The following is a 57671-nucleotide window of genomic DNA, read 5'->3' on the forward strand; positions in this document are numbered from 1 at the left end:
CGGCTCAGCGTGGCTTCACTGACCTCGAGCGTTTGCAGGACTTCGCCAACGCTCTTGCCGGCCGCCAGCATGGCATCCGCATCACGTAGCTTCTTGATGATCTGTTCGGGTGAATGTCGTCGTCGTTTCTTGCTCATGGAAAATCCTTCGCCGGAATTGGCTCTAGACTTTCATAACCCCTGGATCAGGTTTTGGGGAGCATTCCAAATTGTCATGCCTGACCAGATGTTGACTGAACCGTGGCGGAATGGCGACAAGCGGTAGTCGTTTCTGGAGACTTTCGCGCTCTCGGATTTTCAGTGCAAAGCATGTCTGAATGCGGGCATCTACATCAGTTTTCGCTTCGATTGATGTTATTTGGCGATGATTTTGTAGTGGATCTTGTTAAAGATCCTTGCGGCATCGGATCTTTAACAAGATCCACTACGAATTGCGGCGAAGCCGCCTTAAGAGAGACAGAAGATAAACTTGCGGGATTGAAAGAGCGCGAGGGGGCGATCACGCGATAGTCATGCAAGGGCCAGCATGTCGATGTAAATGGAACGATCAAGGAACTCTGTTCGATGTTCGATGCAAGGCGTCAGCCCCACCAACATACTCAGTTCTTCTTGGTTGGTCTGATTGGCGTAAGGAGGATCATCGTTCGACCAGTAGTGCTCAACCGGTAGAATAGGATGAACTGCCTCCTGATTTGAACGCACTTGATCCACCTTTGTGTTTTGGCAGCTGTATCCTGCAACGAAGCGCAATGCCAAAATTTTGCACGATTCAGGCGCAAATTCTGAATGAAGAATGCCTCTTTCTATCCACCGTGGTCAACGTCGGCAACGTATTTCTACGAGTGTAGAAGTTCTAGTTGACGACCGCTCTACGGCCTGTTAAATTTTACTGTTGTAGAAATTCTGTTTAAGAGCAACCGATGGCGAATGCGAACCCTTCCGAATTGGAACTGTTGATCCTAAAAGTGATCTGGGAGCAGTCGCCACTGACTGCGCGTCAGATTCGTGAATCGTTGGAAAGCCGAGGGCGGGTTCTGGCACACACCTCGGTCATCACCATGTTGCAGCGGATGGCCGAGAAGAAGCTGGTCGAGCAAGTATCGCCAGAGTCCGGCAAAGGCTTTCTCTTCGCACCTCTTGTCGCAGCGGACGAGGTTTCCAACCACATGCTTCGAGATTTGGTTCACCGCGTGTTTGATGGTTCGGCCGAGGCCGTGGTGGAAAGCCTATTTGATGTTTCCGATCTCAACGAGGAATCACTCAAGCGGCTGCGAAAAACATTCAACCAAAGAATGAGGGAACACAAGAATGAGTGATGAAGCATCAAACATTTGGACGCTCTTCGGCGAAGAGTTGGCCGGCAGATTGCTGGTCACCATGTTGCATTTTCTTTGGCAAGCCGCCGTCGTCGCCGGATTGGCTTGGTTGATGGCCACCGCACTCCGAACAGCGTCGCCCAAAGGACGCTATGCGATGTTCTGCACTGCAATGGCGATCCTTCCGCTGTTGATGGTAATCACGTTCGCCGTTCAAGATCGCCCGGTTCACAGCCCGTCAATCACATTGACCAGTGACGTGAACCCGGACCACGTTCGAGCGACTGCAATCGGCATTACCCCCGACAATTCGGTCCGCGATCAACGAACCAACATTGCCATCGAGGATTTAGCAAACACCGTGAACACGACTGTACTTGGTGGTTTTCCGCTGTGGGTCCACGATTCGGCAGCGTGGGTTGTCAGCGCGTACCTGTTCGGTGTGTCGTTCTTTCTGGTGCGACTGCTGATTGCCGTATGCGGTGGGAGTCGGTTGCGTGCCCGTGCCGAAGTGATTCATGATACGGGTCTGTGCCAACAGATCGCCGATCAGGCTCGGCAGTTGCAACTGCGGCGCGTTCCGAAGGTAGCCTACTGCCAGAACGTCATGGTTCCAACCGTCGTGGGGCTGCTGCGTCCAATGATTCTGTTGCCGACCGCACTTACAACCGGTCTGACGCCCGACGATCTCAACGCGATTCTCCGTCATGAGTTTGCTCATATTCGTCGGTTCGACTTGTGGGTGAATTTAGGCCAACGGATTCTTGAGTCGCTGCTGTTTTTTCATCCGGCGGTGTGGTGGCTTAGTCGCCGGATCAGCGCCGAGCGGGAGCTTTGCTGCGATGACATGGTCGTTTCATCGGGCTTTCTGTCGATCGACTACGGGGGAGCGCTACTGCGGATGGCCGAACGGTGCGCCGAAGCTAACCGAGCCAGGGCGATTCAACTTGCTGCGGACGGTCAAGACCGATCACTGCTTGAATACCGTATTCAGCGTTTGTTCAACAGTAATGCCAGTTCTCCTTTCCATCTTCATCGTGGCGGATTCGCGGCACTGCTGTTGGTGTTGATGACATTGATCTCGATCCCATGCGCAACGATTCGTTTCGCCCAGGCGCAGACGCCCAATGCTTCATCGCCCTTTGCCCCGGCGTCGACAGCGCCAGGACAAGACGAGAATATCGCGTTCGATTACGCGGACACTGATCCGTTTGGCCAGCCCACACAAACGAAGAACGAAACGGCGGTCCGCGATGCCTTTCCGCCGGGTGTCTTTGGCGATCAAGATCACGAGTCCACTAAGAAAAAGGTGTTCCAATGGATAGGCCAGGCTCGATCGGGGAATGCCGCCGAACGCGAGGCGATCATTGAGCCCTTGTCACAGTACCTCGGCGTATCGAATGAAATTCCAAAGGCGCTGATGCCGCTCACATACGATTCCGACAAACGTGTGCGAACAGCAGCATCGCGAGTCATTTTCATGAAGGCAGGCGAAATTCGCGGTGAACCGGACGCGATCAAAATCTTGCGATATCGAATGGTCCTGACAATGGTTCGAGAAGACGTCCATGCAAATTTGACGATGCCGTTCCTGGTCGAATTGATGAAGACGGAGAACGCAAACGTACGGCGTGCGGTTACGAGTCTGGTGGTCCAGATGCTACGTCAGGGCCACAACGAAGTGTTGGATCAGATCATTGGAGAAAAAGACGACCCCAATATTGTCGACCGGGATGAGTACTACCGAGCCATCGAAGTATTCAACAACGAACGCTCTAAGATCGAGAGGTTCAAGTTGGAGGCTGCGAAACGTCAGTCATCCACGGTGCCTGGCATGACTGACGGAGATCCGTTCGGAGGCAACACAGGGAAAACGGATCCGTTTGGTCGCCCCATTTATGCCGACAAGGCTGGAATCGAAGATCCGTTTGGTGTTCCGAAGCCGGATACTCCCAAGGAGGCCGCGAAGAGGGAAGCCAATGATGCCGCGATCGCGTTTGCAGTCGCTGAAAAGCGAGCCATTGTCGCGGAACTCAGTTCGCCTGAGACGCGAATCAATTTTGCCTTTGATGACGAGACCAGTGTTCACTTTGTGGGCACTCCGTTGCAGGAAGCTTTGCAAACGATAGGCAAGCAGCATGCGATTCCAATCGTGCTCAATCGGCAAGCCCTGGAAGAGTCGGGCCTGACACCAGATGTTCCTGTCACAATTTCTCTAGCGAATGTTTCGTTGCGATCCGCGATCAGGCTGATGCTAAGGAGCCTCCAATTGGAGATGATGATTGAAGACGACGTCTTGCAGGTCACGACGCGGGAGCAGATGCGGTCGACCTCCTTGTCCCGCAAGTACTACATTGGCCAGTTGCCGTACAAAGGTGTCGACATTGCTCGCAGCTTGCAGCGAGTGCTCGACGCGACAATGGTTGCCGGAGACGCGAAGCCGGTTGTGGAATATCTCAGCGGCGGCGAAGGCAAGGAAGGAATCATTTGGGTTCAGGCCAATGAGGTTGCTCATCGTGAAGCACTTGGAAAGCTGAATTGGCTTTTAAACAAGTGAGCGAGGAGTCGCGTGAATCCCTCGCTCACGCGTCGGGTTACCTTTAGAACTGAATTCGCGAATTCAAAAATTGATTCGCCCCACATCATCTTCCAAGCTTCGTGGTACCTTTGGGGACAAGCCTGATATTTAGCTCGTTTACTTTGCCGCTCGGAGCTTTGCCGCTGGGAACTTTGCCACCCTGAAACTTGACGTCGACATCGCGGACATGCGGTGTATGCGGATTGGGTCGCATTTCCAATGTCGGATGTTTTACGGTCACCATATAGGATCCGGGGATGATGCTTTCCAGCGTCGCGATGCCGTTTTCGTCGGTAATCCCGCTGGGTGATTCTCGGTACGTCGGTCCGGGTTCGCGGCCCAGCAGCATGTCGCGTGATCGCAGACTGTGGAACAATGGTTGCCCCAGATGGGAATGCCACCGGTGATGAGGGCGGGCCATCACATTTGCTCCGGCGACGGGTTTTGATTGGGGATCCAGCAAGCGGACTTTTGCACTGGTCATGGGACGCATTGCAACCGTGACGCTCTTGTTCTCGTTCCCAAGCTGAATCTTCATCGGCTGTAGGTAGCCTAGGAACATACCTGGCGTGATACCCATTCCCATTCCTTGAACCGCGGTCGCCGACGAGATGAATTCATCATCGCAAATCGCAAGCAACTCGACCTCACCGCCTCGAGGCAGAGCGTCAAACTGAAACGTTCCATCAGAACCGACTGGCATCCAATCGACCCACTCCGGTCCCCACGTATTCACCTTTCCGCTTTTTCTTCTCAGCGCGCGTTTTACCACGACCATCACGCGGCTATTCCTGACAGGCCGCGGAACACTGGAATCCAATTCCCCTGAGAGCATCACGGGGGGATGAATCGGGATCTTGGTGGCCATCACTTGCCGCTGTTTTCGTAGCGGCCGAACGCGGACCAGATCGCTGAATCCGATGACTTGCTGGTCGCGAATCTGCGTTAGCCCGATGGCACGATTCCCAAATTGATCGTAGCGAAGCATCGGCGAAAGTAGTCGTCCATCGTCTTGGCGACGCCAGATTCCATTGTGTAAGTCGCCAGCATAAATGTCGCTTGTGATGGCTGTTTTCGTGTCATCATCGATCGCATCGACTAAGACGCGATAGCCTTTGGTCAGCGAGAGTGTGATGACGCCGTTCTCGATGGGAGCGTTGTGTTCGTACCGATAGCAGAAATCAGTATGCCTTACCCGAACGTGAAAACTCTTTGTTTCAAAGTTCTCGCCATATCGCTTCTTCAGTCGAAACGTTGCCATCCCTGTCGCATCCGTCAATTTCGGTTCGACATCGGTTGGTTCATTTCCGCCAAGTCCTCCGTAATATTCTGGATGAACCATCGCTCCAGCAACGGGCTGATTTTTGTAGTTGACGCGAATCGCAACCTCCATCATTTCCGATTCTTCTGGAACTTTCGCAGGCGTAACGACGGGTTGCTTTGGTGGCTCGTCTGTTGCCGATGCGGCCGAGAGTTGGGACGGTTGATCTGCAGGCGTGGTACCAGCAACTAGTTCGCGGTATTTGGCTAAGATGCCAGACTCCTCGTCACTCAGTAAACCATGGGCGACAGCCACGCCCTGCCCATCGACCAGCAGATAGTATGGAAACATTGGTGACGGATAGTTCGCAATCTTTTGCGCGTACCACCCAGAATCTTCGTCAGAAACAAAAGTGGGGTGCAACAGTTTGGTTTGTTTCATGACGCGGAGCACGTCGTTGGTGTCCGCTTTGGGATGCATTCCAATGACGGTCCCGCCCGAGTTCACAAACTGGCTCAGAGCAGGAACGTCATCCTGGCAGGAACTGCACCAAGTCGCCCAGAATCGAATCAGATATGGTTTCCCAGTCAGTGCAGGTGGCGTTCCTCCAACCCAATTCGAGTTGGAGGCGCCGGGAAGCCCTGGTATTTGCTTGCCAATCATTGCTTCGTATGGCTTTGCATTGCCCTCGACGAATAGTTGATCTTGCAAGCGTATCGCCGGATTGGTCCTTCTCGATCTGGGCATCGAGTCGACCGATTTCGTCATAGTCGTACCGATAATGAGGGCGAGTCAGTGCTTTTCCTCCTTGTTCGACGTGATGGGGCGGCGGAAAGTGTCATGCGAATGGGGACAAACGACACGATGACAGCGTCAGTATCCATCCATGAAACCCGCCAGAACGCACACCTACCGGACCGGCCCTGAAGGGTGCGGGCCGATGCGTCCGCTCAATCTTTGACTGGTTCGTCTTCGGTGTCATCGGGTGCGCCCAGTTGCTCTTCGAGAAGGCGATCGAGCTCTTTGCCTCGCGCTCGCATCGAGATCACTTTGCCCGCTTTATCCACCAGAATCGCGGTGGGAATACCTGAGATGCCATAGTGGGTTGCGATGGGGTTGTCCCATCCCATTTCGTCGTCCTGGTCACTGATCAGATTGGTCCAGGTTAGTTCCTCTTTGGCAACGTAGTCTTCACACGCTTCGAGTGTTCGGTCTAGGTTGATACCGACGACAGCAAAGCCTTTGTCGCCATAGATTTCGAGATTCCGTTTCATGTTGGGTACTTCGCCGCGACAGGGTCCGCACCACGATGCCCAGAAATCCACTAAGACGACTTTCCCGCGATAGTTTTCCCATTCAAAGTCGTCGCCGTCGGTGGTCTTCCCGACCAATTCGATCGGGTTTCCGGGCAAACGGATGCGACGCGCTGCACCAATCATTTTGTCGGCACGATTGCGGATCATTTCATCGTCCGAGTCCTTCATCCACTTCGCCAATTGTTCATAAAACGAAGCAGCCACATCGATGTTTCCCGAGGCGGCGATCGATTCGGCCAACCGGTACGCCAGCGCGAACTGGTTCCGATCCATCGACGACTTCGCAACCATCGTTTCGATTTCGCCGATCAACGCGCGTTGGTCCTGCTCGCTGGCGTTGCGGGCGCCTTCGATCCGGATCTTTAGCATTTCCGTTTCGGCGAGTTCTTTGATCTCGGGGCGTTCGTCGGCGGCCAATTCGTCGATCAAGGTTTCAAGACGCTTGCGAGCCTTGGGGTCAAAGCGAACCAGGAAATTCAACGCCGTGATTTCTTCTTGAATCGAATCCGAAAGCAATTCGACATCGACGTCGTCCAATTTGCGGATCGCTTCGACGGTGTCGACAACGGTGTTCGCTGATTTGGTCACGGTTTCGATCGTTCGTCCTCGCATGCGGGTGACCGCTCGGATGTGGGCGACCAGTTCTTCCGCCGTCGCGTTCTCGGGAATGGCATACGGATCGGGTTCTTCCGCCTCGTCGTCCGTTTCCGCCGCCGCATCGGATGGTTTGTCAGCCGTTGATGCGTCTTGGGCATGAGACGCGTGAACGGCGAAGCCGACGGAAACAATCAGGCAAACCGCAAGAACCGCGGGTGCGCGATAGAGACGCAACATAGAAGACCGCCTTAGCGAATGGGCAACGGGACGTGACGGCCGAAAGTCTAGCGGGCGTCGGTACATCGCACAAACTTTTGAGCGAAAAATATCGCGACAAGCACTCATGTCGTTGCCCACCCCGACTTATATATTTGCCCACGATGGTGGTCGGCATGATGGGTCGGCAGATGATGTTAAGCGAATGGGGGCAAACGAATGGGTTGGGACAGGAAATGATTCGCTTGCCCCCATTCGTTTGACACTCAGCGTTGTGACGACGCCATTCGTGCCCGGCTCCTATTTCTTCGCAGCCCCTATTTCTTCGCCGCGTAAATCGCCGGGTTCAGCGTCGGGTCGTTGTACATCTTCATCTGACGATACGTCCGGTGTTGCTTGCGTCCCGCGACAATGTCATCAAGAAGTTGTTGCAATGAATGTGACAGGTCGGCGTGTTGTTGGGCACACAGATCGATTCGTTGCTGGACTTTGCCGCGATGCGTATCGTCGGCGTCGGCGCGATCGGCTTGCTCGCGGTAGTGATACAACCGCAACGACATGATCGACAAACGGTCGATCGCACTGCCTGCTGTTTCGGTATTGATCGGGCCGGTGCTCTCTGGCACGCCGGCTTTACACAATGCTTCGGTCAGCGCGTCATCGATCTTTTCGATCATGTCGTTACGCGCTTGATTGAGTTTGTCGATCGCCCGTTTGACGGTTGCGATCTCAGTGTCCGATGCCGATGGGCTTCGCGCTTTGTCTTCTTCATGCCAAAGCCGGTAATTGAACTCGTGCTGTTGGCAAACGAGCGACTGGATTCCGTCAAACGGATTGTCGATCGGTTCGCGGTGCCAACGATCGACGGCGTCGATCTGCAGTTGAGTCAATTCACGAACATTTGGGAACGCGACGGCATCGGGCATCGATCAAACTTCCTTTTCTTCGATCCAGTTCATCATGCGGCGAAGGCCGATGCCGATTTGTTCGACACCGTGCAATCGTTCGCGTCGGCGGGTCGCTTTGAAGAACGGCGCACCAGCCTTGTTTTCCGAGATCCACTTGCGAGCGAATTCTCCGGTTTGGATTTCGGTCAAAATCTTCTTCATCTCGACCTTGGTTTCGGGCGTGATGATCCGTGGGCCGCTGACATAGTCACCGTATTCGGCCGTATTGGAGATGCTGTAACGCATGTAGCTGAGTCCGCCTTGGTATAGCAAATCGACGATCAGCTTCAATTCGTGCATGCACTCGAAATACGCCATTTCGGGTTGGTAACCGGCTTCGACCAATGTCTCGAAGCCCGCTTTGACCAACTCGCTGACGCCACCGCAAAGCACCACTTGTTCGCCGAACAAGTCCGTTTCGGTTTCTTCGGCGAACGTGGTTTCGATCACGCCGCCACGAGTACCGCCGATGCCTTTCGCATACGCCAAGCCGATTTGCTTGGTGGTATCCGATGCGCCTTCACCAAGAGCGATCAAGCAAGGAACGCCGCCGCCCTTTTCGTATTCGCTACGGACCAAGTGACCGGGGCCCTTTGGGGCGACCAACAGCGTATCGATGCCGGCCGGTGGTTCAATTTGGCCGAAGTGGATGTTGAAACCGTGCGAGCACATCAGGACATTGCCCTTGGACAAGTTGTCGCGAATGTCGCTCTTGTAGATGTCGCCTTGAACTTCATCGGGAAGCAGGACGTTGATGACATCGGCCGCTTTGACGGCGTCCGCGATCGACAACGGTTTGAACTTGTGAGAAACCGCCAAGTCATAGTTGGCTGAACCCGGGCGCTGGCCGATCAAGACTTCCACACCGCTGTCGCGAAGGTTCTGTGCTTGAGCGTGACCTTGCGAGCCGTAGCCGAGAATCGCGACCTTCTTGCCTTTGAGGTGCGAAAGGTCAGCGTCGTTTTCGTAGTAAATCGTTGCAGCCATGTCTGAAATATCGGTTTGAGTTTCTGGGGATGGTGAGTGTTTTGAGAACGAGCGTTTCGGGAGCGAGCTTCGTTGGTACTTTCTAGGTAGCGAAGCGAGCTTCGCTATCGTCCGCCGCAGCGGCATCGTTGCCACTGCGGACCATCGCGATTCGTCCCGTTCGTACCAGTTCGGTGATGCCGTAGGGACGCATTCGTTCGATGAACGCTTGGACTTTGTTTTCGCGACCGCTGATTTCGATCATCACTTCTTCGGGACCGACGTCGACGATTTGGCCTCGGAAAATATCGACCAGCTCCCGAATCTCGCTGCGACCGGTTCCGGCGGGTGCTTTCACTTTCAGGAGCAGTAGGTCGCGTTCGACAAAGTCTCGGCTGCTGACGTCGAGTACTCTGACGACCGTAACGATCTTTTCCAGTTGCTTGCCGACCTGTTCAAGAACGTGGTCATCACCGACGACAACGAACGTCATTCGCGACAAATTTGGGTCTTCGGTTTCACCCACGGCCAGCGAATCAATGTTGTAGCCGCGTGAAGCGAGCATTCCCGAGATGTGTGCGAGCACGCCGGGAACGTTCTGGACGAGGGCCGAGAGAACGTGACGCTGGTTAGATTGAGGCATCAGCGGGGGAAAAACGGGTTCAAGGGGAGGGGAATTCGAGTCGACGGATGAATCGAAGCGTGGCATCATAATTTTGGGGTCTAAATCCAACAAGGGCTACGATTTGCAGTCCTTCGGCGTAGGATAGTCATTCCGCCGTTGCGATCGGGTGATTTGGCGACTTTCTGCGTTTGGGGACGTTTCTGTTTATGTCTTTTCGAATCGAATTACCGGCTTATCGAGGTCCCATTGACCTGTTGCTGTACTTGGTCCGCCGTCACGAGGTCGATTTGACAGAGATGTCATTGGCCAAAATTGTCGACCAATACATCGGTTACATCGATATCCTCCAAGACATGGATTTGACCGATGTGGGGGACTTCATCGATCTGGCAAGCACGCTGGTGGAACTGAAGAGCCAGGCCGTTTTGCCGAAAATTGTTGACGAATCGGAAGAAGAGGCGATCGACGATCCCCAGACTGAATTGGTCGAGCGGCTGCTGCAATACAAAGAAATCCGTGACGCCGCGGCCGTCTTGGACGAAATGGGTGGCCGTTGGCAGCAACGTTACGAGCGATTGAGTGATGATTTGCCCGCTCGACGGGTGGATCTGGGCGATCAGCCCATCGTCGATCTGGAAATCTGGGACTTGGTTAGCGCTTTCGGCCGAATCATGCGAGAAGCGGGAGGGCCGCCGCAAACCGAAGTCGTTTACGACGATACGCCGATCCACATCTATATGCAGCGGATTCACGAGAGACTTCGCGAGTCGGCACGATTGCCGCTGTTCGATCTGGTGGAAGGTGGCATTCACAAATCGGCGGTCATCGGCTGGTTTCTGGCCACGTTGGAATTGACTCGCCACCACGGCGCGTCGGTTGAGCAGTCCGACACAGGCGAACTCTTTGTGGTTCGCACAGACGGTTATTCGGAGTCGCTAAGCGTTAACGAAGTTGACAATTATGGTGCCGAGGAATTCAAAGCCGCCAACATGCCGGGTATGCCTCGGTAGGTCGAATTGGTTTCAATGGTCGCCCGAACCCAATTCCGACGCCTCGCATCTTTGTTTTCATGGTCGACAATATTCCCCTGGTATCTCATCTGCACGACGGTCTGACGATCGAAGGTTACTCGCGCGCGGCCGTGCAAACCTGTTGGCGGATCAACGAGCTGAAATTGCTGTTCGACGTTGGCGTGCAACCATGGGACTTCATGGGCACGCCAACCATGTTCATTTCGCATGCTCACTTGGACCACATCGCGGCCTTGCCCGCGTACGTGTCCCGGCGCCGGATGATGAAAATGGAACCGCCGGTCATCTATCTACCCGATTCGGCCGTCGATACCGCATGGGATATGTTGCAAACGTTTCGCAAACTCGACCGTGGCCCGATGCCCTGCGAATTGGTCGGATTGTTGCCCGGCGATGAAACGCACATCAGCCGCGAGTACATCGTGACGGCGCTGCCGACGACACACACGATCGATTCGGTTGGATTTGTCGTTCACCAACGAAGGCACAAACTGAAACCCGAATACTTAAGTCTGTCGGGCGACGAGATTCGGCAACTGAAAATGGGCGGAACCGAAATCACGACAGAAACACGGGTGCCCGTCGTTGCTTACACCGGCGATACGGCGCCCAAGGGACTGGACGACAATCCCGTGTTCTTTGATGCAAAGGTGTTGATTTGTGAAATGACGTTCGTCGCGCCCGAGCACCGCAAGGACAAAATTCACAAGCACGGCCACATGCACATCGACGATTGGCGGAAGCGGGCCGATCGATTCAACAATGAATTGGTCATCGCGGGGCACTTGAGCACGCGATACAACGAGTCTCAAGTCAAGCGGTTCGTCAACCAAGTGTTTCCAGACTTGATGGACGGTCGATTGAAACTATGGCTGTAAGCGGATTCGACTGGCCGACGCCGTTGTCGGCTTACATCCACGTGCCATTTTGCCGACACCGTTGTGGCTATTGCAACTTTAGCGTCGTTGCCGACCGCGACGACTTGATCGCCCGGTATCTCCGGTGCATCGACTGGGAACTGAAACAGCTGGACCAGCCGTCGATCGAAACCGTCTTTCTGGGTGGCGGGACGCCGACACATTTGCCGTTGGACGCTTTGAAAACACTGATCGGCATCATCCGTCGACGACTAACATTTGTCGGTGACGTTGAATTCAGTGTGGAAGCGAATCCCGAGGACATCACGGCCGAGAAACTGAACTGTTTGGTCGATGGCGGAGTCAATCGGATCAGCCTTGGTGTCCAGTCGTTCGCTGCCGACAAACTCAAGTTGCTCGAGCGAGGTCATTCCGGCGCGAGTGCGGCCGCGGCAATCGAAATGGCGGCGGCGACGATCCCCAACGTGTCGATGGATCTGATTTTTTCGGCGCCGGGCGAAACAATGGCTGGTTGGGAAAGTGATTTGAAGCTGGCGTTGTCGTTACCCATCGTCCATTTGTCGACATACGCGTTGACTTATGAAAAGGGAACAGCGTTCTGGTCGCGAATGACACGAGGCGATTTGAAGACGACGGACGAATCGATCGAAGTCGATATGTACCAGACGGCTCGGCGGATGGCGGCGGACGCAGGATTGGCCCACTACGAGGTCTCCAACTTCGCAAAGGCAGAGCATCGCTGTCGTCACAACTTGGCGTACTGGGACGGGCGTGGTTGGTACGCGGCGGGGCCGGGTGCGGCCCGGTTTGTTGGCGGACTGCGCGAAGTCAATCATCGAAGCACGACGACGTATATCAAGCGAATCGAGGCGGACGATTCGCCGACGGGCGAAAGCGAGGCCGTCACCCCCATTCAATGCGCCCGAGAGCGGGCAGCTTTCGGAATCCGGTTGATGGAGGGAATCGACATCGACAGGATTGGCAAAGAAATGGGCGTCGCCCTTCGCGATCATTGCTCCGATGCAATCGATCGTTCGGTTGCCGAAGGATTGTTGGAAGATACCGTCGGACGATCGCGGCTGACCGAACGAGGCGTGCTGTTTGCCGACACGGTCGCAACGCGTTTTCTCGGTTGAAGGAAAGCGATTGCCAGGCCGTGAATTTCCGCCGATCCTTGTTCGCGACGCCGCAGCGAGGCAGCACGGCTGAATTCAACATCAACGATTCGTTGCCGCTCGCGCGATTCCCCTGAGCATTCCGGCGAAGACGAATTGATGAAGTGGCCAAACCGAGTACCAATACAACAGCCCGAATAGTCCGGCTGGGTCGAATTCAGCGGTCTGACGAATCGTTGAACCGCCTTCGTCGTTGGCGGTGACTTCGAAGTCGAGCCAGCCGCGGCCGGGCAACTTCATTTGAGCAAACAATCGCAGACGCTGGTCTGGCTCGATTGCTTCGACACGCCAGAAGTCCAACGCATCGCCGACACGCAATTTCGTGGGATGGGTTCGTCCACGTCGCATTCCGACGCCGCCGATCAACAAATCGATGAAGCCACGAATCTTCCAAAGCCAGTTCGCATAGTACCAGCCCGTTTCGCCCCCAATTCGTTGGATGGCCGTGAAGGCAATGTGAGGCGCGACGTCCACATCGACTCGTCGCGAGTCAACGACGCGACTGCCGAAAACGACGCCGCCCCATTTCGTCACGCGACCAGATGACGACAACGCATCGGACCAACGCGTTTCGATCATCTCTTCGTCTTCGCGTTGGTTGGCCAATCGAATCGCCTCGCTGATGCCGATCGGTCGAACTTGAAAATCTTGCTTGGCGGTATCGCTGGTGACGACGGTGGGATTGGAGAGCCCTTCGACCAATTTGCGACCGATTCTCGCATAGACGGGCGTCACCAGCCCCAACCAAAGACTGCTGATCTTGGGTGACAGAAAGGGGACCGGGATCGTCAGGCGGCGCAGGCCTCGTTGAGCCGCGTATTCATTCATGATCCCGCCGTAGGAAACCGTATCGGGGCCTCCGATTTCATAAATCTTGCTTTCGCCGATCGGTAAGGTCAGTGCTTCCGTCAAGTACGACAGCACATCGCGAATCGCGATCGGCGAGGCTTTCGTCGAAACCCATTTGGGCCACAGCATCACCGGTAACTTTCGCACCAACGCCCGAACGAGCTCGTAAGACAGGCTTCCTGATCCGATGATGATCGAGGCGCGAAACTCGATGACCTGGGCTCCTGATTCCTTCAGGATCTCGCCGACTTCATGTCGACTCTGAAGATGTTCGGACAGTTTGTCACCGTCGATGCCGAGTCCACCCAAGTAGATGATGCGGCGGACGCCCGCGGCTTTCGCCGTTATCGCAAAATTCCGGGCGCCTTCCCGATCGTCGTCACGAAAACCTTCGCCGGTGCCCATCGCGTGGATCAAGTAGTACGCCGTGTGGATTCCCGCCAAAGCGTCGTCCAGCGTTTCGGGCGCAAGCACATTGCCCAGCACGATTTCGGTGGTGGATGCGCCGCGTTGGCGAAGATTGTCCGGCCGTCGCGCCATGCAACGAATGGAATGTCCCTGTTCTTCGAGCACTCGTCGCAATCGGCCGCCGACATAGCCGGTCGCGCCAGTCAGCAAAATTGTTTGAGTCACTGTGTTTCAATCGTTGAACGAAATCATTGAACTTGAGGACTGGGCCGTGCCAGCCACGATGCGATCAGCCAGCCCATAACCGTATCCGCGACCACCGATCCTCGCTTCATCCGTATCGATCGACACGCGTGAGATCGTAGGCATTCGTCCAGTGAGCGTCCATTTGCCGCTTTAAGCATCGTGCGGAACGGCGATTCCGCGACGTTCGTTCTGATTTTCGTGAAACCGCGATCGATTCGACATTAGCGATTAGGCAAAAAGATTTAATTCTGCCGGTTGTGACGGCCGATGAATGGATTGTCTATCCACGTCTGAGACTGCCATAAGGCTACCGACTATGTGTTTTGAGAATCGAATTGTCGCCGCACTTGCTTGTTCGGCTTTGCTTTGGGTCACCGGCTGCGTCGGTCCGATGGCGTGCGGCCCCAACGGCGCCTGTGGACCGTTTGCCGTCAATTCGTGCGGTGGATGCGGGGACTGCGAAGGTTGCGGAGAGCTTTACATTGATCCATGGATCAACGAACCAGCCAACTGTGTCGATCCGTGCGATAAGTGCGGAAATCACAACGGGCAATCGTGTGGTAAGTGTCGGTCGGTCTTTGAGGGCTTTTCGAACCTTTGGGGTTACCGATGCGATGACGGGTGCGATTCGTGCGGCAGCGCCAGTTGCGGTGGTGGATGTTGTCCGCCTGTCAGCGGTGGTGCTTTGGGCGGTGGTCCCGGCGATTGCGATGGCGGTTGTGGAAGCTGTGATTCAGGCTGTGGCGGCTGCGATTCGTGTGGCGGCGGACAAGAACCGATGTACATCAGTGGCCAGGACGTGATGCCGCCCTCGGAGTACGTCGAAAGTTCACCGTCGCGAGCTTACGCACCCAGCCGAACCCGTCAAATCTTCAAAGCTCGCGGCAGCAACGTTGCGACGGGCAGCCGATCGGGTACCGAATACTGACATCGGACGAGCGAGCCGTTCGGGTCAGTTCAGCCAATCGAGTCTTTCGATTCGAGAAGCCGACGCCGGAACGGCTATTTCTAGAGATTTCTTTCGACGAGTGTGCCAAGATAGAACGCGGCGGGCCGAACCATTGATACGGCCCGCTGTTTTCTCGCACCCCCTGTCGATCATGCCTCGCCTAAAACGCCTAATGTCATCCGCAGTCCGGTGGGGATGGTTCGGGTTACTGGTGCTCTTCGCATTTGGCTATCTCGTTGCCGGGCTGTCGCAGCCCACCGGTAACGCGCCGATTCCTGATCCGTCGAACCCTGATCCGTCGAAGCAATCCGTTGCGGACATGTCGGCATCCGACTCGCTTGGCTCATCTCGTGCCGAGCTTGATCAAGTCTGGCGAGATTCGCTTGCCGAAAAGGGATTCGCATCCGCGCCGCCCGCCGATTGGTTGACGGTTTGTAGGCGCGTTTCATTGGCGATGGTGGGTAGCGGTTTGTCGCTCGAAGAGATTCGCGGTTTGGAAGGAATTCCGGAAACGGAACGGGTTCCGCGTCACCTTGCTAACCTGATGAACGATTCTCGCTTTCATCACTATTGGGGCGAGCGTTGGACGCGGTTCTTGGTGGGTACGGACGAGGGACAGTTCATCGTCTATCGCCGACGTCGATTTCGGATCTGGTTGTCCGAGCAGTTTGCGGCCGACGTTCGTTATGACGATTTGGTGCGGCGGCTGATCACGGCCGAAGGACTTTGGACAGACCGTCCCGAAGTCAATTTTTTGACGTCGACTTTCGACAGCAACGATAACTCGCCGGATCCCGTTCGTTTGGCTGCGCGAACGTCTCGGGCTTTCTTGGGTTTGCGAATCGATTGCTTGCAGTGCCACGACGACTTTTTGGGAAACGTCAGCCTGGGCGACATTGACGATCCGCGCGAGGGATTGCAAACGGACTTCCATCAGTTGGCCGCGTTCTTCACCAGCGCGAAGAACAATGGCTTGCAGGGCGTGAAGAGCGGTAAACCCAAATATCAATACCAGTACCTGAACGCCGAAGAAGAAACCGACGTCGAACCCGCGGTGCCGTACCAAGCGGGGTTGTTGCCGGCCGACGGGAACGCTCGCGATCGTCTAGCGACTTGGATCACCAGTCCCGAAAACCGGCAAGCCGCGCGGGCAGCGGTTAGCCATGTGTGGGCGCTCATGTACGGGCGACCGCCGGGCGAATCGGTCGACAACTTGCCGCTCGATTCGACCAGCAACCCGATGGTCGAGTGGTTGACGGATGACTTTGTCGCCAACGATTTCGATTTGCGTCGGTTGATTCGATTGATCGTTCGCTCGGCGGCGTTCGGTGTCGACAGCCGCGCTCCGTTCGATGTGACCGATGCGATGGATTCAGCGGGCGCCGTATTTCCGCTGGTACGTTTGCGTCCCGAGCAAGTTGCCGGTTCGATGTTCCAAGCCGCACGCATCAAACGCACCGACCGAGAATCGTCGTTGATTCTGCAACTGACCACTTTGACGGGTAACAACGAATTCGTCAGCCGGTATGGAGACATCGGCGAAGACGAGTTCACGACCGACAGCGTCACCATCACTCAGCGATTGTTGATGATGAACGGCAAAATGTTGCGAGAGTTGACCGAAGACAACCCGGTTCTAAACACGACGGCGCACGTCCGCATGTTTTCCGCAGATGACAATGCCGTCGTCGACAGCGTTTACCTTTGCGTGCTCAATCGTTATCCGACGGCGGACGAGCAGGCTCATTTTGTGAATCGCTTGTCACAATCTAATAACCGTGGAAAAGCGGTCGAGGATGTGATGTGGGTTTTGCTCAACAGCAGCGAACTGGCCTGGAATCACTAGTCATCCATTCACGTTGATAGGCAATACGATGTTCGAACTTTGTGACCCAACCGCTCACCTGTCGCGACGCACCTTGCTGGGCGCCGGCAGCGGTGCGTTGATGTTGTCGTCGATCGCGCGAACCCTCGCATTGGCCGACGAGCAAGGGAAAACGGATTCCGCAAAGCCTCGCAACGTGATCTTGCTTTGGTGCGAAGGTGCGCCCAGCCAACTGGAGACGTTCGATCCCCATGTCGGTACGAAGATCGGTGGAGACGTGAAAGCCATCGGAACAACGATTCCGAAGATTCAGATTTCTGACTTGCTGCCACGCACGGCCGAGATGATGCATCTGACATCGCTCGTCCGTAGCGTCACCAGCAAAGAGGGCGATCATGCCCGCGCGGTTTACAACATCAAAACCGGGTATCGGCTGGACCCCACACTGCGGCACCCGGCCATCGGCGCCGTGCTGTGTCACGCCGACGACTCGGGAGGCGATATCCCACGTCATATTTCGATCTTGCCCGGGCAATTGCCGGGACGCGGCGGTTACTTGGGCGCGGCGTATGACGCTTTCAAAATCAATGATCCGGCAGGGCCCGTTCCCGACATCACGCGGCGTGTGGATGAAGAACGCTTCGATCGCCGAGTCGCTGACCTGTACGACGTCGTGGAGAAAGAGTTTCGCCGCGGCCGACTGCAAAAAATGGAGACCGATCGAACGCTTCACCAAACCGCGACCGATGCGGCCCTGCGGATGATGTCCAGCGAACAATTGGGGGCGTTTGACGTTTCCGACGAACCCAAGGCGGTGCGCGAAGCCTTTGGGGACACGCCATTCGGACGCGGATGCTTGGCGGCGACGCGATTGATTGAAGTGGGCGCCCGGTGTGTCGAAGTCACCCTCGGTGGCTGGGACTCGCACGTCACCAACCACACGCTTCAGTCATCGGCTTGTGAGAAATTGGACCCGGCGCTCGCGGCCCTACTGCAACGACTCGAGGACCGCGATTTGCTCGATTCAACGCTGGTGGTTTGTGGCGGAGAGTTTGGTCGTACGCCGAACCACAATCCGGCCGAGGGGCGCGACCACTGGCCGCACGGGTTTTCGACTTTGTTGGCGGGGTGCGGAATCCGCCGCGGCTATGTGCATGGCGCGACATCGCCCGATCCGAAACTCGATCCGGAAAATCCGCTGGCCGACGTTTCACAGCCGGTCACCGTCGCCGACCTGCATGCAACCATCTTGTCAGTCCTAGGTGTCGACTATTCCGAGGAATTGGACACACCCATCGGTCGACCGCTCAAACGCAGCGAAGGAACACCGATTGCCTCGATCATGGCTTGACCCCTTCGATTCGTCAGCGGCAGTGTCCCAGACTTGCAGGGCTGATCAGTTTTCCAACTTTGGCAACGATCCAAGACAATTCGAACTACCTAGTTTCAACAACTGATTTCTCTTGCCCCGACTTGCCAGTCGCCTCGGCCGTCTCGCTGATGTAGCTTAAAGTGCCGTGGATAGGCGCGCACGACGACCAGTGCATACAACTTTTCGCGTCGAAGGCTTGCCTTTGATGGCCAAGTTTCGTATCGATTAGATTCTCGGCGGCTCCGAAAAGACGGTCCGCCAACCGTTCGACATCCCACCTGCCTGTAATCAGGAACCCCCACCCGATGCTCAACCGACTCTCGTTCTGCTTTGCCGCTGCGCTCGCTGTTGTCTCCTGGATCCCAAATTCGGCCCACGCCGAGGATCCGATTTTGGTAGAGATCGATACGAGTGAAGGGGCGATCATCCTGGAATTGGACAAGGAAAATGCGCCGCTGACGGTCGCAAATTTCTTGGAGTACATCAAGAAGGGGCATTACGCCGGCACGATCTTTCACCGCGTGATTCCCGATTTCATGATTCAGGGCGGCGGAATGGACGCTTCGATGAAGGAAAGGGACACGCTTCCGCCGGTTAGAAATGAAGGCGCGAACGGACTGAAAAACGACGAATACACCGTCGCGATGGCTCGAACTGGGGATCCGCACAGCGCCACGAGCCAGTTTTTCATCAATACCGGTAAAAATAATGGTTTTTTAAACCGTTCGGACCCGCGATCCGATGGTTACGGGTACGCAGTGTTTGGAAAAGTCTTTGATGGCAAAGAAGTCGTCGACAAAATTGAGGCCAAACAGACGCGTTCGGTGCCTGTTCCGGGTGCCGGTTTGATGGAGGATGTCCCGGTCGAACCGATCACAATCAAGGGTGTGAAGGTCATGTCGGGGGCTGCGGAGTAGTTCGCGGCGGGACAAAAGAGGCGGTTCGGGCTTCTTAAGCTGTTTTTCCCGGCCGCCAGTCGTCCGCCTCTTGACGATATTTGTCGAAATAACCTATTTTTCTCTTTGGCGACGAATTTTGGCACGCGTGTTTTTTTCGGTTCGATCCGATAGACTTTCGCATTCCAAACAAACTTTGCCAATCTCGTTCGATGGCCAGCGTAGCTTCAATTGGCAGAGCAACGCATTCGTAATGCGTAGGTTGTGGGTTCAAATCCCACCGCTGGCTTTTTTCGACCGCCGAACTGTGAAGTTCGGCGCCGAGATGCTCCCCATCAATTGCTTTGTACGCCCCCCTCAATGGGCAGGAGACTTGTGTCGATGAGTGAAACCGATCTCGACGTTCTCGACCTGAAAGATATGGTTCTGGCCAACAACTCGTTCGGCCCCGCCGACGTGGGCAAGATCCGCAAGGCGATCTCGGAAAACTATGGCCATTTCGGCGAACTTCGTGACGCCGTCAACGAAATGGACGACGACGATTCGCTTAGCCCTGCCGGGATGACGAAGAAAGGCGTTTGCGAATTTCTTCTGGGCCGGTTCCGTGAATCGCTGTCAACATTGCAGTCCGCTGATGGCGGCGCGATGGCGCTGTTCTATCAAGCTCGGTGCCAATTCGAGCTTGGGAAGTTTGAAGACGCAGTTGCGGCTTACGAGAAGTCTCAAACATCGGGCTACAACGACGACCAATGCAAAATTGGTATCGCCGAGTGTCATCGCTATGCCGGGCGCGTCGACGACGCTTTGGCGATTTTGGACAATATTTTCGGACCAGCCGAGCAAACGGCCGACTACATGTACCAACGGGCCGCTACCGTTGCGGCAGTGGGCGGTCGCATGGAAGAAGCGTTGGCGCTTTACCAACGTGCGGTCAACACCGACGAAAATCACGCCGGCGCCCTGTTCGGCCTGGCGCTCGAAAACGACCGCATGGGCAACGACAAGGAAAGCTTGGCGTTGTACGAGCGTGCTGCGAAGACGTTCCCAACCGGAATCGGCGCTCTGATCAACTTGGGTTTGATCTATGAAGACAACAACAAGTTCGACAAGGCCCAGCTTTGCTACAAGCGAATTCTTGATTGTTACCCCGACCATCCGCAAGCACAGCTTTACATGAAGGATGCTGCCGCCACCGGCAACATGCTTTATGACGAAGAAGCCCAACGTCGCAACGATCGCCTGGCACAGATTCTGAACATGCCGGTGACGAACTTTGAATTGAGCGTTCGAAGCCGAAACTGCTTGCAGAAAATGGGCATCGACACGATCGGCGATTTGACGCGCACGAGCGAAGCGGAACTGCTGAGCAGCAAGAACTTCGGTGAAACCAGCCTGTTCGAAATTCGCGAGATGTTGACCAGCAAGGGTTTGAGCCTTGGTCAATTCGCGCATGAGAAAAAGAGTAACGATCCGCCGTTGGACACCAGCCACATGTCGGCTGATGAGCAGGCGTTGTTGGATCGCCCGATTTCAGATTTGAATTTGTCGGTTCGTGCTCGCAAGTGCATGGCGAGACTGCAACTAAACTCGATCGGCGAGCTGATCCGAAAGACGGGCGACGATATGTTGGAGTGCAAGAACTTCGGCGTGACTAGCTTGAATGAAGTTCGCGAAAAGCTAACCGACCTCGGTTTGAAGATGCGTGGGGACTGATCGCCGAACTTTTCATGAGCCAGTTTCAATTTGAACTCTCACACCGCGACGCGTCCACTTCGGCGCGCCGCGGTGTTTTTTTGACGCCTCACGGCCCGGTCCAAACACCGGGCTTCATGCCCGTTGGTACCCAGGGAACGGTCAAAGGCGTCACGATTGATCAGGTCAAGGAAACGGGCGCCCACATGATCTTGGGCAACACGTACCACTTAGCCTTGCGCCCCGGTCATGAAACCGTGCGTCGGCTCGGCGGACTTCATGGAATGTCCCGTTGGGAAGGTCCGATTCTGACCGATAGCGGCGGCTTCCAAATCTTTTCTCTCGGGGCCATCAACCAAGTCACCGAAGAAGCGGCCACGTTCCGCAGTCACATCGACGGTGCCGAAGTTCGTTTGACCCCCGAGCATTCAATTGAGATCCAAGAATCGCTCGGCAGTGATGTCGCCATGGTGCTTGATCACGTCGTTGCGCTGCCTGCCGAACCCGGCGTGGTCGAAGACGCGATGGCGCGATCGATCCGCTGGGCCAAACGTTGTCTGGAAGCGGCAACCCGGGATGACCAAGCCAAGTTTGCGATCGTTCAGGGCGGGCTAGACGTCGAGCTAAGAATTCAGTGTGCCCGCGAACTGTCATCGATGAACTTCGATGGCTACGCAGTTGGTGGCTTGAGCGTCGGTGAAGCGCCATCGGAAATGTATCGCATCACAGCGGCAACGTGTCCGGAACTTCCTGAGGACAAGCCGAGATACTTGATGGGTGTCGGAACGCCGATCGACCTGATCGAAAGCGTTGCCCGTGGTATCGATTTGTTCGATTGTGTGATGCCGACGCGTAACGGACGGAACGGATTGGCGTTCACCGACGAAGGAAAGTTGAAACTTCGAAACGCGATCCACAAAGAAGACACTCGTCCGATCGAAGCCCATTGCCCGTGCTTGGCGTGCCGCCACAGTCGCGGTTACCTCCGGCACCTCTTCGTCGCTGGTGAGATGTTGGGACCGATTCTGTTGTCGATTCACAACTTGACGTACTACCAGCGCGTCATGCAGGGTGCCCGCGACGCCATCGAGCAGAATCGTTTCGCCGACTATGCCCGCGAAAAGAAAGCAGGATGGGGAATCGCGGACGTGGCGGAGCAACCGGGCGCGTAAGATGCAAGCGTGTCGGCGCGATGCAGACCGCTGGAAGGCACCTACGCTTCTTAATCGGCGATGTATTCGACGAGCGTCTTTTTCGGAACGGGCAACTTCAATAGCGGTGCAAAATCGGCAGTCGATTGGTCGACGGTCGCGAACAACTCAGCAAGTTGAGCGTCGGTTTGGCCGGTCAGTTGTTTGAACCCGGCGACGAACTCGGCTTGTTCTTGCCAATGGTCGTCACAGCAGGACGGCAGCAGCGATGCCAATGCGACACAGGCGGGGCCCTGTTGTTCTTTTCCGCCGGCCAGCAATTCATCAAGATGCGTGTGCTGAGCGATCAGGGTGACAAACTCCTCGGGCAGGTTCCAACGCGACGCCAACATGGCGGCCGCATCGGCGTGATCCCATCCAAACAGCTCTTTTTCTAGACCGCTCAAGCGACGTCCCTCAGCGGCACGGCGCGTAACCAACGACTCGTATTCGGCGGGGAGCTCTTTCAACAAAAGCGGGATGGCCATGTCTTGCAGCAGCGCGCCGGCAAACAGATCCTCGGCCGACGCAAGCTTCAGCGATCGACCGACCATCCGAGCGAACAAGGCGCGTCGTAGCGAGTCTTGCCAAAGCGACTTCAAGTCGAACGGGCCAAACGTCGGATTGGGAATGACGCTGAAGACGGCGTTCCACAGTGCGAAGTTGGTGATCGCTCGCGTTCCCACAAGCGTCAACGCTTGCTGGACGCTCATGATTTCGCGGCTGAAACCGAAGTACGAAGAGTTGACGAACTTCAAGACTTGGCCCATCAATCCGGGGTCCGCTTCGATCGGCTTTGCGAAATCCGATGGACCGCAGTCTTCATTCTGCGATAGTTGCAGGAGCCCGATGGCGCTGTGCGGAAGTGCCGGCAGTACGTCGGAATGAAATACGTCTTGAAGTGCGGGTGTTGCGGCGGTCGACATAGCGGTCAAACTCTTGTGCGAAAAGTCACGGGACGAGATTGCCGGATACGATGTTCCCGGCAAGATCCGACTTCTGAAACGTAGGTCGCGCATGGTCCGTTTGACGACGTTTTCTGATTAGCTTTTGTTTCGACTGCCTTCGACTTGATGGAATTTGTCGATTATTCCGACGACGACACAAGGTCCGGAGCACCGGCAACGATGGTGTCGGCGTTGCGATCGGGCAACACTCGTCGACATGTGGCTGCACCGGAGTGTTGCGTTTGCACCACATTCGACGGAGCGACCAGCGATGCGTCCCTGCGAAATCCCGTGTTTTACGGGTTTCGATGCCGATTCGTCGCTGGCGGCATGTAACGGACCGGGAAGTGCGAAGTGTTCCACGATGGAGTACTTCTCGATTCATCCTGATGACGCCCGCTGGCTTGCCCGCTGGCTGCGAAACAACGCTTGTGGTGTTGTGGTCTTGGTTGCGCTGTGGGCTGCGATAGCTCACGATCCACCAACACCGGCATCTTGGGTGGGCACGGCGTCGGCGACATCCGATACTTCCATCAGCAGTGACGGAGAAAGGGTTGGCGTGCCTTCGACGATCGTTTCCCACCAACCGGTCGGATGGCGACGTACGGCAACGGGCTGGGAAGACAGTTCCAAGTGGGCGCCGTTGCCACGCCCGTTGGGCCAGTGGATTGCGGCCCAGCAAGATCGCGAACCACTGTGGGCGGCCAGAATTCTGGCAACCCTTCGTGATACGCCGCCACTGATCTTTGCTCTTTTTCAGATCACCGCCATTACGGCGGTTGTGGCATTTACGGAACGGCGAAAGCAGACCGCCTAGGGACGACTGGCTGTTCGTTCGACGCCATCGACTAGGCTCTCGGTCATTCGTGCGCGGTATTCCATCAAGCTGTTGGCGCCTTGAAAGCCGACGACCGTTTCGTCCCAATTGAGTTGCTTGCTGATCATGCGACCGGCGTCGACGTCGAATCGGATTTCACCGTTGCTGAGTTGTTGGACCACTTGGGCGCGAACGCTTTCGTCGTCGATCGGTGTCAGCGGTTCGCTACGAATCGACAGCGTAGCGACGCCCGTTTGAACCTTTTCCAGCGTGAATAGTTCGCGGATCTTGATGATCTTGACGTCACCGGCTTCGGTTCGTGCCTTGACCTCGCGTGGCACCGACCAAGACGCACCGATGGCGACCGGCTCGTCCGGAAGTGCGATGGAAAGTGATCCCATTCCGAGGGTAGCCTTGGTGCCACCGAAGTCTTCACGGTTGGTTTCTTGGCCGCGTGGATTGATGGTGATCGTTGAAAGCTTTTCGCCAATCTGTTCGGCAACCTTCTCGAAAACCGCGACGGGCTTTTCACCACTGGTGCTGTCCCAGCGAAGCTCTTCGTTTTCGCCTTGTTGCTGTGTCATCGCGACGGAATCGACGTAGTGCTCAAACGTCATTCCGTCCGCCTTGGCATCTGTAACGTTCCAGTGGCGCTGGCTGGTCGTGTGGACGTTCGAAATTTCTTCGGCACCGCGGATACGAGTTTTCGTCTTGGCGATGTGAGTGACCTCGTAGCGAATTTTCTCGCCCGGCTTCAAAGAGTAGCGAAGCAAGTACTTCTCACCGGTCGGGGAATCGGACGCTGGCTCGTCGGCGAAAGTGTGACCCGACAGTGTGGTGCTGCAGCAAACCAAACCAACAACGGCAACCATGGCCCAAAAATTACGATGCACGAGTGCGGTCTCCTTACGCGTCAAAACGAATGTTTCACGCTGGGAAAATCGCAGATCGTTGAAACTGTAGCAAGAGCGATCTTGGGATATCACGCGAAGGGTGATGTGTTCATTTCTGGACCCAGACAACCGAATGCCGCCGGGTGGTCACACTTTGGCGGGGACCGAGTCTCGGCAAGCTTGGGCAATCGCCTCGGGGCTTAGTCCGTGTTCGTGTAGCAGTTCGCTGCGGTCGCCGTGATCGATGAATCGATCGGGCAACGCACAAACGCGGATGGAACGCGTATCGAGTCGCTGCTCGACGGCCGATTCGATGAACGCGGATCCGAAACCGCCCATTCTTGCGCCTTCTTCGACCGTGATCACGAACCGTCCCGATACAACCGTTTCACGGACCATGGCTTCATCGATCGGTTTGACGAATCGAGCATTGACGACACCGACGTCCAAGTCGCCCTCGAGCAATTCGGCCGCTGCGATCGCTTGCTCTAGCATCGCACCGAATGCGACGATGGTGCCGTCGGTTCCTTGCCGGATGACTTCCGATTTGCCAATCTCGATCGGGGCAGGATCGTGATTCAATTGAATCGCCGAGGCTTTGGGGTATCGAATACTGCACGGGTGGTCATGGCCCAGTGACGCTTGCAGCATCAATTCGAATTCCGCTGCGTAGCCGGGTGCCATACACACCATGTTTGGGAACACTCGCATGTAACCAATGTCGAACAAACCGTGGTGCGTGGGGCCGTCTGGGCCCGTCAAACCAGCTCGATCCAACAAGAACGTGACGGGCAAGTCTTGTAACGCTACCTCTTGGAAGATTTGGTCGTAGCTACGCTGCAGAAACGTGCTGTAGATGTCCACGATCGGTCGAAGGCCGGTTTTGCATTGTCCGGCAGCGAACGCGACGGCGTGTGATTCGCAGATGCCGACATCGAAGAATCGGTCCGGAAACTTTTCGCGAACGGGTTCAAGTTTGTTGCCCTGGCACATCGCCGCGGTAGTGATCGTGACACGCGGATCAGCGGCCATCGCTTTGCGGACGGCATCGCGAGCGTGAAGCGTGTAGGGCGGAAGCCCATCGCTTTTCTGGGTGACCAAATTGCCGGCGCTGTCTTTGAACGCGGGTGGCGTATGGAAATAGACCGGATCTTCCGCCGCCGGTTTGTATCCGTGACCCTTCTCGGTGACCACGTGCAAGAGAACCGGTCCGCTGATTTCTCTCGCCATCAACAGATACTTTCGCACCAGCGCAATGTCGTGGCCATCGATCGGTCCGACGTAGCGAATGCCAAGTTCTTCGAACAGCATGCCGCCGAGCAATCCGGCTTTGACGCCCTCCTTCATTTGGGCCAGCAAGCGTTCGGCCGGATCGCCGAACATAGGTACTCGGTCAAGCAGTTTGACGACTTCGCTTTTCAGTCCCGTGTAAAACGGATTACTTCGCAAGCGATCCAGGTAATTTGCGACCGACCCGACCCGCGGGCAGATCGACATTTTGTTGTCGTTTAAAACGATGGTCAGGTCGTCACCCAACTCACCCGCATTATTCATGGCCTCGAAGACGATTCCGCTTGGGAATGCGCCGTCGCCGATCACGGCGACGGTTCGACGGTTTTTTTGGCCACCAATGACGTCGCCGCTGCGCAGTCCCACTGCGGTGCTAACGCTACACCCGGCGTGGCCCGTCATGAACAGGTCGTAAACGCTCTCGTGCGGATTGGGATACCCCATCAACCCCCCGGCGGTGCGTATCGACGGAAAATCGTGATAGCGGCCCGTCACCAACTTGTGGGGATAAACTTGGTGCCCGGTGTCCCAAATCAATCGGTCGGTGCGGAAGTCGAATTCGCAGTGAAGCGCCAAGCACAATTCGACGACACCCAAGTTCGACGCGAAGTGGGCCGTCCGGGTGGCTAGCAGATTGCACAGCACGTCGCGGATCTCGGCTCCAACCGATTCCAGTTGCTCGGGTGTGAACGTCCGAAGCGGCATCGCATCAGTCAAACCGGCAAGCAACGGATGCTGGCCAAGCGGATGATGGTGCGTGTCTTTTCCAGGGGATGTAGATTTCATCAGTGTGTGCGCTCCAGTACATAGTCCGCCAGTAAGGTTAACCGCCATCCGGCGTCACCGAAAACTGACACTCGGCTTTTTGCCGACTCAACCAATTCGTTTGCTTTTTCTTGGGCTCCTGCCAATCCGAGTAATCCCGGATAAGTAAGTTTCCCTCGATCAGCGTCCTTTCCGACTCGTTTTCCAACTGTCGCTTCGTCAGCCGTGTGATCCAGAAGATCATCCACAACCTGGAAAGCCAGCCCCAGATCGCCCGCATACTTTCCTAATATCGCTCGCGAAGCCTCGTCGGCACCCGCTAAAATCGCTCCCAAATCGAGCGAGGCGGCAAACAGGGCCCCCGTCTTTCGTCGATGGATGGATTCTAGGTGCCCTATCCAAGTGTCCGTATGTGCTGTGCCGGATGCATCCCCATTGTGATCACTTCGCATGCTAACTCCACTTTCCGCCGTAACTTGCATTGACATTCGGGTCGTTTCATTTCGCGATTCGGCGGCCAGGTCATCCGCTTGCCCCCCCACCAGACCGGACGCGGAAGCCGCCTGGGCCAAGCTTCCCATTGCTGCGGCCGCGGCAATTGGGTTCGCCACCCGGGTTGCCAAGTGCCGGAAAGCCTCGGCTTGAAGTGCATCGCCCGCCAGAATCGCTGTGGCTTCGTCGAACTTGATGTGGACCGTTGGGCGGCCGCGACGAAGGTCATCGTCATCCATCGCCGGCAAATCGTCGTGAATCAGCGAATAAGCGTGGACCATTTCGACCGCCACCGCGCCAGGCATCAACCGATCGCGGGCAGGGCCACCAAGGTCAACGCCACACGCTTCACCCGACATCAAAACCAAGGCCGGCCGCAATCGCTTACCCGGAGCCAACAACGCATATCGCATCGCGGCGGCTAAAACCTCGGGGCAACCCGGACCAAAGTCGCAAGCCTGGTCGAGCGACATCTCGATCCAAGGCCGTAAATCTTCGATCCCCGATGGCGGCCGCGGAGACGATGGTTGTTGTTTGGCCAATGGTTTGGAGGCGAAGGGGTGGGAGGAGTTGGGTGGCGGGAAATCGGTGGTACGACGAGCTTGAAGAAAACGCGGATTCGGCAGACTCGGCCCGCAGAGTTTAGAAAAGACCCGGCCGATCGTCCACAGATTGTTCGTCATCGGATCGATTAAGGGGACCATCGGTCCCCTCATCATTTGCTTTCGACGAATTTGCGGATTTTCGACGCGTCGCCGTTTTCGCGGTACCCGCTTTTGAGGCGCGTCCGCTACCCCCACGGACTTCCATTTCGCCAAGCGATTCGGTGATCGGGTTGCCGTCGGCGTCGAAACCGGACAACACGCTGACTCGCTGTTCGGCTGCCGCTAGCAACTGATGACATTGCTTCAAGCGGCGGACGCCCGTTTCGTAGTGACCCAGAGATTCGGTCAAACTCAATTCGCCACTTTCCAAACTGCCCACGATGGCTTCGACGTCAGCCAATGCGGACTCGAAATCGATGGACGAGTCCTGTTCGACCCCCTCGTCGGTTGCAGCATTCACAGACGATTTCACTTTCTTCTTGGCCATGGGTCCGATATGCAGCGGGTATTGTTTGACTTTTGCTTCTGCGTGACGTAGTCATTCGATGGTCGCGTTGGTCCATCGTCGAACCGATGGGCTTTGTTCACGACCAAGACATTCACAAGATAACGATCGTAACGATTATTTAACCAGATCGCCTCCCGCAATCGGTCACCATGGCTCGGAAGTCACGAAAACAGAATCGAAATTCGCGAACGACTGCTTCTGAGCGAACGCCAGACTCGGTGGTTGAGTCGCCGTCGCCCGTAACGAGCGATTCGTCCAGCGGCGAAATCGCCCCGCGGCCTAGCGCAATCACTGGCACGGTTGCCGATTCGGACGCGATCGAGCCCGTCGGTGACCGTCATGCCCTTGATGACCGTCATGCCGTCGACGATTCGGCTCAGCTGTTGACGCACGTTTCCAGCCAGATTGATCAACTGCATCAAATGTTCGCGGAGTTGTCCCATCGCGTTGTTGCGGGCCCCATTGTGAATACGATCGCATCCAACGATGAAGTGGATCAGATTCGATTCGAAGTGGAAGAATTGGCCAGCCGACTGCGTTTGATGGAGGACGAGAACGACGAGCTTCGGCAACAAAACGACGACCTTGCTACTCAGCTTGCCAATTCCAACATCCGCAAAACCGTCTCCAACGCTCAATCGAGCACCAGCGACGCGCTGACGTGGGACGAACGCAAAGCGTTGATCATGCAGCAAATGGAGTCTGAAACGTTCGACGCCGATGTGTTCGTCGATGAACTTCAGTCAGAGCTCAGTGAAGCCGCAGAATCGATTTCCGAGACCGAAACGCCGACCGAATTCGTCTCTAAGCTGATCGATCTACTGAATAAACGCGAAGAAGACCTCGCCAATCGCAACGCCGAAATCGGCGAGCTGCGGCTATTGCTCGAGCAACCCTGCGAGGTCCGAGATGCCAGCGTTGTCGTTGGTGCTGCCGCGATTGCCCAGTTGGTTGACGCGGATGAACTGGTGCTTCAGGAACGCAATCGCCTGCAATTGTTGCAAGCCGAGTGGGAAGAAAAATTCCGTCGCAGCGAAATCGAAGCGTCCTTAGAACGCGCGAAGTTGTCACGCGAACGGCAAGAGCTCTCCAACAAGACCGCCCAGCTGGAGGAACAAATCGAGCACCTCCGGCGAGAAACTCGTCAAACCGAGGAAACCGGTTCGGGCAATTCGCGACGCTGGTTGGTAAAGCTGGGTCTGAGCGACGACGAATCGTAACGATCAACCGGTGGCGATTACTCAGCTGTCAGATCTAAGAAATTGTTCAACGCCCTCAGCATTCTGTTGACTTCTTCGCTCAGCGATTCCAGGATCATCGGTGACGTCGCCAGTGAATCAGCGATGGAGAGTTCTTCCAACTGCGACGCAAGCTCTGAAACACGCTTGGCGTAAAACAGATTCGAAGATCCTTTGAGCGTATGCGCCGCTCGACGAATCAGCATCGCGTCGCCATCGGGAACTTCGTTGGCAAGCGTCTCCAAAATGGATTCGCATTCCGGAATAAAGACTTCTGCCAACCGACGCACACCTTGCAATCCACCGGGCACGCGAATGGCTGCGGCGCGTAAGTCAATCGTTCCGTCAGTCGTCTCGGCAACGGAGTCCCATCGTGTCGTCGTTCGGCTGCCGCTTCCGCCGCTGGTTGTGGATCCCGTATTGAACTTGGATGCACCGGTCGAATAAGTGGTCGAATCTGACATTCCCGACAAGCAGGTTTCCTCCGGCGCGAATTGAGCAAGTGTTTCTTGCAAACGTCGTGGATGGATCGGCTTTGGCAAATGCGCGTCCATGCCAGCGTCCAAGCATGCCTTGGCGTCTTCTTTCATCGCCGCAGCGGTCAATGCGATAATGGGAATGTGCTTGCCGGAGGAGCCTTCAGCCGCTCGAATGTGCATGGTCGCTTCGATGCCGTCCATGACTGGCATGTGCATGTCCATCAGGATCAAATCGAATGGCTCGGCCTTCCATCGTGCGATCGTCTCGCGACCGTCGCTGGCGACAACCGCTTGATGACCGGCGGCTTTCAACAATCCGATCGCAACATGTTGATTGGCGAGCCCGTCCTCGGCCACCAAAACGCGAAGCGGCGCGCATTCGACGGGCGCCTCGGTGGCGACGACGGAATGGGGACTTTCCACGTTCATCACGTGCAGAACCGTATCCAGCAACTCAGACTGAACCACCGGCTTGATCAAATAGCGAGAAATCCCCAATTCGCCGCAACGGTCAATGTCTTCTTGGCGATCAGCCGATGACAAAATGATCAACTTCGGGGCCGGGCCCTCGCCGAGTGATTGGATCTTTTCGGCCAACTGAAACCCATCCATTTCGGGCATCATGCAATCCAGGATGACCATCGAAAACGGTTTGCCTTGATCCCTGGCTTTTTGAAGTTGGTCGATTGCTGCGGCACCGCCATCGACCAAGGTTGGCGAGAGTTGCCACGACAAAAAGATCTCTTTCAAGATCCGACGATTGGTTTCGTTGTCATCGACGACCAGGACGGGTAGGTCGACCAAGTTTTTCAGCCGGATCTGCGGGCTGACTTCACTCGACGGTCCCTTGGGCAACAGGGCTGTAAAAAAGAAGGACGTGCCTTTGCCAACTTCGGATTCCAATGCCAAATGGCCGCCCATCAATTCGACCAATTGCTTGGTGATGGCAAGTCCCAACCCTGTGCCGCCAAAACGCCGGGTTGTCGAAGTATCGGCTTGAGTGAACGCTTCCAAAACCGCCGCCTGCTTATCAAGCGGGATGCCCACACCACTGTCGCTGACTTTGAAATGGACCGGGATCAATGCCGGCATCGTTTCGGAAGACAGATGTGGGGTCACGTCATCGCTGATCCCTTTACTGACTTCGACAACGATTTCGCCTTCGTCGGTAAACTTGATCGCGTTTCCAATCAAGTTGATCAGGATCTGTCGGATGCGACCGGGATCGCCGATCATCCGGTCGGGCACGTCCGACGCAACGCGACATGCCAGTTCCAGTCCTTTTTCATTCGCACGAAGAGCCAGCGTGCGACCCGTTTTTTCGACCAGATCTCGAATCGAGAACGGGATCGATTCCAGTTCTAGTTTGCGGGCTTCGATTTTCGAAAAATCGAGAATGTCGTTCAGCAGCCGCAGCAGCGAGTCGGCCGAATCGCGAACCAGTTCGTTGTAGTCGATTTGCTCTGATGTCAGTTGCGTTTGCGATAACAGTTCCGAGATGCCGATGATCGCGTTCATGGGCGTGCGAATCTCGTGGCTCATGTTTGCCAAGAAATCGCTCTTGGCACGGTTCGCTTGGTCAGCTGCTTTGAGCGCCTTTTCCAAGGCCTCTTGCGAAGCCTTCAAGTCGGTGATGTCTCGTGAAATCCCGAAGGTGCCCGTGATCTGATCTTGATCGTCGATCATCGGCATCTTCGTCGACATGCACCAAGTGTCTTCATGGCCCGGCCACGTTTCGCGTTCCACGCGATCGACCAGCGGAACACGCGTTTCCATGATCCTGACTTCGTCTTCTCGCGCTTGTTCTGCGTGTAGGCCCGTGAATATGTCCGCATCGGTAAGGCCGACCGCCGCCTGCGCACTCTCGATGCCAAGCTTTTGGGCCATCGCTTCGCTGATGCGAACGAAGCGACTTTCGCAGTCCTTGAAATAGATCGAATCGGGAATGTATTTCAAAAGTGTCGTCAGTAACGCTTTCTCCTTTCGCAACTCTTGTTCGGCGACGATACGATCGGTGACATCCCAGAACATCACTTGAATACCGATCGCTTGCCCATCTTGATCACAAATGGGCGTCTTGATCCGTTCGATCCAGGATCGATTGCCTTTGGTATTCGTCGTCAATTCGACGTTGTGCAGCGGTTTTCCGCTGGCCATGACCGCCAGATCATCCGCCAAGTACTGGCGAGCGATGTCGGGCGGGAAAAGATCAGCGTCCGTTTTGCCTTCGATTTCTATCAGCGTCGTTTGGCGAAAATCCAAATACGCCTTGTTGGCAAACAGCCGCCGGCCTTCGGAGTCCTTGATCAAAAGGCTAAGCGGCAACGTGTTGACCAGCGCTTGATAGGTCGAACGCGATTGCAACAGTTCGGAGGCGTCCGAATCCATGGCAGTGACTCTAAAGAAGTAAGTGTTTTAGCTGCAACGTTTGATCATCGTGACTTCGTTGCCGGACTCATTGAAGATCAATTCGTCCGTGAAACTTCTCATCAGAACTAGCCCACGGCCCGACTCGGTGTCCAGGACTTGCGCATCTTCGCGGCCTGGCAAATCCGACGTGTTGAAGCCGCGACCTTGGTCACGCACGACGACGCGAATTTCTGCCTTGGAAGCGGTGGCTTCCACGAAGACCAATCGATCTTTGTACGGGGCGGTGTTCTTTCGTGTTTCGATCAGGTCCGACGTTGCGTCATCGTAAATGATCGCACGGTGCGGCGGTGTGACGGACGGGCCGAGTTGCAAGTTGCCTCGGTACATGGCGTTGAGCATGGCATGCTCGACGGCCATTCCAAACCGAACCATGTCGCTGCCGGAAAGCAAATCCATCCCCGACGCAACTTGGATCAACAACGCAATGGTCGGAGCGATCAATGACGCATCGTTGGGCATCTTGAAATCGAAAGAGTTCTTCTGGAGCGTTGAAATCAACTTCGCAAAGCTGGCGTCGGTTCGGATCACACCCAGCACTTCAACGATCGTGTCGTTCAGAAGCGATTCGAGGTGATTTTTAGGGACGTAACCTGCGGCCCCTTTCTGCAGCGCTTTCGATGCCAACTCTTCGCTGCCTCTCGCCGTCACCAAAATCGAAGGAACGTGTTCGTAGTCCAGGCTCATCGCTTTAACGAGTTCTAGGCCATTCAGCTCAGGCATTTCCAGGTCGGTGATGACAACATCGAAAATGTGTTCGTCTAGAGCACTTAGCGCCAAACGGCCATTCGCCACATGGATGACGGCATGCGACGCCTGTTCCAACAACATCCGCATTTCGACGGCTTGAGTAGGCGAGTCTTCGACCAGTAGTACGCGCGCCATTTTGAAACTCTTTCTTCTGGGTTGGATGAAGTACCTCCACTAAGTACGCATGATACCACCCAGCGGCTAAACGCTGTGCTACCGCCGTCTAAATTTTCAGGACCGCGACATCGCTTCGAAAACCGCTATTTTAAAGCCCGGGCGTGAAATCGTCTTCGCCTGAAAGCGACAATGCAAACTGGCACAACAGTTCCGCAGCATGGTCGATGTCCAATGTCGAAACCACCTCGACGGCCGAGTGCATGTAGCGATTGGGGATCGCCACCAAGCCGGTCGCTACTCCGCCACCGTGGACCTGTAACGCGTTGGCGTCGTTGGAGGCCGCACGACCAATCGCTGCCAATTGAAAGGGGATCGAATGAGCCCCACACAGCTCGATCAGCCGATCCGCAACTTTGTGATTGATGTTAGGCCCACGAAAGATGACGGGACCGCTACCGACACGGATGTCGCCCTGTTTTTGCTTGTCGATCGTGGGACAGTCCGACGCGTGGGTCACGTCGACCGCAATCGCAACCGTCGGATGGATGCTGCCCGCCGCCGTTTTGGCACCCCGCAAACCAATTTCTTCTTGCACGGTCGTGACCGTGTGTAAGTGACATCGTAGGGGTTGTTTCTTCGCTGCGATCGCAGCGCGACGCAGCGCTTCGACGACCGTCCACATGCCCGTCTTGTTGTCCATGCCGGGGCCGCTGATTCGATTGTGACGCAGGTCGCGAAACTTAAGTTCCAAGGTGACCGGATCACCCACCGAAATAATCGTTTCGGCATCTGCTTTGTCGGTGGCGCCGATGTCCAACCACATGTCATCGATCTTGACGACTTGTTCCCGTTCCGACGAGTTCAGCAAATGAATCGGTTTGCGGCTGATCACCGCCGGCACGGGACCAGCATCCGTCCAGATCGTCATCGATTGGCCGATCAATTGCTGGGGGTCCCAGCCGCCAATGGTTTGCGCGTACACAAAACCGGAATCGTCAATGTACGAAATCAACATCCCGATCTGATCACAGTGACCTGCGTACATCAACCGCGGGCCAGTTGTGTCGCCGGCGCTGGCAATCAAGTTGCCGTGCAAGTCGATGCGAACTTCATCAGCAGAGTCGCCGATGTATTCGGCAATCAATTTTTGAATGCGTTCTTCGAATCCGGAAGGGCTTGGCGTCGTGATGGCCTGTTCAAGAAAAGTTCGTGCGTTGGCTTCCATCATGCGTACTCGTAAACGTTGTTGGTGAGGAGTTGCTGTTTTGCTGAAACAGTCGAAAGTGGGGCAAAATCGTTCGACTGGGCGCTGTGAACCGATTCGCGTCGCAAAAAATGGCTCTCGGACGCCTCAGAGCGTCACGACTGCGGAAAGTTTTTTTTGATCGACTGCGCCGTCTGGGGCAATCGTAAGCGAGTTCCAGGCGTCTGAATATCATGGAGATTACGGGCTTTCCGAGACATCTCGCCCGGGCTTGGAGGTGGGTTTGGTTCGGTCAAGACCAAAGAAACCGCTCATACTGCTTGTTCTCAATCAAACGCACTAAAGAGTTAGCCCGGTTTTACTCGACACTATGTCTCGGACAGGGATTGCTTTTGCAGTTCTGACGCGAAGGCCTTCTTTTGGGAGGTCGTCCATCAGAGCGGTAAGATGAATGCAGTGTCCACCCAGGGGGGATTCTGGGAAACGCATTCGGCGGTTTCACGATGATCATTCATCGCGTGGCCACCGGAGGATGGATCGGCGAACACAACCGAACATTCCGTAGAGACTTTGAACCGTTTTGCAATGTCGTTCGCGACATTGCGCCGGCTTAGAAGTCTTGAGCGGAGGGTACGGCTTTGGGCGTGGAACTTCCACAGCATCTGCCCCGCCAACGAAGCAAACGTTTCGTTTTGAACGAGTTTACTAAACAAAACCGCGAGGATCCCGCTAGGCGAGCGTCGCAAGATGCAAACCGGCTGGCCCGACCCAGCGTAGGACTTTCACACTGTGCCTTTGACAGAAGAAAGATCGACTGCCGAACTTCGGCGATCCGATCCGACCAAGTCAAGGTATTGGTTTGATGTGACCCACCACATCGAACCGTGGCAACTGATCAGGACCAGTTGTTCAGACGATCGCACCGCGAAGCAGGGCCTACAGGACAATGGTTACCGACGCACCATTGTTCGAGGGAATAATAAACGAGGCGTTATGGAGTACCTAGCATGAAGGTCTTCACAACTGGACAGGTCGCTAAGATCTGTAAAGTAGCACCCCGGACCGTATCGAAATGGTTCGACTCGGGGCGTTTGAAAGGCTATCGAATTCCTGGATCACAGGATCGCCGCATTCCACGAGAATACTTGATCAAGTTTCTCAAGGAGCACGGTATGCCCCTTGGCGACTTGGAAGACGAAGCGATGGCAAAGTGCCTGATCGTCGCCCAAGACCAGGTGCTGATTGAGAACTTGAAGCGTGAACTTCCGCCCGAGAAAGCGTTCAAAGTGGCAGTCGCCGCGAGCGGTTTCGAGGCTGGAATTCAAGCGGAAAGCTTCAATCCGGATTGCATCATCGTTGACTTTTCGATTGGCAAGATCGAAGCAGTTCAAATCTGCCAGAACTTGCGCAAGAACATCGATTTCACCGATATCATCCTGATTGCTCTGTTGCCCGATGACGGACAACCGATGAGCTTTGACCGAAGCAGCATCAACGAGACGTTCAAGAAGCCGTTCGACGCCCACTTGTTGGCCGAACGCTTGCGAACACTCGTCGGTGCGAAAAAAGAATTGGTTTAGGTTCGCCAAACCGGGTTGAAAGGATTCGACTCGAATAACGAGCAGAGACCTCTACAAGAGCCTCGTCGATAGGCGTCTCACATCCCCGCAGATGTGAGACGCCTTTTTTTATGCGCCAACGGTTGGCCTAGCCGATCATTGCCCCGCTCGCGATGGCTCGTTTCTTTGTCTCCCTTTGCCCGCGGGCGGCCCCACCTGATAGGATACAGATTGCCACTGATGGCTTTCGTTCGCTCTCATCGAACGACTCTAGTACGGATCACTCTTTTCCAGATCAAAGTTTTTCCAGATCACAAAGGTGCGCGGCAATGTCGATCAACATTCTAGACCTACTCAAGGGCCAACTCGGTGGCGCGCTCATTGGGCAGTTGGGCAAACAAGTCGGACTCGATTCAAATCAAGCAAAGTCGGGGATGGACGCGATCCTTCCGTCGATCCTTGGCGGCTTGATGAAGAAAGCGTCGACGCCACAAGGCGCCGATTCGCTAAACGATATGCTCGACCAGGACGACTACAGCGGTAGCCTGCTCGAAAAATTGCCGGGCATGTTGGGCGGCGGATCCGACTCGGGCGGGTCCAGCATGATGACGAATCTGGGGATGACCGTCCTGAGTTCGTTGTTCGGCGACAAGGTCGCGTCGATAGCGGGAATGCTGGCCAAAGTCACCGGCATCGGATCGGATAAATCGACGTCGATGATGGCGCTGCTGGCGCCCCTGGTGATGAGTTTCCTCGGTGCAAAGAAACGTGCCGATGGCTTGGACGCCGGTGGAATGGCCAGCCTGCTGATGTCGCAGAAAGATTCCGTCGCATCGAGCTTGCCGCCCGGCATGGCGGGCGCTCTCGGCTTGGGCGATTTGGGCATCACCGACAAGGCTCCCGCCGCACGACCCGCGCCGGCACCGGCTCAAAAAAGCGGTGGCAGTGGGCTGGCTTGGTTGTTGCCACTGTTGATCCTAGGCGGCTTGGCGGCTTGGTTCTTGATGTCGCGAGGTAAACCCGATCTTCCGGCGGTCAACGATATTGATCTGGGTGTCGACGTCGGCGACATCACGCCGGACGTGTCGCTGCCCGACGTCGGTGTCCCCGACCTGACCAGCAACTTGACCGGAATGTTTGACCAGTACAAAGCTACGCTAACGGACGTGACCGACGAAGCATCCGCGAAGTTAGCTGTTCCGAAGATGGAAGAGTACAACGGGAAACTCGGTGGTATGGCAGAGATGTTCAAGAAGCTTCCCGCAGCGGCGCAGTCGACCGTTGGCGGCAAGGCGGAAGAACTGTTGGCACCGATCCAGGCAATTCTTGACAAGCTGTATGCGATCCCGGGCGTCCAAGCCATTTTGGAACCCGTCGTTACAAGCATGTTGGACAAGGTCAAAGCGTTTGTTCCATCGGCATAGTCATGAATCGCCCCACCCATTTCGATTCGGACGGGAACGCTCACATGGTGGACGTTTCCGGAAAATCGCCGACGGTGCGAGTCGCCGTCGCGTCGGGTGAAGTACGCATGCTCGTCGAGACCGCCGAAATGATTCGCGATGGCTCATCGAAAAAGGGCGACGCGATTGGCGTCGCCCGCCTGGCCGCGATCCAAGCAACCAAGTGGACACAAATGCTGATTCCGCTTTGTCATTCGATTCCGATCGAATCGGTTTCCGTCGAATTTGACTGGCTCGAACCTCACCGTCTCTGCTGTACGGCGACGGTCCGGACCACGGGAAAGACCGGCGTCGAAATGGAAGCCATGACCGCTGTGTCAATCGGATGTTTGACCGTCTATGACATGGTTAAATCCGTCGACCGCGAGGTTTCGATCTGCGAAATCAGGCTGCTTGAGAAAAGCGGCGGAAAGTCCGGCCACTTCATTCGCGGTGATTCCTAAGTTTCAACGCACTCACCCCCCCCAGCCTGCTGCGGGATCAATCTTGCGTTGTCCATCGCGTTCTGCCTACTTTTAGGTCCCGGGGTCTAGCGGACCCGCGTGTTGACCCCGAAGTTCCAACCTCCAATATCGATGATTACGCCATGGACGGCATGAACAAATCTTTGCGCCGATGGACCCTTTTGGCATGCACAGCCGTTTCCGCTGTGACAATGGGTTTTTCGACCACCACGATCCGAGCCGACGAAGCCCAGTGGGTATGGGCGAACGGGCGCACGCTCGCCGATCCTATCCCAACGGGCGAAACCTGCTTGTTTCGCAAGCCGATCAATCTGCGAGTTCCTGCGCAGGGCAAGGTCGAAATTTCGGCGGACGATGAATACGAGCTATACGTCAACGAGAAATTGGTCGGGCGTGGCAACTCATCACGCCAGATGCAGGAATACGATATCTCGGACCGCTTAGAAGTAGGCCGCAACGTCATCGCCATTCGCGTCGTCAACTCGAAAGGTACGACCGCCGCGCTGGCCGCACGAGTCGCCGTTCGTCCCGAGAAACAAGAAAAGTGGTTTACGTTCAGCACGGACCCGTCATGGAAGACCAGCATCGAAAGCGAGCCGATGTGGGAAACGGTTCTGTTCAATGACCGGTTGTGGGGCTCCGCATCTTCGTTCGGCAAGTTGGGTGACACCGCGCCCTGGGACCGCGACGAAGACGTCGTCGCCGAAACGCAAACCGAACAACGCGAACGCTTTCAGATTCAAAAGGGGTTCGGCGTCCAACGCGTCCTGGACGACGAAGAAACCGGTTCAATCATCGCGATGACCTTCAACGAATTTGGTCACATCATCTTGTCGCAAGAAGGTGGTCCGCTGTTGTTGGTACTGGATAAAGACGAAGACGGAATTCCCGAACACGTACGCACGTATTGCGACAAAGTCACTTCCTGCCAAGGTATTTTGGCGCTCAATGGCGAAGTCTACGTGACCGGCCAAGGTCCCGATGGCAGCGCCCTGTATCGACTGACTGATGCCGACCGCAACGGCACGCTCGAGCAAGTCAAAACGATCGTCAAGTTGAAGGGACAGCCCGGTGAACACGGTGCCCACGGCATTCGGCTAGGGCCTGATGGAATGATCTACGTTGTCCTGGGCAGTCACGTGCAAGCGGTGGGCGAAAAAGGCCCCGGCGAAACACTCGTCGATGCCTACGAAGGCGACTTGTTGCCGCGTTACGAAGACCCGGCTGGACATGGACTGGGCATCAAGGCACCGGGCGGAACCGTGATTCGAACCAACGCGGATGGCTCGGTGGTCGAACGCGTCGCGGGCGGCATTCGCAATGCCTATGACCTGGTTTTCCATCCGTCGGGCGGCATGTTCGTCCACGATGCCGACATGGAAGCCGACGTCGACACGGCTTGGTTCCGGCCGACGGCGCTTTACGACGTGACCGAAGGCGGCGAGTTCGGCTGGCGAACGGGTTGGGCGAAGTGGCCCGAATACTACTTGGACCGATTGCCCAACTTGTTGGACACCGGTCGCGGTAGCCCCACCGGCGCGGCTTGCTATGAACACTACATGTTCCCGGTTCGTTACCAAAACTCGCTGTTCTTAGCCGATTGGTCCGAAGGCCGCATTTTGAACGTGCGGTTGAAACCACGCGGCAGCGGTTTCATCGCCGACAGCGAAGTGTTCCTAAAAGGTCAGCCGCTGAACGTTACGGACTTGGAAGTCGGTCCCGACGGTGCGTTGTACTTCTGTACCGGTGGTCGTGGAACGGCCGGCGGTGTCTATCGCGTCGTCTACAAGGGCGAGATTCCCGAACGGATGAAGAACTTGGGCACCGGCATCGCGGCTGCTGTCCGTCAACCACAGCTCGAGTCGGCTTGGGCGCGTCAAGAAATCGCATCGATCAAACGAGAGCTCGGCGACAAGTGGGGCCAATTGGTCGCTGGTGTCGCGTACAGCAACGATAACCCGTCGCACTACCGAACACGCGCCATGGATTTGATGCAGTTGTTTGGTCCTGTCCCAAGCGAAGACTTGGTTTTGGAATTGAGCAAGGCACAAAGTGAAGCCGTTCGCGCCAGCGCAGCCCGCTTGATGGGACTGCACCCGGGCAAGCGTAGCGGAAAGCAACTGGTTGCGATGCTTGCCGACAGCGACGCTCGCGTTCGCCGTGCCGCTTGCGAGGCGATGCTTCGAAGTGGCCAGATTCCAATCAACGCAGATGCCGTCATGCCGCTGCTTGCCGAGGACGATCGCACATTGGCGTTCGTTGCAAGACGCGTGATGGAACGGATCGATACGAAAACGTGGCGCGGCGAAGTGCTGGCCAGCCCCGATCCGCGAATCGGTATCGTTGGCATGCTGGCACTGATCAACGCCGACCCAAGCGAAGCGACGGCGCTGGAAATTCTGCAGCGGTCGAGTGAATTGATGAAAGACTTTTTAAGCGACGCAGACTTCGTCGACACGTTGCGTTTGTGCCAAGTCGCATTGCATCGTGGCAAAGTCGATCCGTCGAAAGCGGTTGCACTGGGTCAACAAATTGCGGAGGAGTTCCCCGCCGGCGACGACCGCATGAATCACGAATTGATTCGACTGTGTGCGTACTTGCAAGCCGATGGCGTCGCCGAACGAGCACTCGACTACATCAACGACCCCCAGAATCCCGAAGTCGACCGAACGCTGGTGGCGATGTGCGTCCAGTTTCTGTCGCACGACTGGAACGCCCAACAACGCTTCCAGATTTTGAAGTACTACGAGAACACCGCGAATGCCGTCACGAGTGGATCGCTTTCGATGTACTTGATGGCTGTGACGCGAGATTTCGCACGATCACTTAGCCAAGAGGACGTCCAGGCGATCCTTGAACAGGGTGCCGTTTGGCGAAACGCCGCCTTGGCCGCGATCTACAAGTTGCCACGTCCGATTGATGCAAAGACCGCCGAAACGCTTAGGTCACTGGACGCACAATTGGTCGAAAAACCACAACCGGGTGATATCGAACGTCGGCTGCGGACCGGAATCATCGCGATGTTGGCGACCGCGACGGACGAAGAATCGGCGGCCTACCTGCGAAAGCTATGGCGAAGCGAGCCCGAACGGCGTGCCGTGATCGCGATGGCGCTCGCTCAGCGACCCCAAGGAGAAAACTGGGACTACTTGGTCCGCAGTCTGAACGTGCTCGAGGATGAAACGGCCGAAGAAGTCGTCAAGGCACTTCAAACGGTAAGCGTCGCAACGGACGATCCGATGGCGCTTCGCCAGCTGATCCTGTTGGGATTGCGCGCCGAAGCGGACGGCGGTGACTTTGAAAACGTCGAACGATTGCTCGAGCATTGGACCGGAATGCAGCGGCCCCCGATCGAGAAAAACGCGTCCGGCAAGTTGACGATGCGTCCGTGGCAAAAATGGTACGCCAAGACGCATCCCGACCGACCATCGGCGGAATTGCCCAAGGCTGACGAATCTCGCTGGGACTTTGACCAATTGGTTGAATATCTCGACAGCGACAAGGGTCACGCGGGGGATCCCGACTTTGGACGCACTGTGTTCGCGAAAGCAAAATGTGCGCAGTGTCACCGCGTCGGTGACAACGGCGACTCAATCGGCCCTGTTTTGACCGGGTTGGCAAAACGATTCAGCAAGCGAGAGATCCTCGAATCGATCCTCTATCCCAACCACGTCGTCAGCGATCAGTTCGCCAGCAAGAAAGTGTTGACCGTCGATGGCCGAGCACTTGTCGGAATGGTCAGCCAGCTGAGCGACGGGGCGATCGAAGTTCGTGACTCGAACAACCAAGCCACCTCGGTAAAGGGATCCGAGATCGACCAGGTTCTGCCTAGTACCAGCAGCATCATGCCCAGCGGCTTGTTGGACGAGTTGACGTTGCAAGAAATCAGTGACCTGATGGCCTACATGGGCGTGATCGCTCCCTTGGAAATCGCGACGCGACCGTAATCGCGGGGTCAAGCTGCGGCCAATTGGCTCGGCTTCCCAAGATTTAACGTTGCGGACAGAATAGCGGTCCGGAATCTAGCGGTGCCGACTCGGGCCGCCCCTCGCTATCTCTCTTCCCATCGGGATCGATCGTGGAACGTCGTCTGCTTACGTTCATCGTCTCATCGACGGCGTTTTTCTTGGTTTATATGACGTTGCGAGCAAAGTTTGCTCCGCAACCGGCTCCTGCGCCGGCTGCCGCAATCGTCGACGAAGCCGAGAATTTGGTGGTCGATCCTGCTGCGCCGGTCGAAAAACCCGATGCGACTGGCATCGAAACCGACGATTCGGTCGCGGATGGCCAAAAATTTGAAAACAGTGAATCGGAATCCGAACGCAGTACGCAGCCCGAATGGATCACGCTGGGCTCGATGGCTGCCCAGTCGAACTACTACATGCTGGTCACGATCAACACACGCGGCGGCGGCATCGAGCGGATCGAGCTGACCGAGCGGGACGAAGGCGGAAAGCTCCGATATCATCGTGTCGACACCCGCGAAGGTTACCTCGGATACTTGGCTGCCGAAGCCGCAACATCCATCGACGGAGTGACCGTCAATGTCGTTGGTCCCGGCACGCCAGCGGAAATCGCCGGTCTGCAAGTTGGCGACATCATCACTTCCGTCGGCGGTCGCTCGGTAACGAACCGCCAATCACTGCAAAACGCACTCGTTGACTCAGTCCCCGGCGACTCGATTGACATCGAAGTCGTTCGCCAGGGCGGGACATCGCCGATGACATTGCCTGCCGTGTTGTCGGAGTATCCCCTGGACATCGTGCGATTGGCAAAAGACGGCGGGGCGGACCAAGTCGAAGGAAACCTGTCACGTTCTTCATGCTTGATGTCGCTCAGCCAGGTCAATCGAAAAAGCATCGGCTTGGGCGAAACCCGCATCGCTGGGTATGAAAGTCCGTCCGAATTGGTGTGGAGCGTTGCCGATCCGGTCGAGGGTGAATCGCCCGCAGGCCAGTCGTTGAACTTGGATCTAGAATTGTCAGCTTCAGAAATGCAGGCGATCGGCGGAAAGCCCGTGCGTCTGCGTCGAAGCTACGCGATCTCGCCGAAGGACTATTCAATCGACATGACGTTGCAGGTGGACAACCTGGCCGACGATCCCCAGGATCTGGCTTACCGCATCGAGGGTCCCAATGGTTTGACGCTCGAGGGTTGGTGGTACAGCAACAAAATCAGCCCCAATTTTTCGGGTGCGGCCGCGCGAGACGTGATCTACAAAACGGCCGCCGAAGGTCACGAACTGATCAGCGGCTACAACCTGCTAAAAACCGCAAAGAAGACGCCCGCCAATCCTTACGAAGCGATCTTTGCACCCGACCGCGAAGACGCGGCGCGAAGCCTGAATTATATCGGCGTCGATGCCCAGTACTTTGCCGTCGCTTTTATCCCGCCGACGAACGTCGAGTCCCTGACGACGTTCCGCCGCGCAGTCGCCGGCGTCGTGGCGGATCCCTTGTCGGTTCCCAAGCACAAAGAGCGGGCCGTCAATGCGTCGTTCGTGCTCGACAGCGTTGTGGCAACGGTTCCCGCTGGCGGTTCGCTGCGACAGGAAATGCAACTGTTCGCCGGCCCCAAGGATCCCGCAGTCTTGGAGCCCTACGGGCTCGGCCAGTTCGTTTATTACGGATGGTTTGAACGGTTCGCGAAGCTGCTGGGTAAATTGCTGCACGTTTTGTCGGGGGTTGGCAACTATGCACTAGCGATCATCCTGCTGACCGTCATCGTTCGCGCCGCGATGTTCCCGCTCAGTCGCAAAGCAGCCGTCAATGCTCAGAAAATGCAAGAGCTTGCACCCGAACTGAAAAAGATCACCGAGCAATACAAAGACGACATGGAAGGGCGAATGAAGGCCCAGCGTGAATTACAAAAGCGAGTCGGTTTCAATCCGATGGCCGGTTGTTTGCCCATGTTCTTGCAATTGCCGATCTTCATCGGGCTCTACCGCGCCCTTTCGGTTGACATTGAACTGCGTCAACAGCCTGTTTTCAGTGGCTGGGATTGGGCATCGAACTTGGCTGGTCCGGACATGTTCGCTTACTGGGGCGATTGGATGATGGACTACTTTGCCGGTCGTGGAACCGGTTGGCTTGGTCCTTACTTCAATATCCTGCCGGTCATCGTCGTGGGGCTATTCCTGGCTCAACAAAAGATGTTCATGCCTCCGGCGACGGATGAACAGACCGCGATGACGCAAAAAATGATGAACATCATGACGCTGATGATGGGACTCTTCTTCTTCCGAGTCCCTGCCGGCTTGTGCATCTATTTTATCACCAGCAGTCTGTGGGGCATCGGTGAGCGGATCCTTGTAAAGAAGACGTTGCCCACGAAATCGCACTTCGACGCAGCGGTTCTAGAGGGTTCGGCGGTGCCGAAGGGTTCTAAGCCTGCGGATCGGAAAGAAACCCTGGCCGACAAAATCAAGAACGCCGTCAACAAACCCGAACCCACCTTTGACCGCCCCAACAAGCGGAAGCGACCGAAAAAGTAGGAATTAAAAGGCAACAGGTTTAGGTAACGGGTTTAGGTAACGGGTAACGGGCAGGCCGATCCGCCAAGGGCATCGTTTTCCTTCCTGTTACCTGTTACCTACTCCCCGAGTGCGTCTAGGACTTGTTGATCGTGTCCGTCCACGCGGACGCGTTTCCAGATTTTGGCGACTTTCCCGTCGGCGTCGATCAAAAACGTCGACCGCTGGATTCCCATCGATTTCTTGCCGTACATGTTCTTTTCGCGATAAGCACCGTACTTTTCGCTGACCGCGTTGCCGACATCGACCAAAAGCGGGAACGGCAGCGAATATTTTTTACGAAATTTGGCGTGACTCTCCGCCGTGTCGCCACTGATTCCGAACAGGTGAACCCCCACCGTCTTCAGCTCGTCATAACGGTCACGAAACGCACAGGCTTCTTTGGTACAGCCCGGCGTGTCGTCGCGAGGGTAGAAATAGATGACGACAGGTTTTCCCTTTAAATCGCTAAGTTTTACCTTCGTGCCGGTATCGTCGGCCAACGTAAATGCGGGAGCCTTTTTGCCTGGTTCGATCCAATCAGCCATCAAAAATTCGGAGGGTTAGGGGAGAAAAAAAGAAGCCGTGCAGTTCTAACGCAGGATAGTTGGGTGTCCAGCCAAGTTGGGCTAGCCAGCGGTTCTATCTCACCGGTGCGTGACAGCCACGTTAAATCTACTAGACTCTCGATTATGAGCGACAATACATCACCTGAAATGAACGATCCGAACGAATCCCCAAAGGGCCAGATCGACGGCGAACAGTCGTCTGCCGAGTCACCGCAACCGAAGGCGGCGAAGCCTGACAATGTCAATCCGATGGTTCGTCCGTCTCGGGCGATTCGGCCACACGGTACCGCCGATGGGCTGAAGTTGGCCACCGAAGCCGCTCGTGTGGCGATCGAAAACAACGGCATGGATGTGATGGTGCTCGACGTATGTGCCCAATCCGCCGAGTTCGACTACTTCGTGCTGGCGACGGGAACCAGCCGACGGCAGCTTCACGCGATCAGCGAATTGATCGACGACGCACTTGAAAAAGGGCTTGGCGATCAACGCCTGGGAATCGAAGGCTACGACGAGAGTCGTTGGATCGTGCTTGATTACGGCAGCGTCGTGATTCACCTGTTCGACGAAGAAACGCGTGAATACTACGATCTGGAATCGTTGTGGGCCGACGGCAAACCGATCGCGCTCTCGGATCTCGGCCTGACTTCATAACCCCGCTCGGCTGCAATCATTGCCAATCGCGCACTTTGACTAGCCCCGGTTTTCGCGATGAATAACTCGGAACCGGGGCTAGCGCCCAAACGGCCAATCATTGTGAATGCAAGCGGTACTCAATCGTCAAACCGCTGACGATTTCTGCTACTCGATAACCGAGTTGACACGGAAAAATTGGGTTTCGTGTCGAATCTGACTGGACCGTCATTGCCGCAATGGCCTTTGGCACCTTCTCGCCATCGTATGGAACAAGTGATCAAAGGGCGTGCGAGGTTTTCGACAATCCGCCGAACCGCTAAAACGAATCGAGACTCGGACCGATTCCGTCTCAAAAACCGCTTCTAGGTCGCATCATGCACATCCCCCATCTATTGCAACAACGTTTCGTCGACGCACTCCAAGGGCTGACCGACGATCCCGATTCGTTTGCGTCCATGATTCGGGCAACCACGGATCCGATTCACGGCGACTATCAATGCAACGCCGCGATGCCGCTTTGCAAACAGATCGGTCAAGATGCGCGCTGGGTCGCCGAAACGCTTGTGAGTCGTTTGAAAGTAGCCGACTTTTGCGAAGAGCCCACCGTCGCCGGACCAGGTTTCATCAATCTGAAACTGCAGGATGCATTCCTGGTTGACCAGTTGAAGAACATGCTCGGTGACTCGCGATGCGGCGTCGCCGAGGTGCCTTCGGCAACGAATATCGTGATCGACTTTTCTTCGCCGAACGTGGCTAAGCCGATGCACGTCGGACACATCCGAAGCACCGTCATCGGTGACGCACTCGCGAGAACATTAAAGTTCTTGGGTTACCAAACGATTACCGACAATCACCTCGGCGACTGGGGGACTCAATTTGGGATCATCATCTACGGTTACAAACATTTTGGTGACCCCGATGTGGTCGATGCAGACCCCGTTCCGGAATTGTCAAAACTTTATCGCCACGTCAATCAATTGATTGAATACAGGAAAGCTTTGGATGCGGCTCCCAAGATGGAAGCCCAGATCGCCGCCGCTGAGCAAGAGGTAGTGTCCTCAAAAGCAATCGCCGAACAAGCAGACGCCAAAGAGAAAAAGAAGGCGAATAAATTGCTCGCCGCGGCCCAGCGACGTCTCGTCACGCTGAATGATGATTTCATATCTATTCAGGGGAAAATTTCTGCCGTTGAGTCCAATGCTGCGTTGCTGGCTGATGCCGAAAAACATAGCACCGTCGATGTAGCCGTACTGCAAGAAACCGCAAAGTTACATCATGGCGATGAACAGAACCTTGCTCTTTGGATGAAGTTTTTGCCCCACTGCAAAGACGAGATCAACCGAATCTATCATCGATTAGATGTGCAGTTCGACCACACCCTCGGAGAGAGTTTTTATCACCCGATGCTAGCGGGTGTTGTTGAGAAATTGACATCGAGCGGTCTGGCATCCACAAGTGACGGCGCCGTGTGCGTATTCCTTGATGGATTCGAAGCGCCGATGATCGTTCAGAAACAGGATGGTGCGTATTTGTATGCAACCACCGACATAGCAACGATCGAATACCGACTGAAAACGTTTCAACCGTCAGAAATCGTTTACGTTGTCGATACGCGTCAAAGCGAGCATTTCGAAAAGTTGTTTGCCGCTGCGAAAAAGCTCGGCATGACCGACGCGAAGCTGGTTCACGTCAACTTTGGCACCGTGCTGGGTGAAGACGGGAAACCCATGAAGACGAGAAGCGGATCTCTGATCGGACTTGAGAGTCTTCTAGACGACGCCGTGGAACGCGCTCGACAAGTCGTTTGCAATCCTGATCGATTGCAATCGTTTGATCCGCCCATGGACGAAGCCGAGCAACAGGCGATCGCAGAGATCGTGGGAATCGGAGCCATTAAGTTCGCGGACTTAGGACACCACCGAACCAGCGATTATCGGTTCAGTCTCGACAAAATGGTCGCATTGGATGGAAACACATCAACGTATGTTCAATATTCTTATGCCCGTACTCAAAAGATTTTGGAACGTGCCGAGAAGGCCGAGTCCGACGTTACTGCGATGGTTCAGCAATACGGTATCGAACTGACGCACCCTGCCGAACGCAGCTTAGCGCTCATGCTGCTGAAATTCGAAGAAGCATTGGTCGCTGTTCACAAAGACTACGCGCCAAATTTGTTGGTTGAGTATTTGCTAGAGACCGCAAAGGTCTATTCAAAATTCAATGAGAGCTGTCACGTCTTACGCGCCGAGTCGGAAGCGATTCAAGCAACGCGATTGATGCTTGTGTGCTTATGTGGACGCGTGTTAGCCCTTGGACTGAATATTCTAGGTGTCGGTGTCGTGCCGCGTATGTAGTTTGCCAATTGACAACCAGTATAAATTGCCTAACTTAAAGCGGGCATTCATGCTGAACTCGGACTGTTTCGGCAAACTTCCACTCAACGCAGACCGATTCTCGGTCGAAAAGGTAAACAGATCATGGCAAAGAAGAAAACCGGCGGACCCAACAAGTCGCAAGCGATTCGTGACTACAGCAAAGACAACCCAACTCTAAAGCCTAAACAAATTGCTGCGGACCTCAGCAAGAAGGGTGTTGCTGTTAGTGCCGGTTTCGTTAGCACGATTTTGTCGACATCGAAGCGAAAAAAGAAAGTGGGTCGTCCGGGTCGCCCCAAGGGTTCTGTCAAATCGGTACGCGCCGTCGGACGCCCAACCAAGAAGAAACGAGCAAGCTCGGCTGGAAGCGGCGATGTTTCGATCGACGCGCTGATGAAGGTGAAGCAATTGGTTGCCGAAATCGGCAGCATTGACGAAGCGAAGTCAGCGTTGTCGGCGCTCGAAAAGTTGATGCGATAATTCGGCGATGACGGCAGATAATGATTCTGCTGTTGTGGCTGATTTTCGGTCGGGAATGCCCCCAGGGGTTAGCAAAAGCGTTCATAGGAATGCGGACCTTCATCGGCGGAAAACGCCAGTTCCACACCGAACGAAGCATGGGGATACCATAAGGTGTCCCCTTTTTCGTTGGACCGCCACGTTGGGCGGGTTCCGTGTAAACTGGTACACGACCGGTGCAGAGGACCGTTGGGGTCCCTTTTTTCCGCATTTATTCCCCAGCTATTTGTTGCTCGTGGCCATTGATGAGTGATCTGACCCCCCGACAATTCGCACAACGTGCGGCCGATCTTGGACTCGCGGACCGACGTTCGGTCGAACAGGCCGTCAATGAACTTGGCGTGGGCGACCATACGCTCGACGACATGATCCAGGTGATGCAGCGAAATGGTCTGGTCACAACTCTGCAAACCGAGAAGATTTTAAAGGGCGACCGTAAGGGATATTTTTACGGTGACTATAAGGTCCTGTACTTGATTGGTGCCGGTACGTTCGCACGCGTCTATCGCGCCGAAAAAGGTGGCGAAGTCTTTGCGGTTAAAGTCTTGCGGAAACGGTTTCGCGATGAACTGAGGGAACTGGAGCAGTTCCTGCGAGAGGGTCGGATGGGATTGAGGCTTCGGCATCCTCACATCGTCGATATCTTGGAAGTGGTTCCGGACGTGCACAATCCGTTTCTGGTGATGGAGTTTGTTGAAGGGCAAACGCTGCGAGAGTTGGTTCGGATTCGAGGCAAGTTGCCCGCCGACTTGGCGCTGCGATTGATGTACGAGATTGCCTCGGGTTTGGCGTACGCTTCTTCGCTGGGGATCGCCCACCGTGACTTAAAGTTGTCGAACGTGCTGATATCGTCCGATGGAAAAGCGAAGTTGGTGGACTTCGGGTTGGCGGCCCTCACGGACCGCAACAACCCTGAAAAAATGGCCGACTGCCCGAATGCTCGTGCGATCGACTACGCCGCTTTGGAACGCGGTACAGGCGTTCGCAAGGACGATCCTCGTAGCGACGTCTACTTTGCCGGGAACATGCTGTATCACATGTTGGCGGGAGTACCAGCGTTGACGGAAACGCGTGACCGATTGCAACGATTGAACGTGTCTCGTTTTCAAGAGATTGTGCCGCTTCACGAGCGAGTGCCGGACGTGCCCGGCATTGCCAACCAAGTGGTGCAGCGGGCGCTCGAATTCAATCCAGACAAACGCATTCAGTCGGCCGCCGCACTGCAAGCAGAGGTTAAAAAGGCGTTGCAAATCCTTGAAAGTGGAGCCACGCGATCAAATTCGGACAACACGATCTCGTCGACGGATTCGCCGGATGAGGATGAAATTCCGACCAACGAGGGCGAAGGTTACATCATCATGTTGGTGGAATCCAAAGCGGCGCTACAGAACGCGTTTCGCGAGCGATTGAAGGCGCGCGGCTATCGAGTGCTCGTGATCTCGGATCCGAACCGGGCGCTCGATCGATTTTCGCCGGACGATGATCCGCCGGCCGATTGTGTGGTTTTCGGCGCCGCCGAACTCGGATCGTTGGCGGTCGAGGCTTACAACAAGTTTGGATCCGACGAACACACCGCCGAGATACCGGCACTATTGTTGGTGGACCGTCGACAAACCAGCCTGATTGCGTCTGCTCGTCGATCGCCGACCCGAAAATTGCTGCCGTTGCCGTTGAAGGTTCGCGAGCTGCGTATCGCGTTGACGCAGTTGCTTTCGGGTGTCGAGCGTCGCCCGCTAGGTACTTACTGAGGAAATTTTCTCGGAATCTCGGTCAAGTCTCCACACCCCAGGCCCGATAAATACGTCGTATCTGGTACAGATAACAGAAACATGCGGAACTACCGTTCTTGACTGTTCGTCAGTCTTTCTCTAGTTTCCGCATTATCTAAACGGCGACGTGGCCAAGTGGCTAAGGCGAAGGATTGCAAATCCTTTATTCGTGGGTTCGAATCCCACCGTCGCCTTCTTTGAGTCAACAGAAGCCGGTGTATTTTTACGCCGGCTTTTTTTCATGGCTGTGTGGTTAGCCCCAATCGACCCAAGCCTCGCATTCAAAACGATTTGCGTTTCGAGGTTTCCAACTCGCTGTCACGCCACCGCTGACCGGCGTATCTCGCGGCTTCTGAATCTCCGAAAAAAGGAGCACCGACCAGCCTTGGACGATGTCCGATTCAGGTGTCGATGTTAAGCCACGTTCGCATCGAGGCCAGCTTCACTTTCCCCAGCATCCGGACTCGTTTGCCAAACGTTGTCATGAGACGGTCTCCTGCTTGTTTGCTGTGGGGGGGGAGTCTTACGCTGATCCCAATCGATAGGGAACAAGCGATCGCTCGCTGGCGAAAGGAACGGACAGAACATCATGGCCAACAACCACTCCGACACCGAAAAACGACTCTGGGATGCTGCCGATGAATTCCGCGCTAACTCCGACCTCAAGTCATCCGAATACGCTGTACCCGTCCTCGGCCTGATATTCCTTCGGTACGCCGATCATCGGTTCACGATCGCCGAACAGGAACTTGCGGGCAAAGGCACGGGGCGTCGCAAGATCGGCAAGGAAGACTACCAAGCCAAAGGCGTGATGTACGTGCCGCCTGAGGCCCGGTTCTCACATCTGCTTTCCCTGCCCGAAGGCGAAAACATCGGCAAGGCGATCAACGAGGCGATGAAGTCGGTCGAGGCCGAAAACGTCGACCTCAAGGGCGTTCTGCCGCGAACCTACACCAAGATCGACAACGCCATCCTGGTCTCGCTGCTGAAGAACTTCTCTCAGATCGCGATGGATGCCGAAGGCGACACGTTCGGCAAGATTTACGAATACTTCCTTGGCAACTTTGCCCGTGCCGAAGGACAACGGGGTGGTGAGTTCTTCACGCCGACCTCGCTGGTCAAGCTGATCGTCGAGATCATCGAGCCGTACCACGGACGCATCTACGACCCGGCGTGTGGATCGGGCGGCATGTTCGCTCAGAGTGCCGAGTTCATCAAAGCCCACCAGAACAATCCCTCGGTGGAAATCTCCTGCTACGGTCAGGAGCGAGTCGGAGAGACCCGGCAACTGTGCATGATGAACCTTGCCGTGCATTCGCTGTCCGGCGACATTCGCTTGGGGAACAGCTACTACGAAGACCCCCACGACAGTCTCGGCAAATTCGACTTCGTGATGGCCAATCCCCCGTTCAACGTCGACAAGGTGGATAAGGAGAAGATCAAAGACGATCCCCGCTACCCGTTCGGGATGCCACGGCCCGACAACGCCAACTACCTCTGGATACAACGGTTTTACAGCAGCCTCAGCGACACGGGCCGAGCCGGTTTTGTGATGGCGAACTCCGCCGCCGACGCTCGCCAGTCGGAGATGGAGATTCGCAAGCAACTGCTCCAGTCGCACGCCGTCGATGTGATGGTCGCCATCGGTCCGAACTTCTTCTACACGGTGACGCTCCCTTGCACGCTCTGGTTCTTTGACAAAGCGAAATCGCAACCCGACGCGTCAGCGAGGGATACCAGCACCAAGGACAAAGCCAGCAAGTCCCTCGCTCACGCTTCGGGTTCCGATAATCTCGGTTGGCGGCGCGACAAGGTCCTGTTCATCGACGCCCGGCACACGTTCCGGCAGGTCGACCGGGCACACCGCAAGTTCAGTCCCCAGCAGATCGAGTATCTGGCCAACATCGTGCGGCTGTATCGGGGTGAGCAGCCTGAGTTCGTGGCGGGTGAAGATGAAGAAGTTCCCGGTGAGGAACCGGATTTGAAGGCCACCTTCCCGAAGCTGAAATACGCGGACGTGGCGGGACTTTGCTGGGTCGCCACGTTGGAGGAGATCGAAGCACAGGGCTGGAGCCTGAATCCCGGTCGGTATGTCGGCGTGGCGGATCGTGAGGAAGACGATTTTGTCTTTGCCGAGCGGCTGGAAGAACTCAACGAAGAGTTGGAGGTCTTGAACAGCGAAGCGTCCGAGTTGGAAGAGCGGATTGCGAACAACGTCGCCAAGTTGTTGGAGGAGGCGACGTGACGCTTTATCCCAGAATCCGAATCGGCGACTTAGTCACGATCAAAGGAGGAAAGCGACTAAGGCCAAACGAGCAGTTCAGTTCCGAACCAACACGACACCCCTACATTCGAGCCAGAGATGTTGGTGAAGGCATTGTCAAGATTCAGGACGCTGTTTACTTACCGGAAGATGTGGCAAACCGACTGTCACGCTACCGAGTAACCACAGGGGACGTTTGCATAACCATTGTTGGTGCCAATGTCGGAGAAATGGGAATTGTCCCTCCCAATCTCGACGGTGCGAATCTAACTGAAAACTGTGTGCGGCTGACAAACAATGGAAAGGTGACGCAAGGTTTCCTGCGATATTCGCTTTTAGGCGACGACGCACAGGGTCAGATGAAAGTATTGGCAGGTGGTGCTGCTCAACCCAAACTTGGTATCTACAAAATCGAGACCGTCGAGATTCCGCTTCCGTCAGTTCCGACCCAACGGAAGATCGCTTCGATCCTGTCGGCGTATGACGATCTGATTGAGAACAACAACCACGTGGTGCACGCGGAGCCAGACTCGCGGTTATCATGCAAATTGAAAATGAACTCGCCCGGTCCGTCGGCCTCGATCGCTTTCCGAATGACCGTTGTCCATCCGCGGATCGAAACCTCTCGCCACCCGGAGCACCTCAACGAGTTTTTTGATGCAATACCGTTATGTAGTTGTCGACCTGGCGGACGGTGGGAGCTGGCATCTTTACGGCGACGAAAGCCGTCCTGAAGTCACAGGGTATTCAGCAGACGAATTGCGGGTCCTTCCTGATCTGTTGGCGGACGGATGGGTGCCGATCCGTGAGACGCCGTGCGGATCTTCCGCTGTGGGTGCAATGCGTGGCGGCGTTCGTGCCTTCTGCTTGGTACTGCTTTCAAAGGAATGACCTTTCACTGAACCGGTTCCGGGCCATCTTGCCTGATGCACAACGATGAATGAGCATGGGTTTTGCGGAGCGTAGGGGGAATGCATTTTCATTTTCGTAAAGTTGCTCGTCCGCCACTCTTCAATGTGTAATACTGTCCGAGTGAGCGCCCGCGCACTACGAGCTTTTTGAAATGCCTTGGACATGCCCATCATGCAACGGTGAGACGGATCTCGGCTACAACATCTGCTGGACATGCCGCGCTCCACGACCTGGAAGTGATCCGCGCGCCGAACCGGCGCACGTCAACATGCTCATCACGACAACGCCGTCGTTTTCTACGCATTCCATCGACCATTACTTCGGGCCTGTTTTCGGCGAAACCATCTATGGCGCGAACGTGCTGCGAGACTTTTTTGCCGCCGTCACCGACGTAGTCGGGGGCCGTTCTAGCCAATACGAAACGTTGCTCGTTCGCGGCCGAAACACGGCCATGTCCGAGATGGCCGCACGCGCTACAAAGATGGGTGCAAACGCCGTGATTGGGATGCGATTCGACTACTCGACGGTCGGAAACTCGATGCTCATGATCTGTTGCATTGGCACCGCTGTCACGGCCTCCCCATTGACCGGAAAATACGACGGATCACCATCATGTCCACCGTAGCGGCGGTGGTTGCGTTCTATCAAGCTCATGTCCCGACAATGTATTGCTTCATCCGGCTGATGCAATGATCACCCGGCCGGTGGGAAGCCATCGCGTGTACCGGAGTGGAGGTTGGAAGGTTTTACGAATTGACCTGGATCGCCGCCACGCTGTGACTGGCTCTGTTCTTCGCGCATCGAACTCTAACCTTAGGTCCGCGGCATGCTAAACGAACGCGACTATATCGACGCGATCACGCAGGGCGACGACGATCGGTTAGCTGAGCTACTCGGATCTTGCGCAGGCGATCAACCGCATCTCGCTACGATTGCCGAGAGGCGGCCAACGAACCATTCGATGGGTTTCGGCATGACTCTGCTGCAGCTCGCATCGATCAGAAAGCGGAAGAGCGGTAACCCGTCGAAGTTGTTGATCGATCACGGCGCCTGGATCGATCTGCATTCAGCCTGTGGGTTGGGGATGATCGAACGCATCGAATATTTGTTACAGGATCGCCCGCAAAGCCTGAGTGATCAAGTTGACACATACTTTCCGTTGCAGTTTGCGATCACCGCGGGGCGACCGGATGTCGTTCAATTACTTGTTGAACACGGCGATGAGGTAAACCGCAACCTCAAAAAGGTCGGGTATTTCGGCTGGGAGGATGACGCGGTCGATCAGGACTCTATCCCGTGGAGTCCCATTCACATGGCATCGCTTTGGGGCTTCGGGGGTGTGGTCTCTTCAGGGCGCAGTTTGACGGTTGATTGAGGTGCGTCGGTTTCGCGGCATTGCGTAACCTCGGATTGGTGTTTCAGAACAAGGGCGTCCCGCGTCACACTGATGTTGCAAAACAAAAAGCGCGATGGACGTCGGTGTCGAGGTCCATTCGATGAGCAAGGGCTACGACATGATCGGTTGGCGGATGGGGTTCGTATGCGGCCACCCGCGGATCGTATCGGCGTTCGCCGACGTCAAAGACAACTCGGACAGCGGCCAGTTTATCGCCACGCAAAAAGCCGCTGCCGCAGCACTGGACGACGACGCGATTCCCGAAAACATCCGATCGAAGTACCTCCGCCGCATGAAGAAATTGGTCGCGGTGTTGAAGGAATGTGGGTTCGAATGCGAAGTCCCCGGCGGGACCTATTTCCTGTACGCCAAGTCACCCTCCGGCACCAAGTCGGGCGAAACGTTTGCCGCCGCCGAAGACGCGACGCGTCACCTGATCGAACAGTTCGGCATCGTCACCGTGCCGTGGGACGACGCGGGAGCGTTCTTGCGGTTCAGCGTCACTTACGTCGCCCCGACCGAAGCCGATGAAGACGTGTTGATGGTCGAAACCAAGAAACGCCTCGGCGATGCCGGGCTCGTTTGGTAGACGTACCGGTCAAGCATCTCGTCGAAATGGAATCAACGATTCCATTCGCCGGCGGTGATCGCTCCGTCACCGTCTTTGTCGATGTTTCTGAACTGACGATCAAAAATGGAATGAAACTCCTCGCGAGTCAACTTTCCATTTTTGTCCTGGTCCGCGCCGGCAAAAGATGCGTGCGAATGCTCGTCCGGTGTTAGCACGTCATCTCCATTCTTGTCCTTTTTTGCGAAGCCTTCCGCAAAGTGGCCGATGTACTCGGCATGCGTGATCTGTTGATCCTTGTTGGCGTCCTTTTCGACAAACGAAGTAGCTTGCTTCGCGTTTGGTTTCTTCTTCGGTTCGCCATTATCATCGGCGACCGAAATCGCTTGGTTCGCAAATCCGCCCTTCGCCTTGCCGGCCTCCGGATAGCTTCGCAGGAAATTGTTTTCGTCGATAAGATTTAGCAAGTAGTGAGTCGTTCCGCCGGGAAGATCGACCGTCACTTTCATGTTGTCCGTCAGAGTTGCCGGTGCGTGAAACCATTCCTCGTGTTTTTGGTTTCCGTTCGTCGTGTAGATCAAGTCGCTGCGCACAATCTTCGCGCCGTTCTCGCGAAATGCGAATTCGACGGTGTTGCCCGTCTTCACATGAGACAGAACCGAGCAAACGCTTTCTTTTCCAGGAAGATCATCGGCACAGTTTGGGTTGTAACTGGGATAGCTGGCATTCATTTCCGTCAACATGTCCGACAGTTGTCGATTCATCGTCGCTGCTTTTTCGGGCAAGTCGGACGCTAGGTTGATGGCTTCTTCGATATCCACACGCTGCGGAGTACCGCCACTGGAATCGTACAGTCGGAACAGTTCCAGTTCCGGTGTCTCGGTGTTTACATGGTCGTAGTTGCGGATCAGCTTGTAGTCTCCGGTCCGGATTGTGCTCTCCAGTGCGACGCCATGTGGAAAATGCCACATCATCGTGTCTCGCACGCTTCCATCGGCGAATTTTACGAGTCCCCCGTCAGTCGGTTCGTTCAACAGTAAAGGTGAAAGATCGCAGCCATCTAGATGCTTTCCAGTTGGAGACTCCGATCCCGTCAACGACAAGATGGTCGGATAAAAATCGAGTCCATTGACCATCACATTGGATTGCACACCTTGCTTGATTCCGGGGCCAACGATGAACAATGGCACGCGAGTTCCACCTTCCTTGGCCGAAATTTTTCCGCGGTCCAGTGGATTGTTGTCGGTGTATCGTTCGTCGGGTCCGCCTTCCATCCCACCATTGTCCGACGTAAAAATGACGTATGTGTTCTCGCTCAACTTGTGCCCTGGCCAACGTGGATCGTCGGTTTCATCCATGTAGTCAATCACTTGGCCGACGTAATGGTCTAGCATTTCGACCATTGCACAGTAGAACGGGTTTAGCTGGCCAGGAACTTCTTTTGTATTCGTGCGACGCGGATCGACGCCAAGTTTTTGTACATACTTGTCCAAAAGTGCTTTTGATCGCGTGTGAATTGGCGAGTGGACCAACCACGTCGCGTAGTAAAGAAAGAACGGTTCGTCTTTGTTTTGACGCAAAAAGTCGAGGGCGTCTTCGTTGTTTTGGTGGTAAGGGAATCCATCTTTATCCAAACGGTACGGATCGTTCGCGTCATCCGTTGCAAATCCGTCGAGGCGATCTTTCGGTGCCGAGTGAGCACCGCGATCCGAACGCGTGAAGTCGAAACCAACATCCATCGGTTGGGGGAACGCATGGTGATCGATCGCGATGTGCCATTTACCGACGTGGCCAGTGGTGTAACCG

The 57671-nt window shown here is 55.6% G+C and carries 45 protein-coding genes, 2 tRNA genes and 1 pseudogene (1 of these 48 running past the window's edge); 30 read left to right on the plus strand and 18 right to left on the minus strand.

Annotated features, from left to right (window positions below; all coding sequences use genetic code 11):
* Positions 1 to 137, minus strand: a 137-nt coding sequence (locus Poly51_RS25800; protein ID WP_390621810.1) for a transposase, incomplete at its 3' end; no start/stop codon positions are given.
* Between the two features lie 782 nt (positions 138 to 919).
* Between Poly51_RS25800 and Poly51_RS25805 the strand changes: the two genes are divergently transcribed.
* Together Poly51_RS25805 and Poly51_RS25810 are read left to right on the plus strand one after the other, a co-directional pair.
* Entirely contained in the window at positions 920 to 1315 is a 396-nt protein-coding gene (locus Poly51_RS25805) for a BlaI/MecI/CopY family transcriptional regulator (RefSeq protein ID WP_146461527.1), read from the plus strand.
* A complete protein-coding gene (locus Poly51_RS25810; protein WP_146461529.1) occupies positions 1308 to 3872 on the plus strand; it encodes a M56 family metallopeptidase in 2565 nt (854 codons plus the stop codon). The genes Poly51_RS25805 and Poly51_RS25810 overlap by 8 nt, the downstream gene beginning before the upstream one ends.
* 85 nt (positions 3873 to 3957) lie before the next feature.
* Here the strand turns inward: Poly51_RS25810 and Poly51_RS25815 are convergent, their stop codons facing one another.
* The 5 genes from Poly51_RS25815 to ilvN all read right to left on the minus strand — a co-directional run bounded on the left by Poly51_RS25815 (position 3958) and on the right by ilvN (position 9839).
* A complete protein-coding gene (locus Poly51_RS25815; RefSeq protein ID WP_146461531.1) occupies positions 3958 to 5922 on the minus strand; it encodes a hypothetical protein in 1965 nt (654 codons plus the stop codon).
* Positions 5923 to 6104: 182 nt separating this feature from the next.
* Positions 6105 to 7304: a TlpA family protein disulfide reductase gene (locus Poly51_RS25820; protein ID WP_186775810.1), complete on the minus strand. Its 1200-nt coding sequence runs from the start codon at positions 7302 to 7304 to the stop codon at positions 6105 to 6107.
* A gap of 296 nt (positions 7305 to 7600) precedes the next feature.
* Entirely contained in the window at positions 7601 to 8209 is a 609-nt protein-coding gene (locus Poly51_RS25825; RefSeq protein ID WP_146461534.1) for a DUF4254 domain-containing protein, read from the minus strand.
* Positions 8210 to 8212: 3 nt separating this feature from the next.
* A complete protein-coding gene (gene ilvC, locus Poly51_RS25830) occupies positions 8213 to 9217 on the minus strand; it encodes a ketol-acid reductoisomerase (RefSeq protein ID WP_146461536.1) in 1005 nt (334 codons plus the stop codon).
* Positions 9218 to 9299: 82 nt separating this feature from the next.
* A complete protein-coding gene (gene ilvN, locus Poly51_RS25835; protein WP_146461538.1) occupies positions 9300 to 9839 on the minus strand; it encodes an acetolactate synthase small subunit in 540 nt (179 codons plus the stop codon).
* A gap of 188 nt (positions 9840 to 10027) precedes the next feature.
* Here ilvN and Poly51_RS25840 point away from each other — a divergent pair, with 188 nt between their 5' ends.
* Genes Poly51_RS25840 through hemW form a run of 3 tightly spaced genes read left to right on the plus strand, consistent with a single transcriptional unit; the run spans position 10028 to position 12866 of the window.
* Positions 10028 to 10831 carry a segregation and condensation protein A gene (locus Poly51_RS25840; protein WP_146461540.1) on the plus strand — a complete coding sequence of 268 codons (804 nt, stop codon included), beginning with the start codon at positions 10028 to 10030 and terminating at the stop codon, positions 10829 to 10831.
* A gap of 59 nt (positions 10832 to 10890) precedes the next feature.
* Positions 10891 to 11730, plus strand: coding sequence for an MBL fold metallo-hydrolase (locus Poly51_RS25845; protein ID WP_146461542.1), 840 nt, complete (start codon positions 10891 to 10893; stop codon positions 11728 to 11730).
* A complete protein-coding gene (gene hemW / locus Poly51_RS25850) occupies positions 11721 to 12866 on the plus strand; it encodes a radical SAM family heme chaperone HemW (RefSeq protein ID WP_146461544.1) in 1146 nt (381 codons plus the stop codon). The genes Poly51_RS25845 and hemW overlap by 10 nt, the downstream gene beginning before the upstream one ends.
* Before the next feature lie 81 nt (positions 12867 to 12947).
* On the opposite strand, the gene Poly51_RS25855 is transcribed toward hemW, so the two are convergent.
* Both Poly51_RS25855 and Poly51_RS30735 read right to left on the minus strand, forming a co-directional pair.
* Positions 12948 to 14387: an SDR family oxidoreductase gene (locus Poly51_RS25855; RefSeq protein WP_146461545.1), complete on the minus strand. Its 1440-nt coding sequence runs from the start codon at positions 14385 to 14387 to the stop codon at positions 12948 to 12950.
* A 6-nt stretch (positions 14388 to 14393) separates the two neighbouring features.
* A complete protein-coding gene (locus tag Poly51_RS30735) occupies positions 14394 to 14531 on the minus strand; it encodes a hypothetical protein (protein ID WP_186775811.1) in 138 nt (45 codons plus the stop codon).
* A gap of 193 nt (positions 14532 to 14724) precedes the next feature.
* On the opposite strand from Poly51_RS30735, the gene Poly51_RS25860 reads away from it, so the two are divergent.
* From Poly51_RS25860 to tgt, 7 genes are all read left to right on the plus strand, one after another.
* A complete protein-coding gene (locus Poly51_RS25860) occupies positions 14725 to 15336 on the plus strand; it encodes a hypothetical protein (RefSeq protein ID WP_246114767.1) in 612 nt (203 codons plus the stop codon).
* Positions 15337 to 15529: 193 nt separating this feature from the next.
* On the plus strand, positions 15530 to 17203 hold the full coding sequence (locus Poly51_RS25865) for a DUF1549 domain-containing protein (protein WP_186775812.1): 1674 nt from the start codon (positions 15530 to 15532) through the stop codon (positions 17201 to 17203).
* Positions 17204 to 17231: 28 nt separating this feature from the next.
* Positions 17232 to 18533, plus strand: coding sequence for a DUF1501 domain-containing protein (locus tag Poly51_RS25870; RefSeq protein ID WP_146461549.1), 1302 nt, complete (start codon positions 17232 to 17234; stop codon positions 18531 to 18533).
* Positions 18534 to 18859: 326 nt separating this feature from the next.
* Complete coding sequence (locus tag Poly51_RS25875) at positions 18860 to 19471, plus strand: peptidylprolyl isomerase (RefSeq protein WP_146461550.1); 612 nt, start codon at positions 18860 to 18862, stop codon at positions 19469 to 19471.
* Positions 19472 to 19665: 194 nt separating this feature from the next.
* Positions 19666 to 19739 (plus strand) — tRNA-Thr (locus tag Poly51_RS25880).
* A 92-nt stretch (positions 19740 to 19831) separates the two neighbouring features.
* Positions 19832 to 21163: a DNA-directed RNA polymerase subunit alpha C-terminal domain-containing protein gene (locus tag Poly51_RS25885; RefSeq protein WP_146461552.1), complete on the plus strand. Its 1332-nt coding sequence runs from the start codon at positions 19832 to 19834 to the stop codon at positions 21161 to 21163.
* A gap of 14 nt (positions 21164 to 21177) precedes the next feature.
* Positions 21178 to 22314: a tRNA guanosine(34) transglycosylase Tgt gene (gene tgt, locus Poly51_RS25890; protein WP_146461554.1), complete on the plus strand. Its 1137-nt coding sequence runs from the start codon at positions 21178 to 21180 to the stop codon at positions 22312 to 22314.
* Between the two features lie 50 nt (positions 22315 to 22364).
* Here tgt and Poly51_RS25895 read toward each other — a convergent pair whose 3' ends face one another.
* The gene (locus tag Poly51_RS25895) at positions 22365 to 23258 is read right to left on the minus strand and encodes an HDOD domain-containing protein (protein ID WP_146461556.1); all 894 of its coding nucleotides are present in this window, start codon (positions 23256 to 23258) and stop codon (positions 22365 to 22367) included.
* Positions 23259 to 23550: 292 nt separating this feature from the next.
* On the opposite strand from Poly51_RS25895, the gene Poly51_RS25900 reads away from it, so the two are divergent.
* The gene (locus tag Poly51_RS25900) at positions 23551 to 24096 is read left to right on the plus strand and encodes a hypothetical protein (RefSeq protein ID WP_146461558.1); all 546 of its coding nucleotides are present in this window, start codon (positions 23551 to 23553) and stop codon (positions 24094 to 24096) included.
* Here Poly51_RS25900 and Poly51_RS25905 read toward each other — a convergent pair.
* From Poly51_RS25905 to xseB, 4 genes are all read right to left on the minus strand, one after another.
* The gene (locus tag Poly51_RS25905) at positions 24093 to 24989 is read right to left on the minus strand and encodes a hypothetical protein (protein WP_186775813.1); all 897 of its coding nucleotides are present in this window, start codon (positions 24987 to 24989) and stop codon (positions 24093 to 24095) included. The genes Poly51_RS25900 and Poly51_RS25905 overlap by 4 nt on opposite strands.
* Before the next feature lie 147 nt (positions 24990 to 25136).
* The gene (gene dxs / locus Poly51_RS25910) at positions 25137 to 27065 is read right to left on the minus strand and encodes a 1-deoxy-D-xylulose-5-phosphate synthase (protein WP_146461560.1); all 1929 of its coding nucleotides are present in this window, start codon (positions 27063 to 27065) and stop codon (positions 25137 to 25139) included.
* Entirely contained in the window at positions 27065 to 28009 is a 945-nt protein-coding gene (locus tag Poly51_RS25915) for a polyprenyl synthetase family protein (RefSeq protein WP_146461711.1), read from the minus strand. The genes dxs and Poly51_RS25915 overlap by 1 nt, the downstream gene beginning before the upstream one ends.
* Positions 28010 to 28178: 169 nt before the next feature.
* Positions 28179 to 28628, minus strand: coding sequence for an exodeoxyribonuclease VII small subunit (gene xseB / locus Poly51_RS25920; RefSeq protein ID WP_146461562.1), 450 nt, complete (start codon positions 28626 to 28628; stop codon positions 28179 to 28181).
* A 170-nt stretch (positions 28629 to 28798) separates the two neighbouring features.
* Here xseB and Poly51_RS25925 point away from each other — a divergent pair, with 170 nt between their 5' ends.
* On the plus strand, positions 28799 to 29869 hold the full coding sequence (locus Poly51_RS25925; RefSeq protein ID WP_146461564.1) for a hypothetical protein: 1071 nt from the start codon (positions 28799 to 28801) through the stop codon (positions 29867 to 29869).
* 17 nt (positions 29870 to 29886) lie between these two features.
* Here the strand turns inward: Poly51_RS25925 and Poly51_RS25930 are convergent, their stop codons facing one another.
* The 3 genes from Poly51_RS25930 to Poly51_RS25940 all read right to left on the minus strand — a co-directional run bounded on the left by Poly51_RS25930 (position 29887) and on the right by Poly51_RS25940 (position 34885).
* Positions 29887 to 32754, minus strand: a complete 2868-nt coding sequence (locus tag Poly51_RS25930) for a hybrid sensor histidine kinase/response regulator (RefSeq protein ID WP_146461566.1) — start codon at positions 32752 to 32754, stop codon at positions 29887 to 29889.
* 27 nt (positions 32755 to 32781) lie between these two features.
* Complete coding sequence (locus Poly51_RS25935; protein WP_146461568.1) at positions 32782 to 33678, minus strand: ATP-binding response regulator; 897 nt, start codon at positions 33676 to 33678, stop codon at positions 32782 to 32784.
* Positions 33679 to 33808: 130 nt separating this feature from the next.
* Positions 33809 to 34885 carry a M42 family metallopeptidase gene (locus Poly51_RS25940; protein WP_146461570.1) on the minus strand — a complete coding sequence of 359 codons (1077 nt, stop codon included), beginning with the start codon at positions 34883 to 34885 and terminating at the stop codon, positions 33809 to 33811.
* A 986-nt stretch (positions 34886 to 35871) separates the two neighbouring features.
* On the opposite strand from Poly51_RS25940, the gene Poly51_RS25945 reads away from it, so the two are divergent.
* From Poly51_RS25945 to Poly51_RS25965, 5 genes are all read left to right on the plus strand, one after another.
* Positions 35872 to 36444 (plus strand): helix-turn-helix domain-containing protein, encoded by a 573-nt coding sequence (locus Poly51_RS25945; protein ID WP_068262572.1) that lies wholly within the window; start codon positions 35872 to 35874, stop codon positions 36442 to 36444.
* 308 nt (positions 36445 to 36752) lie between these two features.
* Positions 36753 to 37847, plus strand: coding sequence for a DUF937 domain-containing protein (locus Poly51_RS25950; protein ID WP_186775814.1), 1095 nt, complete (start codon positions 36753 to 36755; stop codon positions 37845 to 37847).
* A gap of 2 nt (positions 37848 to 37849) precedes the next feature.
* A complete protein-coding gene (gene moaC, locus Poly51_RS25955; RefSeq protein ID WP_146461574.1) occupies positions 37850 to 38329 on the plus strand; it encodes a cyclic pyranopterin monophosphate synthase MoaC in 480 nt (159 codons plus the stop codon).
* Positions 38330 to 38481: 152 nt separating this feature from the next.
* A complete protein-coding gene (locus Poly51_RS25960; RefSeq protein WP_146461576.1) occupies positions 38482 to 42297 on the plus strand; it encodes a DUF7133 domain-containing protein in 3816 nt (1271 codons plus the stop codon).
* 131 nt (positions 42298 to 42428) lie between these two features.
* Positions 42429 to 44843: a YidC/Oxa1 family insertase periplasmic-domain containing protein gene (locus tag Poly51_RS25965; RefSeq protein WP_146461577.1), complete on the plus strand. Its 2415-nt coding sequence runs from the start codon at positions 42429 to 42431 to the stop codon at positions 44841 to 44843.
* A gap of 98 nt (positions 44844 to 44941) precedes the next feature.
* Here Poly51_RS25965 and bcp read toward each other — a convergent pair whose 3' ends face one another.
* On the minus strand, positions 44942 to 45409 hold the full coding sequence (gene bcp, locus Poly51_RS25970; RefSeq protein WP_146461578.1) for a thioredoxin-dependent thiol peroxidase: 468 nt from the start codon (positions 45407 to 45409) through the stop codon (positions 44942 to 44944).
* Between the two features lie 144 nt (positions 45410 to 45553).
* Here bcp and rsfS point away from each other — a divergent pair, with 144 nt between their 5' ends.
* The 11 genes and pseudogenes from rsfS to Poly51_RS26020 all read left to right on the plus strand — a co-directional run.
* Positions 45554 to 46081, plus strand: coding sequence for a ribosome silencing factor (gene rsfS / locus Poly51_RS25975; RefSeq protein WP_246114769.1), 528 nt, complete (start codon positions 45554 to 45556; stop codon positions 46079 to 46081).
* Between the two features lie 356 nt (positions 46082 to 46437).
* Complete coding sequence (gene argS, locus Poly51_RS25980) at positions 46438 to 48417, plus strand: arginine--tRNA ligase (RefSeq protein WP_146461580.1); 1980 nt, start codon at positions 46438 to 46440, stop codon at positions 48415 to 48417.
* Positions 48418 to 48540: 123 nt separating this feature from the next.
* The gene (locus tag Poly51_RS25985; RefSeq protein WP_146461581.1) at positions 48541 to 48918 is read left to right on the plus strand and encodes a hypothetical protein; all 378 of its coding nucleotides are present in this window, start codon (positions 48541 to 48543) and stop codon (positions 48916 to 48918) included.
* Between the two features lie 284 nt (positions 48919 to 49202).
* The gene (locus Poly51_RS25990; RefSeq protein ID WP_146461583.1) at positions 49203 to 50705 is read left to right on the plus strand and encodes a serine/threonine protein kinase; all 1503 of its coding nucleotides are present in this window, start codon (positions 49203 to 49205) and stop codon (positions 50703 to 50705) included.
* Between the two features lie 142 nt (positions 50706 to 50847).
* Positions 50848 to 50920: transfer RNA gene (locus tag Poly51_RS25995), tRNA-Cys, on the plus strand.
* 395 nt (positions 50921 to 51315) lie between these two features.
* Positions 51316 to 52971, plus strand: a complete 1656-nt coding sequence (locus Poly51_RS26000) for a type I restriction-modification system subunit M (RefSeq protein WP_146461584.1) — start codon at positions 51316 to 51318, stop codon at positions 52969 to 52971.
* A complete protein-coding gene (locus Poly51_RS31915) occupies positions 52968 to 53723 on the plus strand; it encodes a restriction endonuclease subunit S (RefSeq protein WP_146461586.1) in 756 nt (251 codons plus the stop codon). The genes Poly51_RS26000 and Poly51_RS31915 overlap by 4 nt, the downstream gene beginning before the upstream one ends.
* Positions 53647 to 53880: a hypothetical protein gene (locus Poly51_RS30740; protein ID WP_186775823.1), complete on the plus strand. Its 234-nt coding sequence runs from the start codon at positions 53647 to 53649 to the stop codon at positions 53878 to 53880. The genes Poly51_RS31915 and Poly51_RS30740 overlap by 77 nt, the downstream gene beginning before the upstream one ends.
* Before the next feature lie 289 nt (positions 53881 to 54169).
* Positions 54170 to 54526, plus strand: coding sequence for a YbjQ family protein (locus tag Poly51_RS26010; protein ID WP_222435927.1), 357 nt, complete (start codon positions 54170 to 54172; stop codon positions 54524 to 54526).
* 201 nt (positions 54527 to 54727) lie between these two features.
* On the plus strand, positions 54728 to 55276 hold the full coding sequence (locus Poly51_RS26015) for an ankyrin repeat domain-containing protein (RefSeq protein WP_146461589.1): 549 nt from the start codon (positions 54728 to 54730) through the stop codon (positions 55274 to 55276).
* Between the two features lie 91 nt (positions 55277 to 55367).
* Positions 55368 to 55886, plus strand: a pseudogene (locus Poly51_RS26020) (aminotransferase class I/II-fold pyridoxal phosphate-dependent enzyme); the annotation flags it as partial.
* A gap of 32 nt (positions 55887 to 55918) precedes the next feature.
* Here the strand turns inward: Poly51_RS26020 and Poly51_RS26025 are convergent.
* Positions 55919 to 57671, minus strand: partial view of a sulfatase-like hydrolase/transferase gene (locus tag Poly51_RS26025; RefSeq protein ID WP_146461590.1) — the 3' portion only. The gene runs 425 nt beyond the window's last position; only the last 1753 of its 2178 coding nucleotides appear in the window; its start codon lies off the right edge, out of view — the gene reads right to left on this strand; it ends in the stop codon at positions 55919 to 55921.

This window comes from Rubripirellula tenax (assembly GCF_007860125.1).
GTDB lineage: Bacteria > Planctomycetota > Planctomycetia > Pirellulales > Pirellulaceae > Rubripirellula > Rubripirellula tenax.

Bases quoted from the DNA above. Each gene is read 5' to 3' on its own strand.
- Poly51_RS25935 (WP_146461568.1), bottom strand. From the start codon at position 33,678: ATGGCGCGCGTACTACTGGTCGAAGACTCGCCTACTCAAGCCGTCGAA.
- Poly51_RS30735 (WP_186775811.1), bottom strand. From the start codon at position 14,531: ATGCCTACGATCTCACGCGTGTCGATCGATACGGATGAAGCGAGGATC.
- Poly51_RS25825 (WP_146461534.1), bottom strand. From the start codon at position 8,209: ATGCCCGATGCCGTCGCGTTCCCAAATGTTCGTGAATTGACTCAACTG.
- Poly51_RS25985 (WP_146461581.1), top strand. From the start codon at position 48,541: ATGGCAAAGAAGAAAACCGGCGGACCCAACAAGTCGCAAGCGATTCGT.
- rsfS (WP_246114769.1), top strand. From the start codon at position 45,554: ATGAGCGACAATACATCACCTGAAATGAACGATCCGAACGAATCCCCA.
- Poly51_RS25805 (WP_146461527.1), top strand. From the start codon at position 920: ATGGCGAATGCGAACCCTTCCGAATTGGAACTGTTGATCCTAAAAGTG.
- Poly51_RS25820 (WP_186775810.1), bottom strand. From the start codon at position 7,304: ATGTTGCGTCTCTATCGCGCACCCGCGGTTCTTGCGGTTTGCCTGATT.
- Poly51_RS25810 (WP_146461529.1), top strand. From the start codon at position 1,308: ATGAGTGATGAAGCATCAAACATTTGGACGCTCTTCGGCGAAGAGTTG.
- ilvC (WP_146461536.1), bottom strand. From the start codon at position 9,217: ATGGCTGCAACGATTTACTACGAAAACGACGCTGACCTTTCGCACCTC.
- Poly51_RS26010 (WP_222435927.1), top strand. From the start codon at position 54,170: ATGCTCATCACGACAACGCCGTCGTTTTCTACGCATTCCATCGACCAT.
- hemW (WP_146461544.1), top strand. From the start codon at position 11,721: ATGGCTGTAAGCGGATTCGACTGGCCGACGCCGTTGTCGGCTTACATC.
- dxs (WP_146461560.1), bottom strand. From the start codon at position 27,065: ATGAAATCTACATCCCCTGGAAAAGACACGCACCATCATCCGCTTGGC.
- Poly51_RS25945 (WP_068262572.1), top strand. From the start codon at position 35,872: ATGAAGGTCTTCACAACTGGACAGGTCGCTAAGATCTGTAAAGTAGCA.
- Poly51_RS26000 (WP_146461584.1), top strand. From the start codon at position 51,316: ATGGCCAACAACCACTCCGACACCGAAAAACGACTCTGGGATGCTGCC.
- Poly51_RS25925 (WP_146461564.1), top strand. From the start codon at position 28,799: ATGGCTCGGAAGTCACGAAAACAGAATCGAAATTCGCGAACGACTGCT.
- Poly51_RS25865 (WP_186775812.1), top strand. From the start codon at position 15,530: ATGTCATCCGCAGTCCGGTGGGGATGGTTCGGGTTACTGGTGCTCTTC.
- Poly51_RS25875 (WP_146461550.1), top strand. From the start codon at position 18,860: ATGCTCAACCGACTCTCGTTCTGCTTTGCCGCTGCGCTCGCTGTTGTC.
- xseB (WP_146461562.1), bottom strand. From the start codon at position 28,628: ATGGCCAAGAAGAAAGTGAAATCGTCTGTGAATGCTGCAACCGACGAG.
- Poly51_RS25900 (WP_146461558.1), top strand. From the start codon at position 23,551: ATGCGTCCCTGCGAAATCCCGTGTTTTACGGGTTTCGATGCCGATTCG.
- Poly51_RS25860 (WP_246114767.1), top strand. From the start codon at position 14,725: ATGTGTTTTGAGAATCGAATTGTCGCCGCACTTGCTTGTTCGGCTTTG.
- Poly51_RS25895 (WP_146461556.1), bottom strand. From the start codon at position 23,258: ATGTCGACCGCCGCAACACCCGCACTTCAAGACGTATTTCATTCCGAC.
- Poly51_RS25915 (WP_146461711.1), bottom strand. From the start codon at position 28,009: ATGTCGCTCGACCAGGCTTGCGACTTTGGTCCGGGTTGCCCCGAGGTT.
- Poly51_RS26015 (WP_146461589.1), top strand. From the start codon at position 54,728: ATGCTAAACGAACGCGACTATATCGACGCGATCACGCAGGGCGACGAC.
- bcp (WP_146461578.1), bottom strand. From the start codon at position 45,409: ATGGCTGATTGGATCGAACCAGGCAAAAAGGCTCCCGCATTTACGTTG.
- Poly51_RS25990 (WP_146461583.1), top strand. From the start codon at position 49,203: ATGAGTGATCTGACCCCCCGACAATTCGCACAACGTGCGGCCGATCTT.
- Poly51_RS25930 (WP_146461566.1), bottom strand. From the start codon at position 32,754: ATGGATTCGGACGCCTCCGAACTGTTGCAATCGCGTTCGACCTATCAA.
- Poly51_RS30740 (WP_186775823.1), top strand. From the start codon at position 53,647: ATGCAATACCGTTATGTAGTTGTCGACCTGGCGGACGGTGGGAGCTGG.
- Poly51_RS25960 (WP_146461576.1), top strand. From the start codon at position 38,482: ATGAACAAATCTTTGCGCCGATGGACCCTTTTGGCATGCACAGCCGTT.
- Poly51_RS25840 (WP_146461540.1), top strand. From the start codon at position 10,028: ATGTCTTTTCGAATCGAATTACCGGCTTATCGAGGTCCCATTGACCTG.
- ilvN (WP_146461538.1), bottom strand. From the start codon at position 9,839: ATGCCTCAATCTAACCAGCGTCACGTTCTCTCGGCCCTCGTCCAGAAC.
- Poly51_RS25940 (WP_146461570.1), bottom strand. From the start codon at position 34,885: ATGGAAGCCAACGCACGAACTTTTCTTGAACAGGCCATCACGACGCCA.
- Poly51_RS25845 (WP_146461542.1), top strand. From the start codon at position 10,891: ATGGTCGACAATATTCCCCTGGTATCTCATCTGCACGACGGTCTGACG.
- Poly51_RS25815 (WP_146461531.1), bottom strand. From the start codon at position 5,922: ATGACGAAATCGGTCGACTCGATGCCCAGATCGAGAAGGACCAATCCG.
- Poly51_RS25950 (WP_186775814.1), top strand. From the start codon at position 36,753: ATGTCGATCAACATTCTAGACCTACTCAAGGGCCAACTCGGTGGCGCG.
- Poly51_RS25885 (WP_146461552.1), top strand. From the start codon at position 19,832: ATGAGTGAAACCGATCTCGACGTTCTCGACCTGAAAGATATGGTTCTG.
- Poly51_RS25870 (WP_146461549.1), top strand. From the start codon at position 17,232: ATGTTCGAACTTTGTGACCCAACCGCTCACCTGTCGCGACGCACCTTG.
- argS (WP_146461580.1), top strand. From the start codon at position 46,438: ATGCACATCCCCCATCTATTGCAACAACGTTTCGTCGACGCACTCCAA.
- moaC (WP_146461574.1), top strand. From the start codon at position 37,850: ATGAATCGCCCCACCCATTTCGATTCGGACGGGAACGCTCACATGGTG.
- tgt (WP_146461554.1), top strand. From the start codon at position 21,178: ATGAGCCAGTTTCAATTTGAACTCTCACACCGCGACGCGTCCACTTCG.